The following is a 55,911-nucleotide window of genomic DNA, read 5'->3' on the forward strand; positions in this document are numbered from 1 at the left end:
CAGCGCTACCGCGAGGTGGACGCCTTCTACCATCAGCTCTGCCCGCCCTGCGCCGGGCCGCACGGCGCGGCCGCGACGGGCTGCCGGGCCCCGGGGCAGAGCGGGGATATGCTCGCGGGCGGCGCCGGCGGTGCGGCCCGCCGTCCCGGCCGCGACCGGCAGAACCGCGCCGGGTACGCCCGCGGTCCCGGCCCGTGGTCCGGGTGCCGGTAGGAGGTCAGGTGTCAGCACCCCGGCGGATCGACCCCGACGTCGACCTGCGCGTACCCGCCGACCGGAGCGAACTGGCCGCGCACCCGGCCGCCGTGCTCGGCGCCGTCGCCGCGGGCGGGGTGCTCGGCGCGCTGGCCCGGGCCGGCATCCAGGCGGCCCTGCCGCACCCGCCGACCGGCTTCCCGTGGGCGACCTTCGGCGTCAACGTGACCGGGTGCCTGCTGATCGGGGCGCTGATGGCGGTGCTCGGCCGGCGCGACGCCGCCCCGCTGGCCCGCCCGTTCCTCGGCGTCGGCGTGCTCGGCGGGTTCACCACCTTCTCCGCGTACGTGGTGGACGCCCAACGGGCGGTCGCCGCCGGGGCCGCGCCGACCGCGCTGGCGTACCTGGCGGCGACGCTGGTCGCCGGGCTGCTCGCGGTCTGGGCCGGGGACGCGCTGGCCGGCCGGCTGCTGGACCGGAGCGCCCGGTGACCGTCCTGCTCATCGCCGTCGGCGCGGCGCTCGGCGCGCCGCTGCGCTACCTGGCCGACCGGGTCGTGCAGGCGCGGCACGACTCGGTCTTCCCCTGGGGGACGCTCACCGTCAACGTGGCCGGTTCGCTGCTGCTCGGCGCGGTGCTCGCCGTCCCCGCCGGGCCGGCCGTCACCACCCTGGTCGGCACCGGCTTCTGCGGCGCGCTGACCACCTGGTCCACCTTCGGCTACGAGACGCTGCGGCTGGCCCGCTCCGGCGCCCGGCGCCACGCCCTGGCCAACGTGCTGGTCAGCGTGGCCGCCGGCCTGGCCGCCGCGTCCCTCGGGTACGCGGTGGCCCGGGCCCTGGCGGGCTGACCTGTGCTGCCGGGCCGGTGACCGGCCGTACCCGCGTTTCCGGACGAATCCGGGCGGGCACCACGACCAGCGACAGACTTGGCAGGCCGGATCGGCGGGCGGGAACGGGCCCGCGCTCGGAGAAAGCCGACACCGGCGGAACACGTCGGCGACGATCGGGCGGAACACCCCGGCGGCCACCGCCAGCCGTACCGGGGCAGACGTGTCGGCGAAGCCGGCCCGCAGCCGGTCGACGTGGAACGGGACGTGCCGTTCCACGTCGGCCAGGATGCGGCCAGTGACCTCGGTCAGCGCCGGATCCGCCGTGCCGTCCCGCAACGCCCGTAGTACCGCAGGGCGACCACCTCGGCGACCATGCCGGAACCTCCCCGTGGCCGCCGGCGCGGCCACCCGGAACGGTAGCGGACCGAATCAGCCCGCGGGGACGCCCGAGACCGGGGCGAGGGCCACCACCGGGCCCACCACGAAGACCGCCGGCGGCCGGACGCCCTCCCTCGCCGCCAGCTCGCCGACCTCGTCCAGCCGGCACGACAGCGACCGCTGTCCCGGCTGGCCGGCGTCCTGCACGACCAGGACCGGGGTGTCGGCCGCACGGCCGTGCTCGACCAGCACCGCCGCGATCTTCTGGACGGTGTCGACCGCCATCAGCAGCACCAGGGTGCCCCGGGCGCGGCCCAGCGCCGCCCAGTCCACCAGTGAGTCCGGGTGCCCGGGCGGCAGGTGGCCGGAGGCGACGGTGAACTCGTGGGCGACCCCCCGGTGGGTGACCGGCACGCCCGCCAGGGCCGGCGCGGCGACCGCGCTGCTCACCCCGGGCACCAGCACGGTCTCCACGCCGGCCGCCGCGCAGGCCTGGACCTCCTCGTGGCCCCGGCCGAAGACGTACGGGTCACCGCCCTTGAGCCGGACCACCCGCCGGCCGGCCCGGGCGTGCGTGATCAGGGTGTCGTGGATGGTGTCCTGCCCCATCGACGGCCCGCGCGGCACCTTCGCCGCGTCCACCACCAGCACCCCGGGACGCAGCCCGGCGAGCAGGCCACGCGGGGCCAGCCGATCGGCCACCACCACGTCCGCGGCGTCCAGCAGCGCCCTGCCCCGTACGGTGATCAGGTCGTCGGGGCCGGGCCCGCCGCCCACCACAGCGACCTGCCCCGGACGCAGGCCGGGGTCCTGACCGTGGTGACGGCCGTGGTGATGGTGGTGGTGGCCGTGGCCGCCCACCGGGTCGTCGGGGTGGTCGTGCGGGGTCTGCGGCCGGCCCACCTTGTCGGCGAAACCGGGCATCAGCACCCGGTACGCGCAGGTGTCGCAGTTCATCCGGATGTCCCCGCGCAGCGCCTCGGCGTGCCGCTCCAGGACCAGGTCGGCCAGCGCGTCGCAGTCGCCGATCAGGTCGGCCACCCGCACGTCCAGGTCGGGATGGGCGGCGGCGAACTCGGCCGACCGGGCGACGATCCGGTCCGGCAGCACCCCGGCGAAGAGGAAGTACGGCGCGACCACGATCCGCCGGGCGCCGAGCCGGCGCAGCCGCTCCAGCACCGCCGGCACGGACGGTTCCGCCAGGGAGACGAAGCCCGGTTCGACCCCGGCGTAGCCGCGTCCCTCCCACAGCAGCCGGGCGACCTTGGCCACCTCGGCGTTGGCGTCCGGGTCGGTGGAGCCCCGGCCGATCAACGCCACCCAGGTGCCGGCCCGGTCGTCCCCGGCGAGGGCGGCGTCGATCCGCTCCGCCAGGGCGGCGTGCAGCAGCGGGTGCGGCCCGAGCGGGCGGCCGTAGCGGTAGGTCAGGCCGGGGTGGCGGGCCTGCTCGCGGGCCATCGCGGCCGGGATGTCGCCCTTGCCGTGCCCGGCGGCGGTGAGCACCAGGGGCAGCGCCACCAGCGACCGGTGCCCCCGGTCGGCCAGCGCGGCGACCGCGTCGGTAAGCGGCGGGCGGGACAGCTCGATGAAGCCGCCCTCGACGTCGCCGACACCGCCGGTGGCCCGGCGGCGGACCCGGTCGACGAGCGCGGTGAACTGGTCGACCCCGGCCGCGCTGCGCGTGCCGTGTCCGACGATGACCAGCGCGGTCATGGCGCCTCCTCCTGGTACAGCAGGGCGTTGAGGGCGGCGGCGGCGACCGCCGAGCCGCCCTTCTCGCCGACGTTGGACACGGCGGGCAGGCCGCTGGCCCGCAGCGCCGCCTTGCTCTCGGCGGCGCCGACGAAGCCGACCGGCAACCCGACGACCAGGGCGGGCGCCGCGTCGAGGGTGATCAGTTCCGCCAGCGCGGTCGGCGCGCAGCCGACCACCCAGACCGCGCCCGGCCCGACCCGGTCCAGGGCGATCCGCACCGCCGCCGCCGAGCGGGTCAGGCCGGTGTCGCGGGCCAGGTCGGCGGCGGCCGGCTCGGCGACCGGGCAGACGATCTCCCGGCCGGCCCGGGTGATCCCGGCGGCGACCATCCAGACGTCGGTCACGATCGGCGCGCCGGCGCGCAGCGCGGCCAGCGCGGCGTCCAGCGCCGCCTCGTCGCAGACCAGGTCGGCGACGTAGGCCAGGTCGGCGCTGGCGTGCACCACCCGCTCGGTGACCGCCCGGGTCAGCGGGGGCAGGTGCCGCAGGTCGACCCGTTCCCGCAGGATCCGGTACGACTCCCGCTCGATGGGGTGCACGACCCGGGTCACGACCGGCCCTCGGACGCGCCGCCGTAGCGCCGGTCGTGGCCGCGCAGCTTCCACAGCGCCACCGCACCGCCCCAGGCCAGCACGAAGAGCACCACCACCGCGTAGCCGAGCTGTTCGAAGTGGTCGCCGAGCGCGGCGTACCCGGACAGGGCGCTCACGCCGAGGTGGTCGACGAGCAGGCTGGCCAGGTAGACGCTGGCGACCAGCCCGCCGACCAGCACGGTCATGCCGGTGGTGGCCAGGTTGTACCAGAGCCGCCGGGCCGGGTGCCGGTACGCCCACGAGTAGGCGCGGGCCATCAGCAGGCTGTCGGCGGTGTCCATGGCGGACATCCCGGCGGCGAAGAGCAGCGGCAGGGTGAGCAGGGCCAGCACCGGCAGGCCGCCGCCGGCGGCGGTGCTCGCCGACAGCGACAGCAGGGTCACCTCGCTGGCCGTCTCCAGGCCCAGGCCGAAGAGGAAGCCGACCGGGGCCATGTGCCAGGAGGAACGCACCAGCGACCGGGCCCGCGAGCCGAGGATCCGGTACACCAGCCCCCGGTTGAGCAGCAGCAGGTCCAGTTCGGACTCGTCCAGCGCACCGGCGCGCAGCCGGCGCCACAGCTTCGCCAACCCGGCCAGCACCGCCGCGTTGAGCACCGCCACCAGCAGCAGGAACGCGGTGGCGGTGGCCGCGGCGACCACCGCGCCGACCTCGCGGACCCCGGCGAGGCCCCGGTCGGTCATGGTGGCCGAGGCGAGCCCGATCACCAGGGCGAGCAGCAGCACCACCGCGCTGTGCCCGAGGGCGAAGAAGAAGCCGACGCCGACCGCCCGGCGGCCGCGCAGCAGCATCAGCCGGGTGGTGTCGTCGATGGCGGCGATGTGGTCGGCGTCGAAGGCGTGCCGCACGCCGAGCAGGTAGGCCAGGGCGCCCGCGCCAGCCAGTCCGCCGGCCGCCGCCGGCTGGTCGCTCCAGTACAGGTAGAGGCTCCACCCGGCGACGTGCAGGGCGGCGACGGCGGCCACCACGCCGCCGAGGCGTACCCGCTCGGCGCGGCTCCACCGGCCGATGGGCGGGGCGGCGGTCGGGGTCGAAGTCATCGCTCTCCTCCGGGTTCGGCGGTGGCGCGGATGGCGTCCACCGGGCAGATCTCCAGGCACTCCAGGCAGCCGGTGCAGCGGTCGTCGCGGACGGTGAGGCCGCCGGGCGTCGGCCGGATCGCGTGCGTCGGGCAGGTGAGCAGGCAGGCGCCGCAGCCCTGGCAGGCGCCGATGGTCACCGCCGCCACCGGTACCCCCGGGGCGTGACCATCCGGCCGGCGACCAGCCGGGTCTGCGTGCTGCCGACGACCACCACGCTGTACATGTCGACCGCCGCCGGGTCGAGGGTGGCCAGGGTGGCCAGGTGCACCCGCTCGCCGTCCCGGCTGGCGTTGCGCACCACGCCGACCGGGGTGTCCGGCGGGCGGTGGGCGGCGAGCAGCGCCAGCGCCGCGCCGAGCTGCCAGTCCCGGGCCCGGCTGCGCGGGTTGTACAGCAGCGTGACGAGGTCCCCCTCGGCGGCGGCGGTGATCCGCCCCGCGATGACCTCCCAGGGGGTGTGCAGGTCGGACAGGCTCAGGTAGACGTGGTCGTGCCCGAGCGGCGCGCCGAGCAGCGCCGAGGCGGCCAGCCCGGCGGTCACCCCGGGCACGCCCACCACGTCGATGCGCGCGTCGGCGTACTCCAGGGCGGGGCTGGCCATCGCGTACACCCCGGCGTCGCCGGAGCCGATGAGCGCGACCGCGTGGCCGGCGATGGCCTCGGCGACGGCGGCGCGGGCCCGTTCCTCCTCCGCGCCGAGCCCGCTGGCGAGCACCCGGGTGCCCGGCCGGAGCAGGTCGCGGACCTGCGCGACGTACTGGTCGAGGCCGACGACCACGGCGGCCCGGCGCAGCTCGGCCACCGCGCGCGGGGTGCGCAGGTCGGGCGCGCCGGGGCCGAGCCCGACGATCGCCAGCCGGCCGCGCGGGGCGTGCCGGGCGACGGCGACCGTCGCCATCGCCGAGGCGGTCTTCGGCACCAGCAGGGTGGCGTCGCCGCCGCGCAGCGCCGCGGCCTCCGCGACGCTGGGGGTGCCGACGGCGGCGCGGACCACCTCGCTGGGGTGCGGCACGTCGACGGCGGCCAGCTCCGCCGCCGGCCAGGTCTGCAGGGGTACGCCGAGGGCGCGGGCGGTGTCCACGATGCCCGCCTCGTCGGCCTTGAGGTCCACGCTGGCCAGGCAGCGCAGGCTGGCCGGGGCCAGCCCGGCGTCGGCGAGCGCCCGGTGCAGCAGCCCGGCCACCTCGGCGGCGGTCACGCCCCGGCTGGAGCCGATCCCGGCGACCAGGGACGGCGGCCGCAGCACGGCGGTCCGCCCGTCCAGCGGCACCACCCGGTCGGTGACCAGCAGCCGGTAGCCGGCGTCCGGCGCGTCGGTGCGCACGTTGTCGGGCAGCGCCGGCAGCGGCCAGGTGGCGTCGGCGTCGAGGCGGACCGGCTCGCCGTCGAGGACCGCCCGGGAGACCGCGGCCACCGCCCCCTCGACCGGCCAGCCGAGGGTGTCCAGGCCGGGCAGGCCGACCGCGTCGGTGGCGGTGGTGACCACCGGCCGCGCGTCGAGCAGCGCGGCCACCTCGGCGGCGAGCGCGTTGGCGCCCCCGGCGTGCCCGCCGAGCAGGGCGACCGCGTGCCGGGCCGCCTCGTCGACGACCACCACGGCCGGGTCGGTGCGCTTGTCGGCGAGCAGCGGCGCGAGGATCCGGACCACCGCCCCGGTGGCCAGGAACGCCACCACCGCGTCGCACTCCGCCCAGGCGGTCCGCAGCGCGTCGGCGACCGTCTCCCCCGGCACCTGCCGGGCACGCGGCCAGGCGTCGGCGAGGGTACGGGCGTGCCGCCGACCGGCGGCGGTGGCGGCGACGAGCCCGACGGTGGCGGGGCTGGTCCGGGCCGGCACGGTGGCGGCCGGGTCGGGCGCGGTGCCGCCCGAGCCGGGCCCGGTGGCGGCTCTGGTCGGTGCGGTGTCGGGTGCGGTCTGGTGCACGTGCGCTCCCCGTGAGGGTCCGGTGTGGTGGATGGGTGGTCTGGTCACCGGCGCTCCCCGGTGAGCACGACCACGGGGTTGGTGGCGGCCAGGCGCAGCGAACCGCCGGGCAGGTCGGCCAGCCGGGCGGCGGCGAGCTGGCTCCCCTCCACCGCGTAGCCGGCGTCGCGCAGCAGGTGCACGGCGGGGGCGACCCGGTCCAGCGCGGCGAGGGTGACCACCACCCGGTCCGGCCGGCGGGCGGCCACCGCGGCGAGCACGTCGGTCCCGCCGCCGCCGACGAAGACGGCGTCCGGGTCGGGCAACCCGCACAGCGCCTCGGGAGCACGGCCGGTCACCAGCCGGACGTCGACGCCGTGCCGGGCGGCGTTGGCCCGGACCGGTGCCTCCGGGTCGCGTTCCACCGCGATCACGGCCGCGCCGAGCAGCGCGCACTCGATGCCCACGGAGCCGCTGCCGGCGCCGACGTCCCAGACCAGCCGGCCGAGCCGAGGGCGCAGGCGGGCCACCACCAGGGCCCGTACCTCCGCCTTGGTGATCATTGAGTTCCGGTGGGCGTACGCGGACTCGGGCAGCGCCCAGCCGTCGGGCGGCGCGGCGGCCGGCTGGTTGTCCGCCCGCATCGGGCCCGTCCCGCCTCCGGCGGCCCGGTCCACCCCGGCCGCGGGCGGGGCGAGGCTGAGCAGGACGTGGGGGTCTTCCCAGGGGCGACCCGCCGCCTCCTCCGGGCTGGTCCAGGTGACCCGCTCGTCGGGCGTGCCCAGGTGCTCGGCCACCATGAGCCGGCGGGACCAGCCGACCAGGCCCGCCCCGAGCTCGGCCGCCCCGGCGCCGGGCGCGGTGAGCACCACGACGGCGGGCAGCGCGCGGCAGGCGTTGAGCGCCGGCCGCGGGTCGCGCCCGTGTGCGGTCACCACCGCCGCGCCGTCCCAGGGCAGTCCGGCGCGGGCGAACGCGGCAGCCACGCTGGAGACCGCGGGCAGCACCCACAGCGGCAGCCCGGCCGCCCGCAGCCGCCGGACGATGCCGAAGAAGCCGGGATCGCCACTGGCCAGCACGACGGCAGGCTCGCTGGCGGCGACGGCGGCGCGGAGCCGCTCCAGGGCGGGGGTGAGCGGCCCGAGGGTCACGGTCGGGCAGCCGGGCGGCACCGGCACGGCGGCGAGGTGTCGGGCCGCCCCGACCACCAGCCCGGCCACGGACAGCGCCTCGGCCAGCCTGGGGTGCGCCGGCCGACCGGCGGCGTCGATCCCCACCACGGTCACCGGCGCCACGGCGGACATGTCTTCGGTGCGCGACATGCCGCTGAGGCATGAACATGACTGGGAGTCATATCGGTCGCTGGTGGGCCGCCGCAGAACGCCATCACCGTGAGTGACCAGGTCACCGTCCCGCGAGCGTGGGGCGGTCACGCCGCCCACCGGCCCGAGGAGGCGACGACCCGGGAGCCGGCGAAGTCGACCATGGCCACGTCGACGCTCACCGCCCGCCCGGCGAAGCGGAGCAGCACCTGGCGGACCCGGTGGCAGAGCAGGTCCCCGGCGGGGCCGAGCAGGCCGGCGGCCTCCCACAACTCGTACGCGTGCCGCCCGGTGTTCGCCGCGGTGACCGCCGCGACCAGGTCGGCGTCGCCGCCGGCCTCGGCGGTGACCGCGCCGAGCAGCGACAGGTCCACCTTGGAGCGGGTGTAGTGGGTCATCAGGATGCCGGCGGCGAGCTTGGCCAGCTTGCCGGCCATTCCGACGAAGACCACCCCGGTCATCCCGTCGCCGACGGCGGCGGTGACCGCCGCGCCGGTGAAGTCGCCGACCTCGACGAAGCACACCTCGGGCAGCTCCGGCAGCAACTCCCGGGCGGCCCGCTCGGTGCGCCCCCCGGTGCAGAGCACCACGGTCGACTCGCCCTGGGCGGCCATCACGTGCACCGCCTGCACCACGCTGGCCCGCCAGGAGGCGGTGGAGAAGGGCCGGACGATCCCGGTGGTGCCGAGGATGGAGATGCCGCCGAGGATGCCGAGCCGCCGGTTGGTGGTCTTGCGGGCCATCACCTCGCCACCCGGCACGCTGATCACCACCCGGACGCCCACCTCGGTCAGGTCGACCACCTCGGCCACGGCCTGGCCGATCATCCGGCGGGGGGTCTCGTTGATCGCCGGGCCGCCGACGGCGAGGCCGAGCCCGGGCTTGGTGACGGTGCCGACGCCGGGGCCGCCGTCGAGGTCCAGGCCGGGCCGGGAGCGCCAGCCGACGGTGGCGGTGAGGTGCGCGCCGTGGGTGACGTCGGGGTCGTCGCCGGCGTCCTTGACCACCACCGCCTCGGCGCGCGCCTCGGGCGCCGGGGTGAGGTCGCACCGGGCGACCGGGAAGCGCACCCGCCGGCCGCCGGGCAGCCCGATCTCGACCTCCGGCTCGGGCACGCCGGTGACCAGCGCGGTCACCGCGGCCTTCGCCGCCGCCGTCGCGCAGGCGCCGGTGGTCCAGCCGGTGCGCAGCGCGGTGGGCCGGACCTTCGCGGTACGCGGCAGGTCCGGCTCGCGCAGCGGCGGCTCGGCGTACGTCATCCCCGGCGCCCGTCCCCCGACCCGGTCGCCTCACCAGCGGCGCGGGCGCGGCGCAGCTCGGCGCGGGCGGCCGGCTCGGCCCGGCGGAAGGTGTGGAAGTGCCCGGGGTGGTAGAGGTGCGAGCGGGTGCCGGTGGCGGCGAGCGCCGGGCCGACCAGGAAGAGGGTGTGCTTCCAGAGCCGGTGTTCCTTGACGGTGGCCTCCAGGTCGCCCAGCGCGCAGCGCACCACCAACTCGTCCGGCCAGGTCGCCTGGTACGCCACCACGACCGGGGTGTCCGGCGGGTAGCCGCCCGCGAGCAGCTCGGCCTGCGCCTGCCCGGAGCGGGCGGCGGAGAGGAACAGCGCCATCGTGGTGCCGTGGCGGGCGAAGTCGCGGACCCGCTCCCCCGGCGGCATCGGCGTCCTGCCGCCTTCGAGCCGGGTGAGGATCACCGACTGGGCCACCTCGGGGATGGTCAGCTCCCGGCCGACGATGGCCGCCACGGCGGTGAACGAGGACACCCCGGGCACGATCTCCACGGCCAGGTCGAGCGCCCGGCAGAGGTCGAGCTGTTCCTGCACCGCGCCCCAGAGCGCGGGGTCGCCGGAGTGGATCCGGGCCACGGTCAGCCCCTCGGCGGCGGCCCGCCGGTAGAGCGGCAGCACCCCCTCGATCGGCAGCTGCGACGAGTCGACGATCTCGGCGTCGGCGCGGGCGTGGGCGAGGACGTCGGCGTGCACCAGGCTGGCCGCCCAGATCACCACGTCGGCGGCGCCGATCACCCGGGCGGCGCGCAGGGTGAGCAGGTCGGCCGCGCCGGGTCCGGCCCCGACGAACCAGACCTTTCCGTTGGTCGTCACAGTTTCCCTCCCCGGCGGTCCCGACGGGCCGGGACCAGCAGTGTCGACAGGTACGGCAGGTCGTCGGCGGTGGCGTCGACCGGCCCGATCCGCTCCCCGGACAGGCCGAGGGAGCGGCCGAGCACGGCGTCCGGGAGCCGGTCGTGCCGGCGCAGTTCGTCGACCAGCTCGGGGTGCCGCCGCCAGCCCTTGTAGACGACGACGGTGCCCGGGCCGGCCAGCGCGTCGGCGACCGGCGCCAGCCCGGCGGTGGCCGGCAGCAGGGTCAGCGGTTCGCGGCCCTCGCAGAGCGGCACGCCGCTGCGCGCGGCCAGCTCCTGCATGGCGGTGACCCCGGGCACGGTGCGCACCTCGACGGCGGGGCGCAGCGCGCGGACGCTCTGCGCCAGGTAGCCGAAGGTGGAGTAGACGTTCGGGTCGCCGATGGTGGCGAAGGCGATCGACCGGGCGCCGCCGTCGAGGGCGGCCACCACGGCCCGGGCGGCGGCGTCCCAGGCCCGCTCCCGGCGGGCGGTGACCCCGCCCCGGTCGTCCAGGGCGAACGGCAGCCGCCGCAGCCGCCGCGGCGTGACGTGCGCGCGCACGGTGGTCTCCGCCCGACCCGGGGGCGCGGCGCCGTCGGCGGCCAGCCGGTCCAGCACCGGTACGACCACCAGGTCGGCCTCGCGCAGCACCCGCACCGCCTTGAGGGTGAGCAGTTCCGGGTCGCCCGGCCCGACGCCCACCCCGGTCACCGTCGGCGCGCTCACCGGCCGGCCGCCTCGACCAAACGGCGGGCGGCCGACGGGTGGGCGGCCCAGTGGGTGTGCAGGTAGGAGGCGTGCACCCGGCCGTCGACGAAGCCGTGCCGGCCGCCGTCCCAGCGCCACGCCGGCCGGTCCCCGTGGCCGGGGTCGGTGGTGGTGCGGTGGAACTCGTGGCCGCGTACCGGCTCGCCGGCCCGGTGCGGCGGGGAGTCGGCGGCGGCGACGGCCGCGCGGTAGCCGAGGGTGAGCCGGCCGCTCATCCGGGCGGTGTGGTCGAGCCGCCCGCACATCGGCACCCCGTCGAGGGAGCGCCCGAGGTAGAGCAGGCCGGCGCACTCGGCGACGACCGGTCCCTCGAAGTCGGCCAGTTCGGCGCGGAGCGACGAGTTGGCGGCGAGGGCCTCGACGTGCACCTCGGGGAAGCCGCCGCCGACGACGACGGCGCGGGCGCCGGCGGGCAGGGCGGGGTCGCGCAGCGGGTCGAAGCGGACCACGGCGGCGCCGGCCGCGGCAAGCAGTTCGGTGGTCTCGGCGTACGAGAAGGTGAAGGCCGGGCCGCCGGCGACCGCGACGACCGGGCGGTCCCCACCGGCGGGACCACCGACGGCGACGGCCGGGTCCCAGGCCGGGACGGTCAGCGGCGGGGCGGTACGGGCCAGGGCGAGCACCGCGTCGAGGTCCACGGTGGACCCGACCAGTTCCGCGAGGGCGTCGACGACCGCCAGGGACTCGGGGGCCCGTTCGGCGACCGGCACCAGCCCGAGGTGCCGCGACGGCGCGGTCACCTCGGCGGCCCGGGTGACCGCCCCCAGCACCGGCACGCCCACCTCGGCGAGGGCGTCGCGCAGCAGGGTCTCGTGCCGAGGCGAGCCGACCCGGTTGAGCACCACCCCGCCGATGCGCACGCCCGGGTCGAAGGCGCGCATGCCGAGCACCAGCGCGGCGGCCGAGCGGCCCTGCGCGGTGGTGTCGAGGACCAGCAGCACGGGCGCCGCGATCAGCCGGGCGACGTGCGCGGTGGAGGCGTACGACCGGTGGCCGACCGCGCCGTCGTGCAGCCCCATCACGCCCTCGACGACCGCCACGTCGGCGGGGGTGGGGACACTCGCCCCGTGCCGCAGCAGCGGCACGATCCGCTCCTCGCCGACCAGCCAGGGGTCGAGGTTGCGGCCGGGCCGGCCGGCGGCGAGGGCGTGGTAGCCGGGGTCGATGTAGTCGGGGCCGACCTTGTGCGGGCTGACGGCCAGGCCGCGTCGGCGCAGCGCGGCGAGCAGCCCGGTGGCCAGGGTGGTCTTGCCATGCCCGCTGGCCGGGGCGGCGACGACCAGCCGGGGCAGCGCCCACGGCGCGTCCGCGCTCACCATTCGATGCCCTGCTGGCCCTTCTGGCCCGCGTCCATCGGGTGCTTGACCTTGGTCAGCTCGGCGACCAGGTCGGCGGCGGCGACCAGGCGCGGGTCGGCGTCCCGGCCGGTGATCACCACGTGCTGGAAGCCGGGGCGCGCGGCGAGGGTGTCGACGATCTCGTCGACGTCGACCCAGCCCCATTTCATCGGGTAGGTGAACTCGTCGAGCACGTACAGCCCGTAGCGTTCGGCGGCCAGGTCGCGCTGGATCTGCCGCCAGCCCTCCAGGGCGTCGGCGGCGTGGTCGGCCTCGCCGCCGCGCTGGATCCAGGACCAGCCCTCGCCCATCTTGTGCCAGGCCACCGGGGCGCCCTGGCCGGTGCGTTCGTGCACCTCGCCGAGGGCGCGGAAGGCATTTTCCTCGCCGACCCGCCACTTGGCGCTCTTGACGAACTGGAACACCCCGATGGGCAGCCCGGCGGTCCAGGCCCGCAGCGCCAGCCCGAACGCGGCGGTCGACTTGCCCTTCATCTGTCCGGTGTGTACGACCAGCAGCGGCCGGCGGCGGCGCTGCCGGGTGGTCAGCCCGTCGGCGGGCACCATGGACGGCTTCCCCTGCGGCATCAGGCGCTCCTTCTGGTCGTGGTCGCGGGTCCGACCGCGGCCGGGTGGGTGGCGAGCTGGAGGAGGGGGTTGGTGGCGACCGCGTCGAGCCGGTGGTGCTCCGCGTCGAGCTGGGCGGCGAGACGGCGGGCCAGGCCGAGCCGGACCGGGCCGGACTCGCAGTCGACGACCACGCTGGGCGCGCCGGTGGCGGCGAGTACCGCCGCGGCGCGGGCCGCCCGGTCGAGCGGCCGGTCCCCGGCGGTGGCCCGGCCGTCGGTGACGACCAGCACCAGGGGGCGGCGCTTCGGGTCGCGCAGCCGCTCCACCCGCAGCAGCTCGGCGGCCGCGAGCAGCCCCTCCGCCAGCGGGGTGCGCCCGCCGGTGGGCAGCTCGGCCAGCCGGGTCGAGGCGGCCAGCACCGAGGAGGTGGCCGGCAGCAGGGTGCGCGTGCCGGCGCCCCGGAAGGCGATCACGGCGACCTTGTCCCGGCGCTGGTAGGCGTCGGTGAGCAGGGCGAGCACCGCGTCCTTGACGGCGGACATCCGCTGCCGGGCGCCCATCGACCCGCTGGCGTCGACCACGAACAGCACGAGGTTGCCCTCGCGTCCCTCGCGGACCGCCTCGCGCAGGTCGTCCGGGCGCAGCAGCAGCGGGCCGCCGCGCCAGCCCCGGCCCATCTGGTGCGGGGCGGCGGCCCGCAGCGTCGCCGGCAGGTGCAGCGCGCCGGGCCGGCCGGCCGGCACCCGGGCGCCGGTGGTCCGGCCCCGCCCCGTCCGGGCGCGGGAGCGCCGCCCCGGCACGCCGTCGCCGATCCCGGGCGCGGTGAGCAGCCGGGCCTTCAGCCCGCCGTGCGGCGCGGCCACCGACCCGGTCGACCCGTCACCGCCGGCGGGACGCCGGCCACCCGGCCGGCCGTCGGGCTCCCCGGTGGAGCCGCCACCCGGGTGGTCGGTCCGGCTGTCGTCGCCGGCGGGGTGGCTCCCGTCGGTGGGCCGGCCGTCGGCGGCGGCGCCGGGCTCGGGCGCGCCAGCGTCAGGATCGTGGTCACCGAGTCCGTGGGAGCGTCCCGTCGGATGCCCGGTCCCGCCGTCGTCCCCGGAGCCACCGGCCCGACCGTCACCGGGACCGTCCGGACCGGTCCCGGGGCCACGGGGACCGTCCGGACCGGTCCCGGGGCGACCGGGACCCGCGCCGGGGCCGCCCGGACCGCCGTCGGGGCCGCCGCCGTCGCCGGGGCCGTCGCTGCCGGGCGGGTCGTCGTCGGGGTGCTCGTCCTGGGCCCGCCGCAACGCCTCGTCCAGGCGCTTCTCGTCCAGGCCGGGGCTGTCGAACGGGTCGCGGCGGCGCCGGTGCGGCAGCGCCAGTCGGGCGGCGACCCGGACGTCCTCGGCGCCCACCCGGTCCCGGCCCTGCCAGGCGGCGTGCGCGATCGCGGTGCGGGCGGTGACGATGTCGGCGCGCATCCCGTCCACGTCGAACGCGGCGCACACCTCGGCGATCTGGCGCAGCGCGGCGTCGGGCAGCAGCACCCGGTCCAGCCACCGCCGGGCGGCGGCGACCCGCCGGGCGACCTCGGCGTCGGCGTCGGCCCACCGGGCGGCGAAAGCGACCGGGTCGGCGTCGGCGGCGAGCCGGCGGCGGACCACCTCGACGCGGACGGCCGGGTCGCGGCTGGCACCGACGGTGACGGTGAGCCCGAACCGGTCGAGCAGCTGCGGGCGCAGCTCCCCCTCCTCCGGGTTCATCGTGCCGACCAGCAGGAACCGGGCGGCGTGACTGACCGAGACGCCCTCCCGCTCGACGTGGCAGCGGCCCATCGCGGCGGCGTCGAGCAGCAGGTCGACCAGGTGGTCGTGGAGCAGGTTCACCTCGTCGACGTAGAGCACGCCCCGGTGGGCGGCGGCGAGCAGGCCCGGCTCGAAGGCGCGTACCCCCTCGCCGAGGGCCTTCTCCAGGTCGAGCGAGCCGACCACCCGGTCCTCGGCGGCGCCGACCGGCAGTTCGACCAGGCGGGCCGGGCGGCGCTCGGCCACCGGCTCGGCCGGGTGCGGCCCGTCCGGGCAGGCGGGGTCGGCCGCGACCGGGTCGCAGGCGAAGCGGCAGCCGGGGACCCGGTCGACCGGGGGCAGCAGCGCGGCGAGCGCCCGGACGGCGGTGGACTTGGCGGTGCCCTTCTCGCCGCGCACCAGCACCCCGCCGATGGCCGGGGAGACGGCGTTGAGCAGCAGGGCCAGGCGCATGTCGTCCATGCCGAGCACCGCGCTGAACGGGTACGCGCTCACTGCGCCTCCTGCGATCGCGACTGCGGGGCTCGCAAACCCGGCTCACTCCTCGCGCTCACTGCGCCTCCTGCGATCGCGACTGCGGGGCTCGCAAACCCGGCTCACTCCTCGCGCTCACTGCCGGTCCTCCAGGTCGCCCTCGCTGGCCAGGTACGTCTCGCGGAGCCGGTCGAGGGTGGCCGGCTCGGGCGCGGCCCACAGGCCCCGGTCGGCGGCTTCCAGCAGTCGCTCGGTGATGCCGCGCAGCGCCCACGGGTTGGACTCCTCCAGGAACTCCCGGGTGGTCTCCTCGAAGACGTACGCGGCGGCCAGGTGCTCGTACATCCAGTCGTCGACCACACCGGCGGTGGCGTCGTAGCCGAACAGGTAGTCCACGGTGGCGGCCAGCTCGAACGCGCCCTTGTAGCCGTGCCGGCGCATCGCGGCGATCCACTTCGGGTTGACCACCCGGGCGCGGAACACCCGCCGGGTCTCCTCGCCGAGGGTGCGGGTGCGCACGTCGTGCGGCATCGCCGAGTCGCCCACGTACGCGGCCGGCGCGGCGCCGCTGAGGTGGCGGACCATCGCCACCATCCCGCCGTGGTACTGGAAGTAGTCGTCGGAGTCGACGATGTCGTGCTCGCGGGTGTCCTGGTTCTTGACGGCGACGGCGATGCGGGCGAAGGAGCGTTCCATGTCGGCGCGCGCCTCCCGCCCGTCGAGGCCGCGGCCGTAGGCGTAGCCGCCCCAGACGGCGTACACCTCGGCGAGGTCGGCGTCGGTGCGCCAGTTCCGGGCGTCGATCAGCGGCAGCAGCCCCGCCCCGTACGCCCCCGGTTTGGAGCCGAAGATCCGGGCGGTGGCCCGCCGCTCGTCGCCGTGCTCGGCGAGGTCGGCGGCCACGTGGGCCCGGACGTAGTTGCTCTCGGCCGGCTCATCGAGGGCGGCGACCCGGCGCACCGCGTCGTCGAGGAGGGCGACGACGTGCGGGAAGGCATCCCGGAAGAAGCCGGAGATGCGGACGGTGACGTCCACCCGGGGGCGGCCCAGTTCCGCCGGCGGCACCACCTCGACGCCGGTGACCCGACGGGACCGGTCGTCCCAGGTGGGCCGGCAGCCGAGCAGCGCGAGGACCTCGGCGATGTCGTCGCCCTGGGTGCGCATGGCGCTGGTGCCCCAGACGGTGAGCCCCACCGAGCGGGGGTACGCGCCGGTGTCGGCGAGGTGCCGGGCGAGCAGCGAGTCCGCCAGGGCCACCCCGACGTCCCAGGCGTTGCGGGACGGGATGGCCTTGGGGTCGACGGAGTAGAAGTTGCGGCCGGTGGGCAGCACGTTGACCAGGCCGCGGGTGGGTGAGCCGGAGGGGCCGGGCGGCACGAACCGGCCGTCGAGCGCGCCGAGCACCCGGTCGATCTCGTCGGTGGTGCGCGACAGCCGGGGCACCACCTCGCGGGCGGCGAAGCGCAGCACGTCGGCGGCGTCGCCGATCGGCCGGCCGGTGACCTCCTCGACCACCGCGTCGACCTTGTCGGCGTCCCAGCCGAGGGTCTCCATGCCGATGACCAGCCGGCGGGCCAGGGCCTCGATCAGGTCGACGGCGTCGGCGGCGGTGGCGGCCGGCCCGTCGGCCGCCTCGGTCAGCGGCTCCGGCACGTCGATCCGCCGTCCCGGCGCGGCGAGCAGGTCCTGCTCGTCCAGCCCGTACGCTGCGGCGAGCGCCTGGCGCAGGCCGGGCAGGGCGCGGGTGCCGCCCCACACCTGGGGGGCGCGCAGCACGGCGAGGACGAGGTTGACCCGGGCCTCGCCGGTGGGCGCCTCGGCGAGGATGTGCAGCCCGTCGCGGATCTGCACGTCCTTGACCTCGCAGAGGTACCCGTCGAGGTGCAGCACGAAGTCGTCGAAGTCGTCGGCGGCCGGCATGTCCTCGGTGTGCAGGTCGTGGTGCAGTTCGGCGGCCCGGACGAGGTCCCAGATCTGCGCCCGCACGGTGGGCGCCTTGGCCGGGTCGAGCGCCTGGACGGTGGCGTACTCGTCGAGGAGTTGTTCCAGCCTGGCCAGGTCGCCGTACGTCTCGGCGCGGGCCATCGGCGGGACGAGGTGGTCGACGACGACGGCGTGTGCGCGCCGCTTGGCCTGGGTGCCCTCGCCGGGGTCGTTGACGATGAACGGGTAGACCAGCGGCAGGTCGCCGAGGACGGCGTCGGGGGCGCAGCCGGCGGCGAGGCCGAGGCCCTTGCCGGGCAGCCATTCCAGGGTGCCGTGCTTGCCGAGGTGCACCACCGCGTCCGCGCCGAGGCCGCCGTCGGCCGCCGGCGCGGCCAGCCAGCGGTACGCGGCCAGGTAGTGGTGGCTGGGCGGCAGGTCGGGGTCGTGGTAGATGGCGATCGGGTTCTCGCCGAAGCCGCGCGGCGGCTGGATCATCAGCACCACGTTGCCGAAGCGCAGCCCGGCCAGGACGAGGTCGCCGCCGTCGGTGTACAACTCGCCGGGCGGCTCGCCCCAGTGGGTGCGCATCCGGTTCCGCAGCTCGGCCGGCACCCGCGCGAACCAGCGCCGGTAGGTCTGCCCGGGTATCCGCGCCTCGGCGGCGGCGAGCTGGTCGGGGGTGAGCCACTCGACGTCGTGCCCGCCGGCGGCGATCAGCGCGTGGATCAGCGCGTCCCCGTCGGTGGGGACCGGCCCGTCGCCCAGGTCGTAGCCGGCGTCGGCGAGGGCGGCGAGCAGCCGGACCGCCGAGGCGGGGGTGTCCAGGCCGACCGCGTTGCCGACCCGGGAGTGCTTCGTCGGGTAGGAGCTGAGTACGACGGCGAGCCGCTTGTCGGCGTTGCGCACGTGCCGCAGCCGGGCCTGGCGTACGGCGATGCCGGCCACCCGGGCGGCCCGCTCCGGGTCGGCGGCGTAGACCGAGAGCCCGTCGGCGTCGACCCGCTTGAACGAGAACGGCACGGTGACGATCCGCCCGTCGAACTCGGGGATGGCCACCTGCATCGCGGCGTCCAACGGGGAGAGTCCGGCGTCGCTGCCGGCCCACTGCTCCCGGGTGCTGGTGAGGCAGAGCGCCTGGACGATCGGCACGTCGAGGGCGGCGAGCGCACCCACGTCCCAGGCGTCCTCGTCGCCCCCGCCGGAGGCGTCGGCGGCGACGGTGCCGCCGGCGGCGAGCACGGTGACGACCAGGGCGTCGCAGCGGGCGAAGAGGTCGAGCGGCCCGTCGCCGGGGGTGAGCCCGCGCAGCGAGCCGCAGAAGATCGGCAGCGGGTCGCCGCCGGCCGCCTCGACCGCGTCGGCGAGCACGTCGACGAAGTCGGTGTTCCCGGCGAGGGCGTGCGCCCGGTAGAAGACGATCCCGACGGTGGGGCGGCCCGCCGTGGCCGCTCCGGCCGTCGTCGACACCGCGGCGGCCCGGTCGCCGTGCACGCCGTACGCCAGGGTGGGGGCGGGCGGGTCGAAGCCCTCGCCGGTGAGCAGCACCGTGTCGGAGAGGAACCGGGCCAGCTCGGCCAGGTTCGCCGGGCCGCCTTCGACCAGGTAGGACAGCGCTTCGGTGGCCACCCCGGCGGCCACCGTGGAGGCGGCCGTCAGCTCCGCGTCGGGCACCGCCTCGCCGCCGAGCACCACGGTGGGCACGCCGGCGGCGAGCAGGGCGGCGAGCCCGTCCGGCCAGGCCTGCCGGCCGCCGAGCAGGCGTACGACGGCGAGGTCCACCCCGTCGAGCAACGCCGGCACGGCGTCGGCGGCGACCCGGGCGGGGTTGGCCAGCCGGTAGTCGGCGCCGCTGGCACGGGCGGCGAGCAGGTCGGTGTCGGCGGTGGAGAGCAGCAGGATGCGCACGGACGGCTCCGGAGAGTGACACCCGGACCGGCGCGGGGACGGTCGGGCGAGGCGAGGGGGCGGGCGCGGTTCAGCGGGTACGACGGGCCGCCGGGCGGATCACCGGCGCTCGACCGGCGGGCGGCGCGGCGCGGGGGTCAGCGGTGAACGGCGAAGCGGGCGGAACGCGAGCCGCGGGCGCGGGAGCCGGCCGGGCGGGCGGCCGGTGCGACGGCACGGCCGGGCAGGGGGGCGTCACCGCGCCCGGAGCGGGTACGACGGATCTCGTCGACGGTGGGGACGCTGCGCGTCATCGGGTCCTCCTCGGGTGTCCACGCCCTGGGGTCACTCCGACGGCCGAAGTATCCTGGCTTCCGGATCGACGCTCTCCCCCGGCCTTCCAACCGCAGGAACACGGCCGTGACTCGCGAGGGGGGATCGCTCCCCGGTGACAGTGGCGGGACCGCGCCGGAATCGCACCGGCTTCCTTCACTGCCGTCAGGCCGCGAATGCTGCCACACCCCGCGGCGCCGGGTCAACGCCACCCCGGGCCGCGCGGGGCGCGGCCATCCATCGAAGCCCGGCGATCAAGTTCGACTCTTCCCCCGGTTCGGACAATGTCCACCCTCGATGCCGCACCCCCTTCGCCCTGCTGCCGCCGAGGCAACACTGGGAGCGCTTCGCTGTTGCGTGGGCGGCAGCAGAGCAAGGGGACGGCGCGGGGAGGTATGCCCGGTCAGCGGCGCCGGCGGGGCGGCCGGCCGAGGGCCGGGCGCCTACGATCGACCCCGACGGGGCAAAGTCGACGGTCGATCGGGAAAGGACCCGGCCATCGCGGAACTGGCGTTCCACCGGTTCGCCGGACGGGTCTGGCGGTGCCCGGGCGATCCCGACCGGGACAATGTCCGGCCCGGCGTGGCGCTGATCACCGACGAGCGCGGCGCCGTGCTGGTCGACGCCGGGCACAGCCCGGGCCACGCCCGGGAGATCCGGGCCGGCCACGCCGACCCGGTGACCCTCGACGAGGCCCGCGCCGCCGTCGAGGGGTGCGGCGGTCAGCGCATCCGGCGTTCCGGGTGGGCCCGGTTCCAGGCGCGCATCCGCTCCGGGTAGCCGGTCTTCGCCGCCTCGTAGAGCGGCACGGCGTGCCGGTCGGCCAGCTTCGCCGCGGCCCGCGGCGAGCCGGTCCGGCGGCGGATCCACTCCCCGTCGTGGGCGATCGCCACCACGGTGGTGTCGGTGGCGGTGGTCTCCGGCTCCAGGTAGAACTCCACGCCGTGCCGGCTCGTCACGAACTGCGCCAACGCGGCCAGGTCCTCGGGGGTGGCCTCCCGGTCGAGCTTCGTCGGGGTGTGGGTGGCGGTCCGGGACCGCCGGCTGAACCAGCCCATCTGCCCGCTCCTCTCCTCGGCGTTCCTCCAGTGGAGCACCCGCGCCTGGCAGTCGGCTGCGAGGACGGTGACAGAAAGCTGACGGTACGTGCTCAGCCGAGCGCGGTCAGCTCCTCGGCGGAGAGCCGCAGCGCGCCGGCTGCGACGTTCTGCACCAGATGCGCCACATCGCCGGTGCCGGGGATGGCCAGCACGTGCGGCCCCTGGTGCAGGGTCCAGGCGAGGCGCACCTGGTGCGGGGTGACGCCGTGGGCCAGCGCGACCGCCTGGACGGCGGCGTCGTGGTCGGCCGCCGCGCCGGCCTCCCGCCGGGCGCCGGCGAGGGCGAAGAACGGCACGTACGCCACCCCACGCGCGCCGCACTCGCGCAGCAGGGCGTCCTGGTCGCCCCGGTTGTCGATCGCGTAGTTGTTCTGCACGCAGACCACCGGGGCGATGGCCTGCGCCTCGTCGAGGTGGTCGAGGCGGACGTTGGACAGGCCGAGGTGCCGGATCAGCCCGGCGTCGCGCAGCTCGGCCAGCGCGCCGAAGGACTCCGTGACCGAGTCCCGCCCGGGCCGCTTCACGATCCGCAGGTTCACCACGTCGAGGTGGTCGCGGCCGAGCCGGCGCAGGTTCTGCTCCACCTGGGCGCGCAGCTGGGCCGGCGTGGCCTCCTCGCGCAGGCCGGTCGCCGGGTCGTACCCGAAGCCGACCTTGGTGGCGATCACCAGGTCGTCCGGGTACGGGGCGAGCGCGGCGCGGATCAGCTCGGTGGCGTACCGGGCGGGGCCGGTGCCGACGTTCAGGGTGCCGCCGGGCGAGACGTAGAAGGCGGCGGTGTCGATGTGGTCGACGCCCAGCTCGACGGCGCGGCGCAGCACCCGGACCGCCCGGTCGGGGTCCGGGTCGGGGGTGATCCGCATCGAGCCGAATCCCATCCGGCGGACGGTGCGGTCGCCCAGGGTCCAGCTGCCCGCGGCGGCCGCGGTGATCTCTTCGATAGGCATCCGGCGACCCTAGCCAGCGCCGGTGAGCGGCGCAGTCGGCCGCGCACCCGATACCGGTGCCGACCGGTCGCTGCTAACTTGGTTGCACTGGAGTGATCCGCCCGCCGGCACCGGCCGGGGGCCGGGTCACCGGCACCAACGCCAGCGTGGGCAGCAGCAGCACCGGCACCACCAGCAGCGCGTGCAGGGTGCCGACCCGGTCGCCGAGCAGGCCGAGCAGCGGCGGCCCGGCCAGGAACGCCGTGTAGCCGAGCACCGCGACCACGCTGACCCGCGCCGGCGCCCGGTTCTCCTCGTCGGCGGCGGCGCTCATCCCCACCGGGAAGCCCAGCGAGGCGCCGAGCCCCCAGAGCGCCACCCCGGCGACGGCGACCGGCCCGGAGCCGGCCAGCACCGCCACCGCCGCGCCGAAGGCGGCGAGCAGGATGGTGGCGAACAGGACGGGCACCCGCCCCCAGCGGTCGAGGGCGACGGTGCCGACGGTGCGCCCGATCGTCATGCCGGTGACGAAGACACCGAAGACGGCGGCGCCGACGGCCTCGCTCGTCCCGTACCCGTCGACGAAGGCGACCGCGAGCCAGTCGTTGGCGCTGCCCTCGGCGAACGCCATGATCAGCACCAGCAGGCCGATGAGCAGGGTGCGCGGCTCCCGCCAGGCGGCGAGGAGGCCACCGCGCCGGGTGGCGGAGGTGTCCGTGCTCGGCTGGGCGGGCAGGAATGCGCGGGCGGCGAGCAGCGTGCCGCCGAGCACGACCGCCGCCAGCACCGCCAGGTGCGCGCCGATCGGCACCCCGGCACGGGCGGCCCCGGCGCCGATCCCCGCGCCGGCCACCGAGCCGAGGCTCCAGGCGGCGTGGAACCGCGGCATGACGGTGCGCCCCAGCCGCTTCTCGACGGCGGCGCCCTCGACGTTCATCGCCACGTCGCAGGTGCCGGAGCCGTAGCCGAGGGCGAACAGGCCCACCGCCACGCCGGGCAGCGAACCGGCGACCCCCGCGGCCACCCCCACCCCGGTCAGCCCGACCGCCAGCAGCACGGTGGACAGCACCACCGTGCGGGCCGCGCCGAGGCGCTGGGTCACCAGCCCGGCGGTGGTCAGGGCCAGCACCGCGCCAGCAGACATGGCCAGCAGCAGCAGGCCGAGCCGGCCGGCGCTGAGCCCGAGCGCCTCGCGGACCGCGGGGACCCGCGAGAACCAGGTCGCCACGGCGAGGCCGTTGAGGGCGAAGACCACCGCGACGCCGGTGCGGGCGGCCAGCACCCGCTGGGGCACGGCGGGGCGCTGCGCGGTGACGAGTGGGCTCACGCGGTGCGGTCCTTCCGCGGGTACGACGTTCCGCAGTCGATCACACACCGGATTCGGCACGACTACAAGCCGGATGCGCTCCTTACCACATGCTGGTCAGAGCGCGGGCAGGCCGAGCGCCTCGTCGACCCGGGCCAGCACGGCGGCGTCGTCGTCGGCCCGTACGCCCCGCAGCAGGTCGATGGCGGTGGCCCGGACCTGACCGACGATCATGGCCAGCGGGAGGGTCTGGCCGGGGGTGAAGAGCCGCCCGGCGACGCGTACCGCCTCCAGGGCGGCGGCGTCGGCGCGCGCGGCGTGCCGGTCGCCGGCCTCCTCCGCGCCGTCGAGGTCGGCGGCGAGCGCCTCGCCGGCCGCCCGGACCGCCTCGGCCAGGCCGCGCAGGGCCGCGCCCAGCTCGGGCGGCACCGGGGTGGGCAACCGGTTGAACGTCACGCCGGCCCGGGCGAGGACCCGCACGTTGCGCACCGCGTAGTCGAGCTGGCCCACCGTGGCGTCGACCGTGCGCAGCCGGCCGATGTGCCGGCGTCGCCGGACGTTGAGGCGGACCGCCTCGTCGGCGGCGAGCGCGGCGGTACGCAGCCGCTCCACCCCGGCGTCGAGCTGACGGGCCCGGTCCAGGGCGGCCAGCGCGCCCGCCTCGTCCCGGTCGTCGAGAGCGGCGCCGACCTCCTCCAGCACCTCGGCCATCCCGTCGAAGGTGCGCCGGAACTCGGCGACCAGCGGGGCGAGCGGCCGCCGGGCGTCGATCAGCTGACTGGCCACGACCGCCACCGCGCCGCCGATCAGCGCGTCGACGAACCGGAACGGCACCAGCGACTCGGTCGGTGGCGAGACCACCACCAGATAGAGGGCGGAGACCGCGGCCTGCACCACGGAGACCGTGCTCGCCCCGATCGCCACCGCCAGGGCGATGGTGAGCAGGATGACCGTGAACACCGTCCAGGTGGTGCGCGGCCCGAGCGCCTGCACCACCAGGTCGGCGACGAGCACGCCGGCGGCGACCCCGAGCACCACCTCGACCGCCCGGCGGACCCGCTGGCCCCGGGCCTGGCCGAGCACGATCAGCGCGGCGGCGGGGGCGAAGAACGGCTGCGGGTGCCCGACCAGCCGGGCGGCCAGGATCCACGCCACGGTGGCGGCCAGGGTCGTCTCGACCACCGGTAGCCAGCCCTGCCGCAGCCGCCCGGCGGCTTCCCGGAACCAGCCCCACCGGACCATCGCCGCCTCCTCCGCCCGACCGGGCCCCACCGTAGCCCGGTGGGCGGCTCAGTGCCGCCAGGCCCCCGCCGCCTCCGTCGCGTACCCCCGGAAGTCGCGCGGCGGACGGCCGAGGACCCGCTGGACGCCGTCGGCCAGCCGGGCGTTGCGGCCGTCGAGGACCTCGGTGAACAGGTACGTCAGCAGCGCCACCTCCTCCGTCGAGACGCCCGCGGCGGTCAGCTCGGTCGCGTACGCGGAGCTGCTGACCGGGACGAAGCGCACGGGCCGGCCGGCGGCGGTGGCGATCTCGGCGACCGCCTCGGCGAAGGTCAGCAGCCGGGGGCCGGTCAGCTCGTAGGTCGCGCCGGCGTGCCCCGGCTCGGTGAGGGCGGCGACGGCGACCTCGGCGATGTCGTCGGCGTCGACGAAGGGCTCCGGCACGTCACCCACGGGCAGCGCGACGAACCCGGCCCGCACCGGCTCCGCCAGGTAACCCTCGCTGAAGTTCTGGGCGAACCAGCTGGCCCGCAGCACGGTGCAGTCAACGCCGCTCGCCGCGACGGCCCGCTCGGCCTCGGCCGCCTCCGGCTCGCCGCGCCCGGAGAGCAGCACCAGCCGCCGGACGCCGTGGTCGGCGGCGAGGCGGGCGAGGTCCCCGACCGTCCCGACCGCCCCCGGCGCGGCCAGGTCCGGCTGGTACGCGAGGTAGACCGCGTCGATGCCGTCGAGCGCCGGCTTCCAGGTGTCCCGGTCGGTCCAGTCGAAGGGCGGCGTGCCGGCGCGGGAGCCGATCCGGGTCGGTATGCCGCGCTCGGTGAGCCGCCGCGCGACCCGCCGTCCGGTCTTGCCGGTGCCGCCGAGGACGAGTGTGGTGACGTGTTCGGTCATGGGTCCAGTCAACCGATCGGACGTGAGACGCTGAATGGTCGTCGCTCGCTCGGACATACGCGCGCGTCTACGATCGCCACTGTGGATCTTCTGACCGGTCTGCTCGACGGCCCCCGCGCCCGGGGCGCGTTTCTGCTCCGCTCGCTGCTGGACCCGCCGTTCGCGCTGCGGATCTCCGACCGCGCGCCGTTGACCGTGGTGGCCGTGGTGCGCGGCACCGCGTGGGTGGTGCCCGACGCCAGCACGGCCGAGTTGCTGCGTCCCGGGGACGTGGCGGTGCTGCGCGGCCCGGACGCGTACACCGTCGCCGACGACCCGGCCACCGCGCCGCAGGTGGTCATCCACCCCGGCCAGCGGTGCACCACGCTGCGCGGCGAGCCGCTGACCACCACCCCGGCGGCCGGGGTGCGCACCTGGGGCACCGGGACGCCGGGTGAGACCGCGCTGCTGACCGGGACGTACCAGTTGCCGGGCGAGGTGAACCAGCGGCTGCTCGCCGCCCTGCCCCCGCTGCTGGTGGTCCGCGCGGACGAGTGGCACAGCCCGCTGGTCGGGCTGCTCGCCGAGGAGGTGGTGCGGGACTCCCCCGGCCAGGAGGCCGTCCTCGACCGGCTGCTCGACCTGCTGCTGATCGCCGTCCTGCGCACCTGGTTCGACCGGCCCGGCGCGACCCCCTCCTGGTACGCGGCGGCGGCCGACCCGGTGGTCGGACCGGCCCTGCGCCTGCTCCGCGACGACCCGGCGCGCCCCTGGACGGTGGCGTCGCTGGCCGCCGAGGTCGGGGTGTCCCGGGCCGCGCTGGCCCGCCGCTTCACCGAGCTGGTCGGCGAGCCGCCGATGGCGTACCTGACCAGCTGGCGGCTGAGCCTCGCGGCGGACCTGCTGCGCGAGCCGGACGCCACGCTCGGCGCGGTCGCCCGCCAAGTCGGTTACGGCAGCCCGTTCGCGCTGAGCACCGCCTTCCGCCGGGTACGCGGCATCAGCCCCCGCGACCACCGCAGCCGCGCCCCGGTCACCTGACCCCGCTCCCGCTCGGCGCTGCTCTCGATCCACTGAGGATCTCCGACGCGACACGCCGGCAACCCCGCCGGAAATCGTCAGACGATCACCGCTCGCCGGCGTCGCACGGGCGAGCCTGGGCCGCGCCCCGACCGGCCCGCACGCGTCGCGGGCGCGTCGCACGACGGGCGCGGGACGGTAGGGAGGCGTCGGACGAGGGCGTCACGCGCCGGTGAAGGCGCGGAGCAGGGCGCGGACGGCCGCGCGCAGGTCCTCGCGGCTCTCCGCGGTGCCGGGCGGAGGTGCACTGAGCGCGCCGGCGCCGACGAGGCGGTCGAAGAGCAGCCCGTCGACGAAGGCGACGAACTGGTCGCCCTGCCGCCGCGGGTCCGGCGCGCCGGCGTCCGCCAGCAACGCGCGGGCCTGCTCCCGCAGCACGGTGCCGTGCGCCAGGATCCGCCGCAGCTCGGGGCGGTGGACGGCCTCCAGCAGGCAGGCGTAGCGGGCGAGGGTGCGGTCGCGGCCGGTGGTGAGCCACCGGTCCAGCACCTCCGCCGTCGCCACCGCGAGCTGGTCGAGGTCGGCCGGGGTGAGCCTCGGTGTCCGCCCGGCGGACGGCGCCTCGGTGGGCAGCTCCCGGTCCGCCAGGTCGGCCCGCTCCAGGTCGACCAGGCGCCGCACCACCGCCTCGATCAGTGCCTGCCGGGTCCGCAGGTACGCCGACGTGGTGCCGAGCGGCACCCCGGCCCGGGCGTCGACGGCCCGGTGGGTCAGCACCCGCATCCCGCCCTCGGCGAGCAGCGCGATCGCCGCGTCGGCCAGCGCCGCCACCCGTGCGGGCCGCCCGCTCATCCGTGCCCCCTCGTCGTCCTTCTACGGCTGTAGTATGAACTTCTACAGCTGTAGAAGGGTGGTCGGGATGGACGGACACGCGATCGTGGTCGGCGGCGGGATCGGTGGCCTGGCCGCCGCGCTCGCCCTGCACCTGGCGGGCTGGCAGGTCACCGTGCTCGAACGCGCGCCCGAGCTGGGTGAGGTGGGCGCCGGGCTGACTCTGATGTCCAACGCGCTGCGCGGGCTGGACGCGCTCGGCGTCGGGGAGGCCGTCCGCGCGCACGGCCGGGCCGAGACACCCGGCGGGCTGCAGACCCGGGACGGACGCTGGCTGTCCAGGATCGACGCCGCCGAGCTGACCCGGCAGCTGGGCACCACCGCGCTCGGGGTCCACCGGGCGACCCTGCACGGCGTCCTGCGCGACGCCCTGCCGGCGACCGCGCTGCGCACCGACGCCGAGGTGCTCGACGTGACGACCGGCCCGGACGGCGCCCGGGTGCACCTCCGCTGGCGCGGCGAGCCCGCCGAGCTCGCCGCCGACCTGGTGGTCGGCGCCGACGGCCTACGCTCGGTCGTCCGCTCCCGACTCTGGCCGGAGCACCCGGTGCCGGCGTACGCCGGGGCGACGGCCTGGCGGGCCGCGATCCGGTGGGACGACCCGCTGCCGACCGCGGTGAGCTGGGGCCCAGGCGCCGAGTTCGGCATGGTCCCGCTCGGCGCGGACGGGGTCTACTGGTACGCCGCGGTCAACGCCCGGCCCGGCGAGCGGGCCCCCGACGAGCTGGCCGCCGTGCGGGAGCGCTTCGGTGACTGGCACGACCCGATCCCGGCGCTGCTGGCCGCCACCCGGCCGGAGCAGGTGCTGCGCCACGACCTGCACCACCTCGGCACGCCGCTGCCGTCCTACGTGTGGGGTCGGGTGGCGCTGCTGGGCGACGCGGCGCACGCGATGACCCCGTACCTCGGTCAGGGCGCCTGCCAGGCGATCGAGGACGCGGTGACGCTCGGCGTGGCCTGCGCCGACGGGCCAGCACACCTCGACGCCGCGCTCGCCCGTTACGACCGGGAGCGCCGCCCCCGCAGCCAGGCGGTGGCCCGGGCCTCGGCCCGCGCCGGCCGGTACGGCCAGCAGCTACGCCACCCGGTCGGGGTCGCGCTCCGCGACGCCCTGATCCGGCTCACCCCGGCCCGCGTCGCGCTGCGCCAGGCGGCCCGGTACGCCGACTGGTGCCCGCCGCGCCGCTGAGCCCGACCCCGCTCAGACGCGCCGGCGGGTCAGCGACCGGCGGTGGCCAGGCCGGCGTACTCGGGCGAGGCCGGGAAGCGGGTCAGCACCGCCACGGTGCCCGGGGTGTACGGGCGGCCGTCGAGCACCTCGCCGGCCGGGACGAAGAGCATCGCCGCGCCCTCGCCGAGCACCACGTCCTCCTGCCGGGCCCGGGTCGCGCCGCAGGAGTAGTGCTTCACCCAGCCCAGCTCCGGCAGCTCCTGGCGGGCGAAGAGCCGCAGCTCCCCGTCGGGGCTCAGCCCGGTCTCCTCGTACAGCTCCCACACCGCGGCCTCCGCGACGGTCTCCCCCGGCTCCCACTGCCCGCCCGGCAACCCCCACACGTTCGGGTGGTACGCGGCGTGCCCGTCGCGCAGCTGGAGCAGCAGTCGGCCGGCCGGGTCGACCAGCAGGACGCCGGCGGCGACGAAACGCAGGCGGTCAGCCCAGGTGCCGGGGCGGGCCACGGTGGTCCGCCCCGGCGACGACCGGCGCACGGCCAGGGCGGTCGGGTCAGAGCGGACTGTCGACGTGGTGGTTGTCGTACCGCCGGACCGGTTCCGGCACGCACCTGCCGTACGCCCCGACGCCGATGTCGGTCAGCCACCGCCGGGTCGGCGCGTCGCAGAGCGCCCCGGCCAGCCCCGCCGCGTACGCCTCGGCCGGTCCGACCCCGAGCCGGGCGGCCACGGCGTACTCCCCGGCGAGGGTGATGCCGAAGATGGCGGGGTCGTCGGTGGAGACCGAGCAGCGCACCCCGGCCGCGGTGAGCACGGTCAACGGGTGCGGCCGGTCCGGCGCGGCGACACCCAGCCGCAGGTTGGACGTGGGGGTCACGTCCAGCACGGTGCCCCGCCCGGCCAGCTCGGCTACGAGATCAGGGTCGTCGACCGCGCGCACCCCGTGGCGGACCCGGGCCGCGCCCATGGCGAGGACCTCGCGGACGGCCTGCGGGCCGGCGGCCTCCCCGGCGTGCGGGACGAAGGGCAGCCCGCCGTCGGCGGCGATCCGCACCGCGCGGGCGTGCGGGGCGGTGGGGTACCGGCCCTCGGCGCCGGAGAGGCCGAAGCCGACCACGCCCCGGCCGGCGAAGCGGGTCGCGATCCGGGCCGCCTCCTCGGCGAAGGCGACGTCCTGGCCCCGGAAGACCTGCGGGGTCAGTCCGATCGCGACCCCGTGCCGCTCCCGGGCCTCGGCGGCGGCGTCGCAGCAGGCGGCCAGCACGTCCGCCCAGCCCGACGGGCCGCCGAGCCGCTCCTCGGCGTCCACGATCGGCTCCAGGTACACCGCGCCCTGCCCGGCCGCCTCGGCGGCGTACGCCAGCAGGATTCGCCGGTAGTCCTCCGGCGTGCGCAGGCAGGCGGTCAGCGCGTTCCAGGTGGCAATGAAGTCGTAGAGGTCGGTGAAGGCGTACGGCGGCTCGGGCGGCACGGGCGCGGCCATGCCGTGGACGCGGGCGATCGCGGCGAGCAGCGCCGGACGGACGGTCCCCTCCAGGTGCACGTGCAGTTCGATCTTCGGCGGGTGGGCGAGGGCCATCGCACTGCTTCCTACTCGTTGCTCATAGCTGAGCGGTTCGGATGGTTCGCTCTCCGCCCAGCGGTGGCTGGGCTGGAGTCCTGGACCGGCAGTCTGGTCCGGTGGCGATCGGTCCGGTCCTGCAGGATCTGCTTCACCCTGTGGTGTGGGGTGTGCAGGGCGATGTCGGGGTCGCCGGCTCGGTGCAGGATGTTGATCGCGGCGTTCACGTCGGCCTGCCACACCACCCCGCACCGGGTGCAGTGAAACCGGTCCCCGCTGCGTCGGCCGAACCGGCCGCAGCGGTGACAGGCTTGTGAGGTGTAGGCGGCGTTGACGGGAACGAGCGCAGAACCTCTACGCTCCGACACGCTTTTCAGGGCCTCGGCGGTGATTCCTTTGGTCCACGCGGCGAGACGCCGGTTGATGTTCTTGCCGAGCTTCTTGCGGCCGGCGAAGCGTTTGGTCAGGTCTTCGGCGACCACGGTGACGGCCTTGTCCACGACCCGGTGCACGGCGCGGAAGATCTCCGTACGCACCCGCGCCCGGTGCCGGGCCGCCTGCCGATCCCGCTTCACCGTGCCGAGGTTGTTGACCTTGATCCGGTGCGCTTTCGCGTGGTCACCACGCAGGGCGGCGGTGTTCGCGATCGAGCGCAGCTTCGCCCGACGCCGGTTACGTTCCTTCAACCGATCCGACTCCGCGGTCAGCAGCACGCCGAGCCCTGCACCGTGGGGCTGGCCGTCGGAGTCGGTCAGGGCTTCGGTGTAGCCCTTGTCCACACCGACCGTCCGGTCGCCGCACGGCCGCTGTGACGACCGCATCTGCGCCGCGTCGATCTGGTAGTGCACCTCGACCCGGCCGCCGCGCAGGATCAGCCGTAGCGTGCCCGTCGGGGCTACGGTCGTGGACAGCGGGATCTTGACCATCTGCCGACGTTGCAGGCCCGGGACTGACAGCCACAACCGACCACACCCGTCGACGACGGTGTTGTAGTTGTCGGCGCGCACCACGATCTGATCGCGGGTGTGGTTGCGGCCCCGCTTCCAATGCTTGCGCATCTGCCGAGCCAGGAACGGATCCTGGGCCCACCGCTCGGCCTGCAATGCCGCGAACATCCGCTTGCGCTGCACCGGATCATCGGTGCGTCGGCTTATCGCCCGCCGGACCTCGGCCTTGGCCGCCTCCATGTTCGCTCCGATGTCGGCCATGGCGTCGCGGACGGTTTCCTTCCACGCGTTCGCCAGCACACCAAACGAGAGGTGCGTGCCGTCAGCCAGCCAGCGGTCACGCACCTGCCGATCCCGCAGCCCGGACCCGACTCCGAGGATCGAGCCGTAACGCTGCCACACCTCGCTACGCACCCGACCCAACCGACGGGCCTGCTCCACCAGGGCGGCGTACTTGCCCGGATTCAGACGGGCCGAGTAAGCGATCCGGGTGACCTTCACCGGCCGCCCGCCACGGTCAAGTCCGCCCCTTCGAGTTCCTTCTCGTAGCGGCGCAGACCGTACAGCCGGCACGAGAAGGCGTGCACGACGGCCAGGAGGTCCTCGACCAGTTCCTGCCGTGGGGACAGGGACTCCTGGTTGGCGACGATGATCTCGCAGCCGTTGCGGGCCGCCACGTGCTCCAGGAAGTCGAAGCCGAACCGGGCCAACCGGTCCTTGTGCGCCACCACCAACGTGGCGACCTCACCCCGGTCGACAGCGTCCATCAACGCCAGGAACTTCTCCCGCCGCAGGTCCATCCCGCCGCCGACCTCGCTGACCCACTCATCCACGGCCAGACCACGAGCCAGGCAGAACTGCTGCATCGCCGCCACCTGCGAGGCCAAATCCGACCTCTGACCCGACGACGAGACCCGGCAATACACCACAACCTTCCGCCGCCCGGCGTCGAAACCCGGCCGCAGCACCCTACGCACATCCGAATCGTCGAAATACCGCTGCCCCGACGGCAGACGACGGGCCACGATCCGACCCTCCGCCTCCCACCGACGCACCGTACTCACCGAACGGCCCACCCGCTTGGCAAACTCGCCGATCCGATACACACTACCCACAACAGTCAATTATGGACAGCTCTAGAAAGGAAAGCAACCACGAGTAGCTGCTCCTCGGGCGCGAGCGTCGCGGGCACCGTCCATCCTGCCCGGAACCGGTCGGGCCGAACTCCCCCGGGTGGGGGAAATGAAATCGCTCGGGCCAACCCTCCAGAATATCGATTGCGCACTTTTCCGGCGTCAGCCGAATGGGAGAACGGGCCGGTAAGATCGGTGACAGCGTTGTGACTGATCGCTGACTGCGGATAGTGAGGGCGATCACACACACTGCTCCCATGGATATGGGACTCCACCGCGGCAGGGCATTCCGCCTCGCGGTGTGTCTCGCCCTGGTGGCGGCGCTCACCGGGTGCATGCAGCTCAACATCGGACTGACCGTCAACGCCGACGACACGATCGACGGGCAACTGCTGCTGACCGCCGAGAAGCGGGTGTTGACCAGCAACAACAGAACGGTCCAGGTCGGCTTCGCCGAGCTGCGGCAGAACATCCCCACCTTGCCGACGGGCGAGGAACGCGTCTACGAGAACGACAACTTCTACGGTTCCCTGATCACCTACCACCACATCCCGCTGAAGGATTTCACCAGCGAGAGCGTGAAACTGGTCCGGGACGGCGATCTCTACCGGTTCAGCCTCCCGCTCGATCCGAAGAAGTACGGCGGGAAAGTGGCCGAACAGGATCCACGGAACCAGGCCGCGTTCATGCAGTTGATGTCGTTCGAGATTTCCGTGACCTTCCCCGCTCGCGTAATCGACACCAATGGCACGGTCACCGGCCGCTCGGTCACCTGGAAGGTCGGGTCCAACCGCGACAAGCCGACCGAGCTGCGGGCGGTGGCCGAGGCGCCGGCGAAGCCCTCGCCGTCCGCCACCGGAGCCGCCGGCTCGGGCGGGGACACCGACGGCTCGTTCCCCTGGCTCCTGGTCGTCGGGACGGTGGTCGTCCTGCTCGTGGTCGGCGCGGTCGTCGCCGTCCTGCTGCTGCGCCGACGGGGCCGGTCCGCCGCCGTCCCCGCCACGACGCCGACGGGCGCGGCCGGCGCCCCGGCCGCCACGTCACCGGCCGAGCATCCGGGGCCGGTCTGACCCGACGGGTCGGAGCGCGCCCCACCCGGGCGGTCGGGCGGGGCAAGCCCACCCGGCCGCCGCACCTCACCACCACCACACCCCCTCCCGGCACCACCCGAAGGGAGATCGCCGTGAACGATCTCTTCACCTGGGCCGCCCTCGGCAGCCTCACCGGCGCGAGCGCCGCCACCCTGCTGACCGCCAACGTCGTCGGCGGCCTGCTCGGACCCACGGGCGACAAGGCCCGCAAATGGATCGCGCTGGGCGTCGCCCTCGCGCTGTCCTACCTGACCGCGGCGTTCGCCGCGGACGCCGGCGCCGAGAAGTGGGTCATCGCCTTCTTCAACGGGCTGATCATCTTCTCCGCCGCCCTCGGCATCAACCAGCTCCCGCCCGGCAACCGGCAGGCGACGCAGGCGTCGCCGAGCCGGCTCGCGCAGGGCGGCGCCGAGCCCCGCTACCTCCGTTCCTGGGTCTGAGAGAGGTGACCGGAATGGTATTCGGAATCATCAGCGCGGCGGTCCACATCCTGCTCGGCGCCGCGCTGGGCGGGTGGGCCGGCGGCACCCTCGGTCTGCTGATCGGCGCGGTCGCCGGTCTGCTCGTCGGCGCCCCGTTCGGCTGGGCGGTCGCCTCGGCCCAGGTGTACGGCCCGGACGCCCGCGGCGTCTGGCTCTTCGTCGTGGACCACACCTGGAGCCTGCTGAACACCGTCGTCGGTGCGGTCTACCTCGTCGTACACCTGGTCTTCGGCCACCAGCTCGACCGGACCACCTCGCAGCACAGCTGCCGGGTCAACGTCGTGGAGGGCGTCTCCCCGCGGTACGCCACCACGATCGGCACGGTCTGCGCCGGTTCCAGCACCGGCATCCAGCGGCACGAGGACGTGCACATCCTCCAGGGCCGGCTGCTCGGCCCGCTCTACATCCCGCTGGTGCTGCTGAACTACGTGCTCTTCACCATCGCCCCGGTCTGGTGGCTCTGGCACGACCACACCAACGCGCCGATCAACCGCTTCACCCGGTACTTCGAGATCGGCGTCTACCCGCACGTGTGGAACGAGGCCATCGCGTACCGGATCCAGGGGACCCCGCCGCGATGACCGACGACGGGCGTGGACCGGTCGAGGCGGCCACCGCCGACCTGGCGGCGTGGCTGGCCACGGCGGCGGGCGAGGTCGTCCCGGTCGGCCCGCCCGCCGCCGGCGGACCCGCCGACGGGCTGACGGTCTGGCCGCTGGAGCTGCGGCCCGGCCGGCAGACCCGCGGCACGGGCGGCCGGGAGCCGTACCGCCTCACGGTCCGCTACCTGCTCAGCGCGGCCGGCCCGGCGGCGCTGCCCCGGCTGGACCGGGTGCTCGCCGCCGCCGTCGTCGACGGCCAGCCGGAGGTGCTGCTGGAGGCCGGCGACCCCGGCCTGTGGCGGGCGTTCGGCGTGCCGCCCCGGCCGGCGCTGCTGATCGACGTGCCGGCGCAGGTGGCCCGGCCGCTGGCGGTGGCGCCGCCGGTGCTGCGCCCGCTGCGGCTGCGGCAGCTGCCGATGCGCACCCTGGACGGCCGGGTGGTCGGCCCGCAGCAGCAGCCCCTCGCCGCGATGCGGGTCGAACTGGTCGGCAGCCCGCACGCCACGCACACCGACTCGGCCGGCCGGTTCCGGCTCCCCGGCGTGCCGCACGACCCGGAACAGCCCGGCCCGGTCCGGCTGCGCCTGGTCGGCCGCGGCCACACCCTGACCGCCGAGGTCGACCCCGCCGAACCCGACCTCGTCATCGTCTGCGAACCCCCGCCCCGCTGACCCGGACCGCCCCGCGCACCAGGAGGACCGATGCCCAACTACTTCTCCCCCGGCATCTACGTCGAGGAGGTGCCGAGCGGGGCCCACCCGATCGGGCCGGTCGGCATGAGCACCGCCGCGTTCGTCGGGGTCGCCCCGGACCGGGACGCCCACGTGGACCGGGCGATGCCGGTGAACAGCTGGTCGGAGTTCCTGCGGCTCTACGCCGCCGGCGAGCGCCCGGAGAGCACCCCGCTGGCCCGCGCGGTCTTCGGCTTCCTCGACAACGGCGGCACCCGGTGCTGGGTGGTCAACGTCGGCGAGGGCGGCCAGCTCACCGGCGGCGGCCAGCGCCGCGCCGGCCTGCAACTGCTGGAGGCCGTGGACGAGGTCTCCATCCTCGCCGCGCCCGGCTTCCACGACCCGGTCTCGCACGAGGCGCTGCTGAGCATGGCCGAGCGGCTGCGCACGATGGTGGCGATCTGCGACCCGCCCCCGGGGATCGACGACATCTCGGGGCTGACCCGGGTCGCCACCCCGAGCTCCGCCCGCGCCCCCCGCGCCGCCGACGCCAAACCCGCCGAGGGTACGGCCAAGCCGGCCGACGACGACGGCGCCACCGCGTACCGGCCCCGGCAGTCGGACTTCGGCACCTGCTACTTCCCCTGGCTGCGGGTGCGCGACCCGCTCAGCGGCGAACTGGTGCTCACCCCGCCGAGCGGGCACGTGGCCGGCATCTGGGCCCGCACCGACGGGCTGCGCGGGGTGCACAAGGCCCCCGCCAACGAGCCGGTACGCGGCGCCGTCGACCTGGAATACCTGGTCACCCGCCCGGAGCACGACGTGCTCAACCCCAAGGGCGTCAACGTGATCCGCTACTTCGCCGGCGAGGGCATCCGGGTGTGGGGCGCCCGTACGCTCGCCGCCGAGGCCAGCGAATGGCGCTACCTCAACGTCCGGCGGCTGTCCATCTCCATCGAGCAGGCGATCGCCAACGGCACCCGCTGGATGGTCTTCGAGCCGAACGACTTCTCGCTCTGGCGCTCCATCCGGCGCGACATCGGCGCGTTCCTCACCCGGGTGTGGCGCGACGGCGCCCTGCTGGGGCGTACGCCGGAGGAGGCGTTCTTCGTCAAGTGCGACGAGGAGACCAACCCGGCCGACGTCCGCGACGCCGGCATGGTGGTCGCCCACATCGGCATCGCGGTGGTCAAGCCCGCGGAGTTCGTGGTGTTCAAGCTGAGCCAGTGGGCCGGTGGCACCGAGACCGAGACGATCGGAGGCTGACATGACCACCCCCGCCACGCCACAGCCGGGCGCGCCGGTCGACCCGTACCGGGCCTACAACTTCAAGCTGCTCATCAACGGCATCACCAACGGGCACTTCACCGAGGTCAGCGGCCTGGAGGTGACGATCGCCCGGCGGGCGTACCGGGAGGCCGGCAACGACCGGATCCGGGCGGTGCCCGGCCAGGTCGACTACGCCCCAGTGACCCTGCACTTCGGGCTCACCTCCTCCCGCGAGCTGTGGGACTGGGTGCAGGCCGCGGCCCGGGGAACGGTGAACCGGCGCAACGTCTCGGTGGTGCTGCTCGACGCCGCCGGCACCAGCGAGGCACTGCGCTGGAACATGATCAACGCGTGGCCGATGCGGTGGCGGGGCGCGCACCTGCACACCCTCTCGCAGGAGATCGCCATCGAGGCGCTGACCCTGGCGTACGAGGGTCTGGAGCTGGAGTCGGGCAGTGCCGCCGCCGCGCCCAGGACCGCGTAGCTGGCTGGCCCGGCGGCTCCGGGTCGCCGCCGACGCGGTGCAGCGGTGGGCGGACGACGCCGGGCCGGTCCCGCCGGCCGAGGTGACGCCGGACCTGCCGCGCCGGCCGGGCCAGCCGCCGGAGCACTGGCTGCGCCTGGTCGCCGCGCACGCCCCCGGCCTGCTGCACGGCCTGGACCTCGACCCGGACGCCCCACCCGACCACGCCGGGCCGTCGACGGCCGCCGGCCGGCTCCAGGGCGACGGGGTACGCGGGAACGCGCCACCCCGCGCCGGCGGGCCGGCCCGGGCCGACGCACCGGGAACGCCGCCGGCCGCCCGGAGCGGGATGTCGGGTGCCGCCTGGGCCGGCGGTCCCGGCGACACGGAGTCCCCGACGGCGGGCGGATGGCCCGCCGGGAGCGCCCCCGGGACGACCGGCGGATGGCCCGACGGGGGTGCCCCCGGGACGGCGGGCAGGTGGCCCGACGGGGGTGCCCCCGGGACGGCGAGCAGGTGGCTCGACGGATCGCCCGGGGACTTCCGGGCGGGTTCCGCCGGCTCATGGGCCGGCGAGCCCGACGGGGAGGCCCGCCCGGGGTCCGCGCCGGCCGGCTCCGGGCCGGGGCGTCCGGCGGGTTCGTGGCCCGGGGCGCGGACCCCGTCCGGGCATCCGGCCGGCGGTCCTGGCGACGCCGGGCTCCCGCCCGCCGCGTCAGGACGAGGCCCCCGACGGATCCGTCCGGCGGTGCCCGGCTCCGGACCGGACGGCCCGCTCGACCCGGCACACCGACGCGGCCACGGCGGCTCCCGCCCGGCCACCGCAGGCCCCGGTGATCCGGCGGACCCGTGCACCGATCACCGGCCGGTCGATCCGGCGGTGCACGACCGACGCACGTGGGCCATTGGCCACGGCTCGGCGGCCACGACGCCGGCTGCGGAGGGGCCGCCGGGCGACGGCACGGGCACCGCCGCCGCCCCGGGGGCGCACCGGTCGGGCGTACCCGGCGGGCCAGGTGGAGACGGCATCGGGCGCCTCCGGTTCCCCGCCCCCTCGGCCGTCGGGTCCAGGGGTGCGGAGCCGACCCACCCCCACCGCGGGCTGGTGGCGGGACCCGGGCCCCAGTCCGATCCGACCGACCTCGCCCGGACGGCCGGGCGCTCCGGCGGCCACCCGGCTGGCGCCGGCGCGAACCTCGGACCCCGGTCCGACGGTGGATGGCCCGGCACGGAGCCCGGGGTCCCGTCGACCGACGGGTGGACCGGAGCGGGCCCTGCCGTTCGCCCCGCCATCGGGTCCGAAGCCGGCCCGGGACTCCGCCCCGCCGACGGGGATACCGCCTTCGGCCCCGCCGACGAACGGGCCGGCGCGGGCACGGCCTTCCGCACCACCGAGGGGCGGCCCGGCGCGGGCACCGCCGACCGGTGGGCCGGCGCGGACCGCGGCACCGGCCCGACCGACGGGTGGCCCGGCCCGCCGTCGTGGGCCACGGACCCCTGGCCGGTCCTGCCCGGCGAGCCGGCGGGGCACGGCGCGGTGGGCGTACCCGCGGTGGGAGCGACCACGGCGGGCCTGGCCGGACGGTGGGCCGGGGATCCGTGGCCGGCACTGCCCGACGACCCGGCGTGGCTACCCGCCACCGTCGCCGGCGACGGTGAGCGCCTGCGCCGCCTCGACCACGAGCAGCGGGGGGCCTGATGGAACGGGTGGCCTTCCTGGTGGACTCCTCCGGGGTCCGGGTGGACTGCCTGCTCAACCCGGAGACCGTGCAGGTGACCCGGCTGGCCGGGGTACGCCCGCGCGGCGCCGGCGACGGGCAGCTCACCGGCGCCGGCCTGGCCGACGACCCGCTGGTCTTCACCGGCGGTGGCCGCACCGAGCTGGTGCTCGACCTGCTCTTCGACACCGACCTGGTGGACGCGCCGACCCGCCCGGAGGACGTGCGCGCCCTCACCCGTCCGCTGTGGATGCTGGCGGAGAACTCCGCCACCGCGCACGGCTGGCTGCGTCCGCCGCTGGTCCGGCTGGTCTGGGGCAAGACCTGGAACGTGCCCGGCGTCATCGTCGCGATCGCCGAACGGTTCGACGCGTTCACCCTCACCGGGTCTCCCCGGCGGTCCTGGCTGCGGCTGAAGCTGGTCCGGGTGGCGGAGTCCGCCGACCAGGCGCAGGAGGGCTTCGACGAGGAGCTGGCCGCCGCCACCACCCCCACGGCCACGCCCGGCTCGGCGGTGGTGGCCGCCGGGGACGGCTCCGCGGTGCCCGGGTACTCCGGGGTCCGCTTCGACCTGCTCGCCCACGACGCGCTCGGCTCGCCGCTGCGCTGGCGGCTGCTCGCCGAGCACAACCGGATCACCGACCCGCTGACCGTGCCGGCCGGCACCGCCCTCGCGGTGCCCCCGCTGACCGCCGCCACCACACCGACCCCGCCGGGAGGTACCCCGTGACCGCCTGGCCGACCGTGCTGCTCGACGGCGTACCGCTGGACGGGGCGGCCGCGCGCCGGCTCCGGTCGGTGCGGATCGCCGCCCGGCTGGACCAGCCCACCCAGTGCGAGGTCGGCTGGGCCGCCGGCCCCGGTCCGGCCGCGCTGGACCTCGGCCCCGGCCCGGCGGTGCCGACCGGCGCGACGCTCGACGTCCGGCTGGACGACCGCTGCCTGTTCAGCGGGGAGGTGACCTGCGTCGAGGTGGAGTACGCCGCCGACGGCGCCGCCCTGGTCCGGTTGCGCGGCTACCACCCGCTGCACCGGCTGCGCAAGCGGCAACAGCTGCGGGTCTTCGAGTCGGTCACCGCCGCCGACCTGGCCCGGGACCTCTGCGCCGAGGTCGGCCTCGACGTCGACGTCGAGGCCGACGGCCCGCGCCTGGAGCGGGTGCTCCAGCACCGGCACAGCGACCTCGACCTGCTGCTGGAGGTGGCCGGCCGGGCCGGGCTGCACCTCGCCGCCGACGACGACCGGCTGCGGCTGGTCACCCTGGACGGTCACGGCGAACCGGTCACGCTGACCCTCGGGCACACCCTGCACTCGCTGCGGATCGCGGCCAACCTGGACCGGGCCGCCGGGCAGAGCGCGGCGCTGGGCTGGCATCCGCAGCGCGCCGAGCCGATCAGCCAGCGGGCGGACGCGGCGCGCACCGGCCGGCGCATCCCCCTCGACCCGGACCCGGCCGCCGTCGGCGCGGACGGGGTGCGCACGGCGGTGGACCAGCCCGGCCGCAGCGACGACGAGCTGGCGGCGCTGGCCCAGGCCGGCCTGGACGCCCGGGTGGCCGCGCTGGTCACCGCCGAGGGGGTCGCCGAGGGCGACCCGGCGCTGCGCCCCGGCCGCCGCGTCGAGCTGGCCGGCGTCGCCGAGCCGGTCGCCGGGGTGTACGTGCTGACCGAGGTGGTGCACACCATCGACGCCAACGGCCACCTGACCCGGTTCGCCACGGCCCCGCCGCCGGCCCCGGCGCCCGCGCCGGTCGCCGGCGCGGTGGTCACCCTCGGCACGGTCACCGACGTCGACGACCCGGACCGGCTCGGCCGGGTCCGGCTCACCCTCCCCGCCTACGGCGACCTGGACGCGGGCTGGCTGGCCGTGCTCTGCCCCGGCGCCGGGGCCGGCAAGGGGATCGTGGCGCTGCCCGACCCGGACGACACCGTGCTGGTGGCGCTGCCCGGGGGCGAGCCGGCCTCCGGGATCGTCCTCGGCTCGCTCTTCGGGGCCGTCGAGCCGTACGACGCGGGCATCACCGACGGGCGGTCGGGCCGGTGGTCGGTGCGTACCGGCAGCGGCCAGACGATCGTGGTGGACGACGCCGGGCGCAGCGTGAAGCTGTCCACCGACGCCGGCAGCTTCCTAGAGCTGACCCCGGAGCTGACCACCCTGCACGCGGCCACCGACCTGGTGCTCTCCGCGCCGGGAAAGGCGATGGTCGTACGGGCCCGCAGCGTCGACTTCCTGCACGCCGACACGACCGAGGACGCGGCGACCGCGCGGGAGCGGGCCGCCGCGCTCGCCCGGCAGAGCTCTGGAGGCGGCTGATGCGCTGGATCCACCTGGAATCCGTGATCACCTGCGACCACGACGGGCGGGTGACCAACCGGGCGTCGCAGCGCTGGGTGACCGTCACCGGCGTACCGGTGCTGGTCGACGACGACCCGCAGGGGCGGGACATCGTGGCCTGCCCGAACTACGGGCCGACGATCAAGCCGTGCGCGAAGACGCTGCCGGTCAGCGTCGGCTACAGCGACTGGCTGCGGGTCGACGGGCACCGGATCGTCCTGTCGAACCTGGACGGGCTGACCGACGGCACCCCGCCGGGGCTGGTCCACCACACCGTCCGCGACCCGCGGCAGACCCTGGTGGAGGCGGACCGATGAGAGCATTCCGCTTCGTGGGCGCCGGCTTCGACGCCGGCCGCACCGGTGGTCCGGCATTGACCGCGGCCGGCGGGTTGGCGATGACCGAGGGCGACGAGACGGTACGCCAGGCGCTGTACCTGCTGCTCTCCACCACCCCGGGGGAACGGCTGATGCGCCCCGGGTACGGCTCCCGGCTGCACCGGCTGGTCTTCGCGCCCAACGACGACACCACCGCCGGACTGGCCATCCACTACGTACGCCAGGCGATCCGGCGCTGGGAGCCGCGGGTCGAGGTGATCGACGTCGACGCCGGGCCGGACCCGGAGGAGCCGTGGCGGCTGGTGATCCGGCTCGACTACCGGGTCCGGGCCAGCCTCTCCCCCGGCCAGCTGGTCTTCTCCGTCGACCTGCTCCCGGACGACGAGGAGCCCGCCGGGCCGCGCCGTGACCACGCCGAGGGGGACCCGTCATGACGCTGCCCGTGCCACACCTCGACGACCGCGCCTTCCTCGACCTCGTCGCCGAGGCCCGGGAGCGGATCCGGCAGTCCTGCCCGGCCTGGACGGACCTGTCCGCGCACGACCCGGGGATCGCCCTGGTGGAGGCGTTCGCGCACCTCACCGAGGTGATGATCTACCGGCTCAACCAGCTGCCGGAGAAGGCGTACGTGCAGTTCCTCAACCTGCTCGGGGTGGCCCGGCACGCCCCGTCGGCGGCCTGGGCGGACGTGCGGTTCACCCGTACCGGCGGCGACCACGGCACGGTGCGTATCCCCGCCGGCACCCGGGTCGCCGCCGCCCGGGGCGCCGACCCCAGACCGGTCGTCTTCGTCACCACCGAACCGGCGTCGCTGGCCGCGGGGCAGGCCGAGGTGACCGTGCGGATGCACCACTGCGAGCCGGTCGAGGCCGAACTGCTCGGCACCGGCACCGGCCAGCCGGGGCAGGTGCTGCGGGCCGAACGGACGCCGCTGGCCCGGACGGCGGAGCCGCTGGACCTGCTGCTCGGGGTGGAGGTGCCGCCGGGCTCGGTGGAGCTGGGCGCGGCCGCCCGGGAGCACGAGGGGCGGACGTACGAGATCTGGCGGCCGGTGGACAGCTTCGCCGGCGTCGGCCCGCAGGCCAAGGTGTACCTGGTGGACCGCTGCTCCGGGGTGGTCACCTTCGCCCCCGCCCTGGACCTGCGCCCGGCCGGCGACGGGCCGACCGGGGAGGCGGCGACCGGCGCGGTCGGCTCCGGGTTGGTGACGGTGGCGGCGGTGCCGCCGGCCGGTGCGGGCATCCGGCTCTGGTACCGGGCGGGCGGCGGCCGCACCGGCAACGTCGCCGCCGGCACGCTGACCAGCCTGCGCGACCCGCTGCCCGGGGTGCGGGCGGACAACCCGGAGCCGGCCAGCGGCGGGCGGGACCTGGAGACGCTGGACTCGGCGCTGGTCCGCGGGCCGTACGAGTTCTTCGCCCAGCAGCGGGCGGTGACCGCCCGGGACTTCGAGATCCTCGCCGCCGGCTCCGGCGCGGTGGCCCGGGCGCGGGCGTTCACCCGGGCGGCGGTGTACAGCTTCGCCCGCCCCGGCGAGGTCGAGGTGGTGCTCGTGCCGTACGTGCCGGACGAGGCCCGGCCCGGCGGCCGGCTGCCGGTGTCGGTGCTGCGCGAGCACGAGGTGGAGGAGGCGCGCCGCCGGGTCGAGGCGGACCTGGACCGCCGTCGCGCCCTCGGCACGAGCTGCCGGGCCGGCTGGGCCCGCTACAAGGCGGTCTCCATCCGGGCCCGGGTGGTGGTGCGCCGGGAGGAGGACGCCGAGGCGGTGCGGCGGCGCATCCACGACCGGCTGCACCAGACGCTGAGCCCGCTGCCCACCACGCTGAACCCGGCCGGCTGGGCGTTCGGCGAGCCGCTGCGGGCCTCCAACGTGTACCGGATGCTGGAGCACGCCGAGCCGGGTGTCCGCTACGTGGAGTCGGTCCGCTTCGTGGTGGACGAGGCCCCCGACGCCGAGGTGCGCACCCTCGCCGTCGACCAGTACCAGGCCCGCACCTGGTACGCGGGCCGTGGCGAGGTGCTGTTCCGCTCCACCAACGCCGGCGCGGGCTGGGAGCCGGCCGGCCGGTTCGAGGGCGAGTCGGTGGTGCGGGTGTCCCCCGCCCCCGCCCCGGTACGCCCCGGCGTGACGGCCCGCCCCGGCTCGGTGGCGGCGGTGACGGTGCGGGCCACCGGTGGCTCCCGGGTGCACCTGAGCACCGACCTCGGCGAGAACTGGTCGCTCCTGACCGACCTGGACTCCCGAATCTCGGACGTGGCCTGGATCGACCGGGACGGCGCCGGGGCGCTGCTGCTGGCCACCGACACCGGCCTGTACGAGGTTTCTCTGCTGCCCGGCTCGGTGCCGTTGCAGATCCTGGTCGACCCGGCCGACGCCGACCGCGGCTTCTACGCCGTCCGCGCCTTCGTCTCCGAGCGGGGCGCGCCGGGCGTGGCGGTCGCCGCGCAGGCCGGGTTCGGGGTCTACCTGTCCACCGCCGCCGGCCGGCCGGGCAGCTTCGCCCACGTGGGCCTGGCGAACGTGGACAACCGGGTCCTCGCCGTGCAGTACGACGGCCCGGCCACCCTGCTCTGGGCGGGCGCCGGCGAGCCGGACCCGAAGAAGCCCGGGCAGGGCTGCCACCGCACCCGGCTGTTCGAGTCGGACGTGAAGTGGCAGGCGGTGCAGGCCGGCTGGGTCGGCGGCACCTGCCGGGACCTGGCCTTCGCCGGCACCCTGGCGGTGGCGGCCACGCAGAGCGGCGGAGTGGTCCGGCTGGACACCCTCGCCGCGCAGCCGCAGTGGCAGCCGGTGATGGTCAACTGCGGGCTGCCGCTGCGGGACCGGTCCCGGTTCGTGCCGGTCGACGCGATCGCCGCCACCGGCGGGACCGACCGGCTGATCCTGGCCGGCGGCGAGCGCGGGGTGTACCGCAGCGGCGACACCGTCGACTGGACGGCCAGCGCCAACCAGGCCACCGCCGACGTGGTGACCGTCCCCGACACCTGGCTGCTCTGCTCCGGCGAGCACGACATCGAGGTGGTGCGGCAGGATGCGCCGAGCGGCGATTGAGCGGCTGCTGCCCGCCGCGTACCAGCGGGCCGGCGTCCCCGGCAGCGTGCTGTTCGCGCTGCTCGAGGTGATGGAGGCGCTGCACGCCCCGGACGAGGCGGTGCTCGCCGACGTCGACGCGCTGTTCGCCCCGTACCGGGCGCCGGACGGGTTCGTGGCGTACCTGACCCGGTGGGTGGCGATGGACCACGTGCTCGCCTCGCCCCGTCCGGACGCGCCGCCGGCGCTGCCGGTGGGGCGGCTGCGGGACCTGGTGGCGCACGGCGCGCACCTGGCCCGGTGGCGGGGCACCCCGGACGGGATGCGGACCGCCCTGGAGTTGGCCACCGGGGTCACCGGGTTCGTCCTGGACGAGCCGGTCGACCGGCCGTTCCACCTGGTGGTCCGGGTGCCGCCGGCGGCCGTCGGGCTGCTCGCCGTGATTGCCCGGATCGTGGCGGCGGAGAAGCCGGCCGCGGTGACCGCCGAGGTCGTCGAGCTCGGCGACCCTTCGGCCGGCCCGGAGCCCGGGTACGCGGCCGACCCCGATCCACCCGCCGACCCGCCGCCGCTGCCCACCGGGCCGGCGGTCGGCCGGGCCGCCGTCCCGCCCCGACGCACCCTTCCACCTCCGGGACCATACGCAGAGGAGCCGTCATGACCACCGAATGGGCCGTCGTCGCCGCCGCCGAGCAGTTCACCCTCGACCCCGGCAACCACGGCGAACTCACCTTCACCGTCTCGAACCCCGGCGCGGCCCCGGACACCGTGGTCTTCGACGTCGCGCCCGGGGAGGGCAGCCAGCGGTCCTGGTTCACCGTCGCCGAACCGCAGCGGGTGGTGCCCGGCCAGGGCTCGGTCTCCTTCCTGGTCCGCCTCGCCGTGCCGCCCGGCACCGCGCCCCGCCGGTACGACATGACCGGGTTCGCGTACTCGGCGAACACCGCGCCCGAGGAGAGCTCCCGCTCCAGCGGCCGGGTGACGTACGAGGTCCGCGCCGTCGCCCCGCCGCGCCGCGCCCCCTGGCCGTGGATCGCCGCGGCCGTGGCGCTGGTGGTGCTGGTCGGGGCGGTGGTGGGCTGGCTGGTGACCCGCCCGGAGGACGTGCCGGCCCCGGCCGAGCCGCCGCAGGTGGTGACCCTGGAGGCGGAGAGCCTGGTGCCGCAGGCGAAGGTGGAGTCGCCGACCGGCGCCGCGGCGAAGGTGGTGGTCCAGCCGAACTGCTGCGGGGTCACCTGGTCGCAGGACAAGCAGCTGTTCTTCCAGGGCCTGGCGGTCGGCGACCAGGTGACCGTGACCGTCGACCTGCCGAAGGACGCGACCTGGCGGTTCTCCGCCGCCCGCACCACCTCGTTCGACTACGCCAACACCATCTTCCAGATCGACGGCGTCCAGGTCGGCGGGACCTTCCTCGGCTTCACCCCCAAGGTGGTCCGCACCGACTTCGAGGACGTCGGCACCCTCCGGCTGGGCAAGGGGACGCACCGGGTGACCCTGGTCGCGGTGAGCAAGACCCAGGCCTTCGACCGGTACTTCGCCGGCATCGACCAGATCCGGTTCACCGAGGTCGGCGAGGCGGCGGCCCGGCGATGAGCGGCCGGCGCACGCTGCTGCTGGTGGGGCTGGGGGTCCTGCTGGTGGTGCTCTTCGTGGTGGCCGTCGGCACGGGCCGCGGCGGCCGGGGCGACCCGGACGACGCCGGCGCCGTCCGCTGGCTGGGCCGGCTGGTCGGCGGCAGCGCCACGGTCGACCCGGCGACGGTGCGGGCCGGCTGCGACCGGACCGAAAACACGCTCACGGTGGTCGGCGACTGCGTGCTGCGGGTCGCCGACCCGGGCGGGTTGCGCACCCTGGTGCTGCGCAGCCCGGGCCGGTTCCGGGTCGCCGCGCCAGCGCCGCGGGACGCCGGCTTCACGGTGGACGACGAGGTGGAGCCCGCCGAGGACGGCACGGCCGTGGCGAAGGTCGCCGTCGACCGTGCCACCGAGATCACCGTCGGCTGTGCGGGAGGTGCCGCGTGCGCGGTCACGATCGGGTCCTGACCCGCCGGGCGGCCGGCCACCGTCGCCCCGCGCCGCCGCCCGGGGTACGCCGCACCGGCCCGGCCTGCGAGGAGGCCCGCCATGGGTGAGCTGCGTAAACCGTTCCTGCTGCTGGCGCTGCTGGCGGTGGCGCTGGTGGTCGGGGTGGAGCTGGGCTCGGCGCTGCTCACCGGCGGCGGGGACGCGGGCGGGTCACTGCGGGCCAGCGCCCAGGACCTCGGCGTGGACGTCGGCGCGGTGGGCCGGGTCAGCGAGCCTTCCGGGCGGGGCACCGGCTACCTGGGGCTGGTCGACGTGGTGGCGCTCTGGACGACGGGGCTGTTCTGCCTGAGCCTGGTGGTGCCGGACCGGATCCAGGGGCGGGTGCAGGGCGTGGCGACCCTGATCTTCTCGATCGTGCTGATCCTGGTGTCGCTGCTGATGCTGGTGCTCGCCTTCGCGGAGCTGTCCATCATGGTGTCGCTGTTCCTGGCCGCGCCCTTCGGCACGCTGGCGTACCTGGCGCTGTGGGGGTTCTTCCCGGTGGGCGAGGCGAGCCTGCTGCTCGGCCTGGTGCTGCTGCTCAAGCTGGTCTGGGTGGCGCTGCTGCTGCTCGCCCAGCCCCGCTTCCTGCAGAACATGGGCCTGGTGCTGCTGGCGCTCACCACGCTGCTCTGCACGGTGCTGCTGGCGTTCCTGCACGGCCTGGTGCCGGTCGTCGTGGTCAGCATCCTCGACGACGTCGGCGCGCTGGTCTTCGCGGTGGTCGCGATCGTCTGGGGCCTGGTCCTGCTGATCGGCTCCATCCCCGCCATCGTCAAGGCCGTGCGCACCACCGCCGCCCTCCCCACCCGCTGACCCCACCCCCCCACTCCGTCGGCCGCACTTTCCGAGAAAGAGTGGCTGTTCGGCGTGGAATAGCCACTCTTTCTCGGAAAGTGTCCGGGCGGGGGCGTGTCGTAGCGGGGGCGTGTCGTAGACGGTGTCGTCCCATCGGACGTGGTACGCGTCGACGACCACGGCGGGGTCGAACCGCTCGGCGATGTGGAGGGCCTGCCCGCGCCTCGCCTCCCCCCTCAGGCCGCCTCCCCGTGCCGGGTGGCGGCCTCCCGGCGCGCCACCACCCGGCTGCGCCAGACGCGCGCCAGCAGCACCAGGACCAGCACCGCGAGCAGCGCCTCCCCGCCGAGCCCGAGCCGCCGCTCCACCACCCGGTACGACGCTCCGGCCAGGTAGCCGAGCACGGCGACCGCCAGCGCCCAGAGCGCGCCCCCGGTGATGTTCGCCAGGGTGAAGGTGCGCCACGGGATGCCGCTCAGCCCGGCCAGGCCCGGCACCAGCGCTCGCAGCGCCGCCGCCCAGCGGCCGACGACCACCGCCGCCGCGCCGCGCCGGCGGACCAGGTCGAGGGCCCGGCGCAGCTCCCCTGAGCGAGCCAGCCGGCGCGGAGTGCGGGCCAGCAGCCGATCGCCGTACCGGCGGCCGACCAGATAGCCCACCTGGTCGCCGAGGGCCGCGCCGGCCAGCGCCGCGACCACCACCGCCCAGAGCGGAAGCCGCCCCTCGTGGGCCAGCACGCCACCGACCAGCACGGCGATCTCCCCGGGCACGAACAGCCCGAGGAAGGTCGACGCCTCCAGCGCGGGCAGCAGGAAGACCAGCGCCAGGACCAGGGCGGGCGGCAGCGCCACCAGCACCCCCAGCACCCGGTCCACCCGCCGATTGTCCCCCCGGCCACCGGCGGAACGGCGCCCCTCACCGAAGGTGGCCCACGCGAGATTGCCGACACCGGCGGATCGCGGGAGGCCGGCGCGGACGGCGGGGAGCGGGGCCGGCGGCGGCTGATCATGGCGCGGTTGATGGACGAGGCCACCATCGACGGCACCCCGGAGGGAACCACGGTCCGGCTGGTCGAGCGGCTCTCCGGCACCGCCTGATCCGTCGCGTACGCGACGGCCCGATCCGGCCGGTAGTGAAGATCGGCTATAAGTGTTCCATGGAGTTCCCGTCGTACCTCGCCACCATGCCGATGCACGCGATCACCGAGATCCACGGCGAACCCGGCCTGCTGGAACGGTTCCGGCTGGAGATCCGGGCGTTCGACCCGGCCGCGCGGGACCGCCTCACCGCCGCCCTCGACCTCGCCGCCGAGCTGCACCGCGACGACCGGCGGGTACGCGAGCCGTACCTCAACCACCTGTTGCGGGTGGCGATCCGGATGATGCACCACTACCAGGTGCGCGACGTGGACGTCATCGTCGCCGGCCTGCTGCACGACGCGGTGGAGGACCACCCGGACGAGCTGGCCGGCGTCGGCGTCGCCGACCCGACGGCGGCGGCACTGGTCACACTGACCGCGCGCTTCGGCCCGCGGGTCGCCCGGCTGGTCGCCGCGGTCACCAACCCGGCGTACGACCCCGACCGCGACCGCAACGCCCAGTACCGGGAGCACGTGGCGGCCAGCCTGGACCGGGAGCCGTGGGCCCGGGTGATCAAGGTGTCCGACTTCACCGACAACGGGGTGGGCGTGGTCTACACCATCGGGCCGAAGGTGGCCCGCTCGGCGGCGAAGTACCGGCCGCTGGTGCCGGTCTTCCGCGACCTGATCAGCCGGCCCGACACGCCCCTGTCGGCGCCGGTGAAGCGGCACATCTTCGCCCAGCTGGACCTGGCCGAGGAGCGGTTCAGCGCGATCCTCGACCAGCCGAACTGAGCCCGGCCGGCGCCGGGTCAGTTCCTCGCGGCGGGTCAGGCCGTCGCGCCGGTCAGATGCTCGCGGTGGCGACGCGGCGGCGCAGTCCGGGCAGCCGGTCCGGGGCGGCTCGCAGGACGACCCGGACCGGGTGCCGGCCGTGCGACCAGACGTCGTCGAACACGTGCAGCAGGGTGGCCAACTGCGCGGGCGGCTCGTCGGCGAGGAGCTGGTCGGCGTCGTCGACGCGCAGGGCGAGCGGCCCGGCGTCGTCCCGGTCGAGCAGGCAGTCGGCCAGCGCGTCCCAGTTGCGCCCGAACCACCCGGGCAGGTCGAGGGCCTGCGCGAGCAGCCCGAACAGGTCGCCGCTGTTCCGCGCGGCGGCACCCGCCACGACGACCGTGCCGTCGGCCGGCTCGGTGGTGAGCTCCAGCCACGGTGGCAGGTCGGTCGCGTCCATCCGGTCATCCTCCCCCGATCCGGTCGGGCCGGGTGGTCCCGCGGCCCGACCGGTGCCAGCTCAGAGCTGGTAGAAGTTGGCGTAGTGGTCGGGCGAGAACCAGGTGACCCCGGTGCTCTTGTTGACCACGATCCGGTACGCGTCCCGGGAGGCCCCGTACGCCCGGGGGTAGACGTCGTACTCGTAGTAGGTGGCGTTGGTGGGAAGCTGGCCCTCGTAGTTGTAGAACCGGCCGCCGGCGAAGTTGTAGAGCCCGCCGCTCCAGGTGTACCAGCCCCGGCTGGTCGGGAATCCCTTGGCCGACCAGCCGGAGCGGGCGGTGCGGGCGTCCGCGCAGCGGGTCATCGTGCAGGAGCTGTAGACGGCGGCGGACGCGGAGTCGGTGAGCGACGGGGCCACCACGGACGGGCCGACGAGCGCGGCGGCGACCATCGCCGTCAGCAGGGCGAAGGTGCCGGCCAGGCGGCGTAGGCGGGTGAGCGGGGCGGGCGGGGTCACGAGAGTGGTCAACGGGCCCTCCGGATCACGAGGCATCGATCAGGGTCGACCAACAGTCTGCTGCCGACCGGGCCGGGAGGTGAAGCCCCTGGAACCCGAATTCGTCCACAACCGTCGATGACATTCTCGTGCCGAGACTCGCCGGTGGCGGGCCGCCCGCGCCGACCTCACTGCGCGGGCGGCCCCGGCGTGTGGTGAAGCGACGGCGTCCTCCGCTGCGCCCGCTCCACCCGGCCTCAGCCGAGCACGCTGATCGACGAGTGGGTGCCAGCCGTGCCGAAGACCGTGCCCTGGAACGGTACCGACCGGTTCGGGTCGCTCACCAGGCGCACCGACAGGTAGTCGGGGCTGTTGTAGAGGTAGAGCGCCCAGCGCATGCCGTCCGCACCGAGCCAGGACGCGCCGCCGCCGGCCCGCTGGTACGAGCACCCCTCGATGTTGACGACCGAGGTGTCGACATAGAACCCGGCCGAGTAGCGGTCCTTGCCCACGGCGCCGACGCCGGTCGAGTCGGCGGTGCAACCGGAGAGCGTGCTGCCCCGACCGGAGACCTCGAACCCGCACCCGTAGGTGTCCTGCGCCTCGCAACCGACGATGGTCGCCCGCGACGAGGCGACCTTGAAGGCCGGACCGGGCTCCGCCCCGGAACCGGTCCCGTACGCCTTGCAGCCCCACATCTTGATGTTGCCGCCACCGACCAGGTAGCCACCCGACGCGCCGCCCTGGGCGGAGCAGCCGCTGACAAAGCCGTCCGAGGACTGGAGGTTGTACGCCCAGCCGCCCGCCTTCTCCACCCGGCAGTCGGTCAGCTTGAACTCGCGCTGCCCGCCGGAATACGTGCCGCCGAGGTAGATGCCGTCCGAGGTGGTGTTGGCCACGAACACCCGGCACAGCCAGGGCGCCGGGTCCGGGGCGTACGGAGCGGGCTTGCTGGCGATCTGGAGGTTCACCCCGTTGGCCGCCAGGCCCGCCCCGTCCAGCCCGATGTCCCGCACGCACATCCGGGCGTTGTTGCTGGCGGCGTCGGTGGTGACCATGGCACCGCCGGTGAAGCCGCTACCGGCCTTCAGCAGCGTCGACAGCGGACCGGCGCCGACCAGGGTCTGCTTGTCCAGCAACACGATCGGCGCCTTCACGGTGTAGGTGCCGGCCGCCACGAACACCGCGCCCTGCGGGCCGACCGCGTTCAAGGCGGTGTTGATCGCCTCCTGCGCGCCGGCGGTGGCGTTCACCTCCCAGGTGGCGCCGGACCCGGCCGGGCCGACCCACGGCAGGCCACTGGTGGTGGCCGCCTCGGCGGGGGACGCCCCACCGACGAACGGCGCGGCCACCACCGCGCCTGCGGCCACGGCCGTGCCGCGCAGCAGCGCCCGACGGCCTGAGTTCTTCTCCTGCACATGTCCTCCTCGACAGATCGCGGCACCTGGCGCGTCGACCCGGTCCGCCGTACGGGCGGTCGGGCGCGGAGGACGGACACCGCCAGGGTCGCGTGCGGCGATCCCCGGCCGGCGGACGGCGCCCCCGGACGGGTCACCCCGTCACGCACGTCGATGCCTAGCGCAGTACAGCATGGACGGCCCGGCCGGCGGTGTCCACTGCCGAAATCCGATCGTCGTGACGCGCCGAGGCCGGCCGTTCCGGGGCAGCGCGGCAGCGCGGTCGCCAACACCATGCGCCGCCCGGCCCGATCTTGGCCCCTTCCCGTGGATGACACCATGTCCACCATGGACTGGATGCCGTTGTTGAGCACGGGAGCCGGTGCCCTCATCGCGCTCTCCGGCAGCCTCCTGGTCGACCTGCGGCGGGAGCGGGACACCCGCTCCCGGGACCGGGACCTCGACCGGTGGCGCAACTGCGTGGATTTCGCGCTCGCTCTGGCCTCCGCGCACGGCCTGTTGAGGGCGTCCCCCGCCGAGGATCGGCGGGCCGCCGCCCGGGCCATGACGGAGTCCGGCGCCTACCAGGCCCGCGAGCGGCTGCTGATGTCCGGTACGCCGGAGTTAGTGGCCGCGGGCGAGGAGGCCTTCCACCGTCTCGTCCGGATGCGGAGGCTCGTCCTCTCTGGCGAGGACCTGCGTTCCGCCGACGGGCACGAGGCGTACCACGAGTTCGCCGAGGCGCTGTGGCGGTTCCGGGTGGCGGTGCGGAGGCAGTTCGGCCACCGGGCGATCAGCCCCGAGGCGCTGGACCGGGTGGACTGGTCGGAGCGGAACGAGTGCGCGTACTGCGCCGCCGCCTCCTAGCGGGTGGCTTCCACCGTGTAGTGGATGGTCTGGGCGACGATCCAGCCGTCCTCGATCACGTAGGAGTCCGCGCCGTCACGCACCCGGGCGCCGTCGGCCTCGGCGGTCCACTCCAGGAACACGACCCGGCCCTCAACCAGCCGGTTCGTGTAGGTGAAGCGGGCGTTCGGCAGTTCCTCGCCCAGCCAGCGCGCCAACAGCTTCACGCCGTCGTGGCCATGGAAGACGCCACGGCGGTCCAGGACGACGCAGGATGGGGAGACGTTGCGGTCGATGTCCTCGGCGAACCGGAGCTCGGTGGAGAGGCGCAGGTGCTCGTCGAAGACGTCGGCGGCGGCGCGCGCCCGCAGGTCATCGGTCATGTCCATCCCCCCACATTAAACCTCAAAGATAGGCGAATCGGACGGGTTCCCGTAGCACCGCAGCCGCCCCCTCGACGTCGGCGAGCCTGGTGGCGAGTGTGGCGGCCGCCAGGCGGGGCGGGAGGGCGGCACTGAACTTGAGCCCGGCGAGCGCCTTTTCGGTCACGTCCGGCAGGCAGATCCGCTGATCAGCGTCCGCCGTCGCCACCCGCCACATCTCCCGATCCAGATCGGAGCGCAGTCGGATGCTGGCGTCGTCGTACCGCTGCGTAGGGTCGGCCAGGTCGCTCAGCGTGGCGATCAGGGTCGCGTTGGCCCGGAAACCGGCCCAGGTCCACCAGCGCACCTCGCCTTCTCGGTCCCGGACGACGACAGAACCTCCGGGATACGCCGTAGCGGTCGCTTCATCGCGGAGGGCGGCCAACCGCTTCGTGGCGCGGTCGGTGAGAGCGACCTTCGGGTCACTGCCGACCAGCACGTCCCGCATCGCCCGAACCATCGGATACGAAAGACCCTGCGGCGAAGCGCCGGTCATCCACAACGCCTTGCCGCCCCCGTCCGCCGGCTCCACGAAGCAACGGCGCCGTGTCCAGTCGATGTGGGTGACCCGCCAGCTGCGCCCGCCGAGCAGCAGCAGGCGAGGGCCTTGCACCTTCGCGGTCAACAGAGCGGGGTCGGTCCGGCCGATCTCGCTACGCCCCGACAGCACGGTGAACTGCGGCGGTGCGGTGAACACCGCGAGCATGTCCATGAAGTGACGCCGCCCGAATCGCACTTCGGCTTCCGGACCGATGAACAGCATGCCGGAGTCCGAGTCCAGATACCCGTGCTCGACCAGATGCCGCACGATGACCTGGGCGCTCCCGTCGAACGGTGACAGCCCGTTCCATTCCTCCCGCCACAACTGGTCACCCACCCGGTGCTGCTGCAGTGACAGGGCGAGGACCTGCTGGGCCACGATGTGCCGGGGTTCCGGTGGGGGCACGACAGCCTCGACCCAACCCTCCTGCCAGAGGTTGAGCAGTGCAGCCGCCTGCAGCAGCCCCTCACCGTCGAGGGCGAGGAACAGACAGTTGCGGCTGCTTCCTGGCCGCCGACCGGTCCGGCCAATGCGCTGGAGGAAAGCAGCGACGCTACGCGGGGCGTTGATCTGGATCACCCGGTCCAGGTCGCCGACGTCGATGCCCAGTTCCAACGTGCTCGTCGCCACGATCACGCAGTCCCGTTCCTGCGCGAACGCCTCCTCGGCGCGGCGCCTCTCATCGACCGACAGAGAGGCGTGGGAAAGGAACGTGGTGACGTCCAGCGCCCGCAACCGCTGCCCCAGTTCCTCGACCAGCGCCCGCGACTCGCAGAAAACCAACCGTTTCTGACCCCGGTGCAGGGCCGCGATCACAGTGGCGGCGTTGTGCACCGATCCGACATAGTCCAGCTCGACCTGCCCTGGAGGCACGGCAACAGTCGGGGACGCCGTGCTCACCACATCGGGTGCCAGGACCCGCGCCGGTCGCTGCCCTCGGCTCGAGCCCTGCAACCAGCTGAGCAGGACGTCAGGATTGCCGACGGTGGCGGAGAGACCGACCCGCTGCACCGGCCGGCCGGTCACCCGACTGAGCCGCTCCAGGACTGCGAGCAGGTGCCATCCACGGTCATCACCGGCAAACGCGTGCACCTCGTCGACCACGACGGTGCGGAGGCCGCGGAAGAACTCGTCGTGGTCGACGGATGCGCTGACCAGCATCGATTCCAGCGACTCCGGCGTGGTCAGCAGGACGTCCGGACGGTCCCGGAGGATCTTTCGACGCTGTCCCATCGTCACGTCACCGTGCCAGAGCGCAGCCCTGCGTCCCAACCACCCGGTGTACGTCTTCAGCCGCGGCAGGAGGTTGTTGAGCAGGGCCTTGAGCGGGCAGACGTAGAGCACCGAGGTACCCGACCAGTTCTCCTCGGCCATTCGCGACAACAGCGGGAACATCGCGGCCTCGGTCTTGCCGCCTGCGGTGGGCGCAAGGAGCAGGGCGTCCTCGCCCTCGAGCAGCGGCCCTATGGCGGCCTCCTGCAGCGGGCGCAGGGCCGGCCACTGCAGCGAGTTCACCACGTGGTGCAGCACCACCGGATGCAGCAGGTCGGCTCCGGTCATCAGTCGCCGGCGCGGAGGTCAGCAAGCCGCTTCAGCAGCTCCTGGCTCAACGATCGGAAGTCCTGGTAGCACCGCTGCACGAGCGTCTGCGAGCTGCCCAGCGCGCCATCCGCCGACCTCAGGTCGAACATCGGCTTCCGAGCGTCGTGCGCCAAGGGCATGAGGCTCTGGTAGTTGCGAAGCGTCGCGATCTCATACGAATTTCCGATGTCCTCGTTGGGAGGATCGAGCACTGAGCTGCCAAAAACGATCGGTACCCGATCGAGCCAGCGCTGGTACGCCTTGACCGGACGGTCCAGCCTCATTTTTGGCTGCATGACGACATAGCCGAGGGGCGTCATGGTTCCCTGCGGCGCCGCAATGTCCGATGGCACGTGCGGCAGCACGTTGGTCTTCCAGATTCGCCGCCAGTCTCTGAGCGCGGGTCCAAGGTTACGCAGGCCCCGCAGGGAAAACAGGTCGGCCGCCAAGGGCATGAGCACCGTGTCAGCGGCTAGCAACGCCGCGCGGTTGATCGCCCCAAGGTTGGGGCCAACATCCACCAACACGACATCGGCACGCACCCGCTCGCTCGCGTCAAGTATGAGCCGGTGAAACGCGGTTGTGGTCCGAAGTGCCGCGTGATCGCCGATGAGGCTGTTCGGCCAGGCAGCAGAAAGCTTGTCCTCGAACGCAGACAGGTTGAGGTCGCCGGGCACAAGCCAGAGTCCCTCGGTGATCGTGATGGGGTTGGCGAACCGAACATCTCCCAGCCCTCGCATGATGGGCTCGACGGCCGACGCCACTGTTCCGGAGTCACGGTCGGCCCGCAGGAGCAGCTTTTGCTGTCCGTCAATCAGCGGCCAGCTCGCCTGCAGTCCCTCTTGCCAGATCTCAGCTAGTTCATCCTCATCGAGAAAGGCCGCCGTCAGGTTCGACTGTGGGTCGAGGTCGATCGCGAGGACACGGTGCCCGAGACGCTGCAGCATGTGCGCGAGATGATAGGTGAGGGTGGTCTTGCCGACACCACCCTTGTTGTTGAACAACGCCACGGAAATCACGACGCACTCCTGACCGTGACGGTCCAAGACGCGTCATCGACCACGAAGTCGGGCGGTGGGTTCCCGTTCCGGGCCAGAGAGGCCCTGATCCTGCCGATGCCCCGGCCAAACTGGTTGACATACCCGAGCGACTTCATCGCCGCAGCAAGCGAAGGATTGCGGTAATCGTTGACTCGGTCAAAATTGTCGGCCCGGACCTGCCCGAACGGCCCGCCCGGATTGGTGATCTCGATCCGATCGTCGAACCAGGCCACGCGGACCGGGGCGTTCGACGACTCATAGTTACGGTGCATGATCGCGTTCATGCACACCTCACGCAGAGCCTCGAAGGGGTAGTTCGGCCGGGACTCTTCCCGGAACCCGCTCACCTCGACAAGTCGCGTCCGCAAATGGCCCTTGAGCAGCGTTTCGAGCCGCTCGGCCGCGTCGATGACGTTCAGCCGGAGTTCCTGCTCGTCCAGTACCGATCCTCCGACGTCCGTCCCCTCGTAGCGGACGAACTGCACGTACGCCCCGGGGATGCGGTTGGTCGGAGCCAGGCCGACGAGCAGGAGACCGAGCACGGTCGGCGTGCCGTCCACGTCGGCGAGCCGGAGTGAGGCCAGCTGCTGCTCGATCGACCGGTGGTTCTCCTCGATCACCGAGGGGTCGACGGCCTGCCGGAGATACTCCGCCCGGAACAGGTTGAGATCGAGGTCGTCCAGGGTGCTTCCGGGCACCGGACGAACGTCGAAGTGCGCGTCGAAGGACCGCCGTCGCTCGGAGAGCACCCGCTCGTCGTCCCGGGTAGCGGGCCGAGTGGAGGGTCCCGGCCGGACGTAGACGACGTTGTCGAACCGCACCGGTGGCGTGTGGGAGGCGTTCACTCGGACTCGGATGACAGGCTCCCCCTCGTACACCTCCGCGCTGACCACCATCGACGGCCGGTCGAGGATCAGCCCCTCGTTCCGGATGCTGGTGAACGTCAGAAGTGCGTCGTCCGAGGTGTTCACGTTGCCGGCGGGTCGGCCGTACTTGTCGACGCCGATGATCAGGTCACCGCCACCGAG

The 55,911-nt window shown here is 75.2% G+C and carries 54 protein-coding genes, 2 pseudogenes and 1 riboswitch (1 of these 57 only partly in view); of the genes and pseudogenes, 24 read left to right on the forward strand and 32 right to left on the reverse strand.

The window, feature by feature from the left end; genetic code table 11:
• The 3 genes from AB0I41_RS22820 to crcB all read left to right on the forward strand — a co-directional run.
• On the forward strand, positions 1-213 hold a 213-nt coding region (locus AB0I41_RS22820), incomplete at its 5' end, for a hypothetical protein (protein WP_357110924.1).
• Positions 214-221: 8 nt separating this feature from the next.
• Positions 222-686 (forward strand): CrcB family protein, encoded by a 465-nt coding sequence (locus tag AB0I41_RS22825; protein ID WP_357110927.1) that lies wholly within the window; start codon positions 222-224, stop codon positions 684-686.
• Positions 683-1,045 (forward strand): fluoride efflux transporter CrcB, encoded by a 363-nt coding sequence (crcB, locus tag AB0I41_RS22830; RefSeq protein ID WP_357110929.1) that lies wholly within the window; start codon positions 683-685, stop codon positions 1,043-1,045. Before AB0I41_RS22825 ends, crcB begins: the two co-directional genes overlap by 4 nt.
• Positions 1,046-1,456: 411 nt before the next feature.
• On the opposite strand, the gene cobA is transcribed toward crcB, so the two are convergent.
• The 14 genes and pseudogenes from cobA to AB0I41_RS22900 all read right to left on the reverse strand — a co-directional run bounded on the left by cobA (position 1,457) and on the right by AB0I41_RS22900 (position 19,243).
• Positions 1,457-3,118 (reverse strand): uroporphyrinogen-III C-methyltransferase, encoded by a 1,662-nt coding sequence (gene cobA / locus AB0I41_RS22835; RefSeq protein WP_357110931.1) that lies wholly within the window; start codon positions 3,116-3,118, stop codon positions 1,457-1,459.
• Positions 3,115-3,711 (reverse strand): precorrin-8X methylmutase, encoded by a 597-nt coding sequence (locus tag AB0I41_RS22840; protein ID WP_357110934.1) that lies wholly within the window; start codon positions 3,709-3,711, stop codon positions 3,115-3,117. Before AB0I41_RS22840 ends, cobA begins: the two co-directional genes overlap by 4 nt.
• Positions 3,708-4,793: a HoxN/HupN/NixA family nickel/cobalt transporter gene (locus tag AB0I41_RS22845; RefSeq protein WP_357110937.1), complete on the reverse strand. Its 1,086-nt coding sequence runs from the start codon at positions 4,791-4,793 to the stop codon at positions 3,708-3,710. The genes AB0I41_RS22840 and AB0I41_RS22845 overlap by 4 nt, the downstream gene beginning before the upstream one ends.
• A gap of 23 nt (positions 4,794-4,816) precedes the next feature.
• Positions 4,817-4,981: pseudogene (locus AB0I41_RS22850) on the reverse strand (4Fe-4S binding protein); the annotation flags it as partial.
• On the reverse strand, positions 4,969-6,672 hold the full coding sequence (cobJ, locus tag AB0I41_RS22855) for a precorrin-3B C(17)-methyltransferase (RefSeq protein WP_357111089.1): 1,704 nt from the start codon (positions 6,670-6,672) through the stop codon (positions 4,969-4,971). The gene cobJ and the pseudogene AB0I41_RS22850, both read right to left, overlap by 13 nt.
• A 131-nt stretch (positions 6,673-6,803) precedes the next feature.
• Positions 6,804-8,060, reverse strand: a complete 1,257-nt coding sequence (gene cbiE / locus AB0I41_RS22860; protein WP_357110939.1) for a precorrin-6y C5,15-methyltransferase (decarboxylating) subunit CbiE — start codon at positions 8,058-8,060, stop codon at positions 6,804-6,806.
• Positions 8,061-8,167: 107 nt separating this feature from the next.
• Positions 8,168-9,319, reverse strand: a complete 1,152-nt coding sequence (locus AB0I41_RS22865) for a cobalt-precorrin-5B (C(1))-methyltransferase (protein ID WP_357110942.1) — start codon at positions 9,317-9,319, stop codon at positions 8,168-8,170.
• On the reverse strand, positions 9,316-10,161 hold the full coding sequence (cobM, locus tag AB0I41_RS22870; RefSeq protein WP_357110944.1) for a precorrin-4 C(11)-methyltransferase: 846 nt from the start codon (positions 10,159-10,161) through the stop codon (positions 9,316-9,318). Before cobM ends, AB0I41_RS22865 begins: the two co-directional genes overlap by 4 nt.
• Entirely contained in the window at positions 10,158-10,910 is a 753-nt protein-coding gene (gene cobI, locus AB0I41_RS22875) for a precorrin-2 C(20)-methyltransferase (RefSeq protein WP_357110947.1), read from the reverse strand. Before cobI ends, cobM begins: the two co-directional genes overlap by 4 nt.
• Positions 10,907-12,271 (reverse strand): cobyrinate a,c-diamide synthase, encoded by a 1,365-nt coding sequence (locus tag AB0I41_RS22880; protein ID WP_357110950.1) that lies wholly within the window; start codon positions 12,269-12,271, stop codon positions 10,907-10,909. The genes cobI and AB0I41_RS22880 overlap by 4 nt, the downstream gene beginning before the upstream one ends.
• Positions 12,265-12,876, reverse strand: coding sequence for a cob(I)yrinic acid a,c-diamide adenosyltransferase (gene cobO / locus AB0I41_RS22885; RefSeq protein WP_357110953.1), 612 nt, complete (start codon positions 12,874-12,876; stop codon positions 12,265-12,267). Before cobO ends, AB0I41_RS22880 begins: the two co-directional genes overlap by 7 nt.
• A pseudogene (locus AB0I41_RS22890) lies at positions 12,876-15,199 on the reverse strand (VWA domain-containing protein). The gene cobO and the pseudogene AB0I41_RS22890 overlap by 1 nt, the downstream one beginning before the upstream one ends.
• Positions 15,200-15,254: 55 nt before the next feature.
• Positions 15,255-18,950 carry a cobaltochelatase subunit CobN gene (cobN, locus tag AB0I41_RS22895; RefSeq protein ID WP_357110956.1) on the reverse strand — a complete coding sequence of 1,232 codons (3,696 nt, stop codon included), beginning with the start codon at positions 18,948-18,950 and terminating at the stop codon, positions 15,255-15,257.
• A gap of 137 nt (positions 18,951-19,087) precedes the next feature.
• Entirely contained in the window at positions 19,088-19,243 is a 156-nt protein-coding gene (locus AB0I41_RS22900) for a hypothetical protein (RefSeq protein ID WP_357110958.1), read from the reverse strand.
• Between the two features lie 46 nt (positions 19,244-19,289).
• A riboswitch (cobalamin riboswitch) is annotated at positions 19,290-19,419 on the reverse strand.
• Positions 19,420-19,844: 425 nt separating this feature from the next.
• On the opposite strand from AB0I41_RS22900, the gene AB0I41_RS22905 reads away from it, so the two are divergent.
• Entirely contained in the window at positions 19,845-20,042 is a 198-nt protein-coding gene (locus AB0I41_RS22905) for a hypothetical protein (protein ID WP_357110961.1), read from the forward strand.
• On the opposite strand, the gene AB0I41_RS22910 is transcribed toward AB0I41_RS22905, so the two are convergent.
• From AB0I41_RS22910 to AB0I41_RS22930, 5 genes are all read right to left on the reverse strand, one after another.
• Entirely contained in the window at positions 19,985-20,320 is a 336-nt protein-coding gene (locus AB0I41_RS22910) for a hypothetical protein (RefSeq protein ID WP_357110964.1), read from the reverse strand. The genes AB0I41_RS22905 and AB0I41_RS22910 overlap by 58 nt on opposite strands.
• A gap of 92 nt (positions 20,321-20,412) precedes the next feature.
• Positions 20,413-21,309 (reverse strand): aldo/keto reductase, encoded by an 897-nt coding sequence (locus tag AB0I41_RS22915; RefSeq protein ID WP_357110967.1) that lies wholly within the window; start codon positions 21,307-21,309, stop codon positions 20,413-20,415.
• Between the two features lie 73 nt (positions 21,310-21,382).
• Positions 21,383-22,615, reverse strand: a complete 1,233-nt coding sequence (locus AB0I41_RS22920; protein ID WP_357110971.1) for an MFS transporter — start codon at positions 22,613-22,615, stop codon at positions 21,383-21,385.
• A 96-nt stretch (positions 22,616-22,711) separates the two neighbouring features.
• The gene (locus tag AB0I41_RS22925; protein WP_357110974.1) at positions 22,712-23,836 is read right to left on the reverse strand and encodes an FUSC family protein; all 1,125 of its coding nucleotides are present in this window, start codon (positions 23,834-23,836) and stop codon (positions 22,712-22,714) included.
• Positions 23,837-23,884: 48 nt separating this feature from the next.
• Complete coding sequence (locus AB0I41_RS22930) at positions 23,885-24,706, reverse strand: NAD(P)H-binding protein (RefSeq protein ID WP_357110977.1); 822 nt, start codon at positions 24,704-24,706, stop codon at positions 23,885-23,887.
• 81 nt (positions 24,707-24,787) lie between these two features.
• Here AB0I41_RS22930 and AB0I41_RS22935 point away from each other — a divergent pair, with 81 nt between their 5' ends.
• Positions 24,788-25,726, forward strand: coding sequence for an AraC family transcriptional regulator (locus AB0I41_RS22935; RefSeq protein WP_357110980.1), 939 nt, complete (start codon positions 24,788-24,790; stop codon positions 25,724-25,726).
• 201 nt (positions 25,727-25,927) lie between these two features.
• Here AB0I41_RS22935 and AB0I41_RS22940 read toward each other — a convergent pair whose 3' ends face one another.
• The gene (locus AB0I41_RS22940; protein ID WP_357110983.1) at positions 25,928-26,557 is read right to left on the reverse strand and encodes a TetR/AcrR family transcriptional regulator; all 630 of its coding nucleotides are present in this window, start codon (positions 26,555-26,557) and stop codon (positions 25,928-25,930) included.
• Between the two features lie 67 nt (positions 26,558-26,624).
• On the opposite strand from AB0I41_RS22940, the gene AB0I41_RS22945 reads away from it, so the two are divergent.
• Positions 26,625-27,785: an FAD-dependent monooxygenase gene (locus AB0I41_RS22945; RefSeq protein WP_357110985.1), complete on the forward strand. Its 1,161-nt coding sequence runs from the start codon at positions 26,625-26,627 to the stop codon at positions 27,783-27,785.
• Between the two features lie 29 nt (positions 27,786-27,814).
• Here AB0I41_RS22945 and AB0I41_RS22950 read toward each other — a convergent pair whose 3' ends face one another.
• Genes AB0I41_RS22950 through AB0I41_RS22965 form a run of 4 tightly spaced genes read right to left on the reverse strand, consistent with a single transcriptional unit; the run spans position 27,815 to position 31,389 of the window.
• On the reverse strand, positions 27,815-28,303 hold the full coding sequence (locus AB0I41_RS22950) for an NUDIX domain-containing protein (RefSeq protein ID WP_357110988.1): 489 nt from the start codon (positions 28,301-28,303) through the stop codon (positions 27,815-27,817).
• A 16-nt stretch (positions 28,304-28,319) separates the two neighbouring features.
• The gene (locus AB0I41_RS22955; protein ID WP_357110991.1) at positions 28,320-29,345 is read right to left on the reverse strand and encodes an adenosine deaminase family protein; all 1,026 of its coding nucleotides are present in this window, start codon (positions 29,343-29,345) and stop codon (positions 28,320-28,322) included.
• Positions 29,346-29,356: 11 nt separating this feature from the next.
• Entirely contained in the window at positions 29,357-30,775 is a 1,419-nt protein-coding gene (locus AB0I41_RS22960) for a transposase (RefSeq protein ID WP_357110994.1), read from the reverse strand.
• On the reverse strand, positions 30,772-31,389 hold the full coding sequence (locus tag AB0I41_RS22965) for an IS607 family transposase (RefSeq protein WP_357110997.1): 618 nt from the start codon (positions 31,387-31,389) through the stop codon (positions 30,772-30,774). The genes AB0I41_RS22960 and AB0I41_RS22965 overlap by 4 nt, the downstream gene beginning before the upstream one ends.
• Before the next feature lie 275 nt (positions 31,390-31,664).
• Here AB0I41_RS22965 and AB0I41_RS22970 point away from each other — a divergent pair, with 275 nt between their 5' ends.
• The 16 genes from AB0I41_RS22970 (at position 31,665) to AB0I41_RS23045 (ending at position 46,285) form a co-directional block, all read left to right on the forward strand.
• Positions 31,665-32,477, forward strand: a complete 813-nt coding sequence (locus tag AB0I41_RS22970) for a DUF3153 domain-containing protein (protein WP_357111000.1) — start codon at positions 31,665-31,667, stop codon at positions 32,475-32,477.
• Positions 32,478-32,590: 113 nt separating this feature from the next.
• On the forward strand, positions 32,591-32,938 hold the full coding sequence (locus AB0I41_RS22975) for a hypothetical protein (protein WP_357111003.1): 348 nt from the start codon (positions 32,591-32,593) through the stop codon (positions 32,936-32,938).
• A gap of 14 nt (positions 32,939-32,952) precedes the next feature.
• Positions 32,953-33,561 carry a glycine zipper family protein gene (locus AB0I41_RS22980; protein ID WP_357111006.1) on the forward strand — a complete coding sequence of 203 codons (609 nt, stop codon included), beginning with the start codon at positions 32,953-32,955 and terminating at the stop codon, positions 33,559-33,561.
• The gene (locus AB0I41_RS22985; protein ID WP_357111009.1) at positions 33,558-34,253 is read left to right on the forward strand and encodes a carboxypeptidase-like regulatory domain-containing protein; all 696 of its coding nucleotides are present in this window, start codon (positions 33,558-33,560) and stop codon (positions 34,251-34,253) included. Before AB0I41_RS22980 ends, AB0I41_RS22985 begins: the two co-directional genes overlap by 4 nt.
• A gap of 30 nt (positions 34,254-34,283) precedes the next feature.
• Entirely contained in the window at positions 34,284-35,519 is a 1,236-nt protein-coding gene (locus AB0I41_RS22990) for a phage tail sheath subtilisin-like domain-containing protein (protein WP_357111013.1), read from the forward strand.
• Between the two features lies 1 nt (position 35,520).
• Positions 35,521-36,006 carry a phage tail protein gene (locus AB0I41_RS22995; RefSeq protein ID WP_088961616.1) on the forward strand — a complete coding sequence of 162 codons (486 nt, stop codon included), beginning with the start codon at positions 35,521-35,523 and terminating at the stop codon, positions 36,004-36,006.
• Positions 35,978-37,684 carry a hypothetical protein gene (locus AB0I41_RS23000; RefSeq protein WP_357111016.1) on the forward strand — a complete coding sequence of 569 codons (1,707 nt, stop codon included), beginning with the start codon at positions 35,978-35,980 and terminating at the stop codon, positions 37,682-37,684. The genes AB0I41_RS22995 and AB0I41_RS23000 overlap by 29 nt, the downstream gene beginning before the upstream one ends.
• A complete protein-coding gene (locus AB0I41_RS23005) occupies positions 37,684-38,433 on the forward strand; it encodes a hypothetical protein (RefSeq protein ID WP_357111019.1) in 750 nt (249 codons plus the stop codon). Before AB0I41_RS23000 ends, AB0I41_RS23005 begins: the two co-directional genes overlap by 1 nt.
• Positions 38,430-40,016 carry a phage baseplate assembly protein V gene (locus AB0I41_RS23010; protein WP_357111021.1) on the forward strand — a complete coding sequence of 529 codons (1,587 nt, stop codon included), beginning with the start codon at positions 38,430-38,432 and terminating at the stop codon, positions 40,014-40,016. Before AB0I41_RS23005 ends, AB0I41_RS23010 begins: the two co-directional genes overlap by 4 nt.
• Positions 40,016-40,354 (forward strand): hypothetical protein, encoded by a 339-nt coding sequence (locus AB0I41_RS23015; RefSeq protein WP_357111024.1) that lies wholly within the window; start codon positions 40,016-40,018, stop codon positions 40,352-40,354. The genes AB0I41_RS23010 and AB0I41_RS23015 overlap by 1 nt, the downstream gene beginning before the upstream one ends.
• Positions 40,351-40,809 (forward strand): GPW/gp25 family protein, encoded by a 459-nt coding sequence (locus AB0I41_RS23020; RefSeq protein WP_357111026.1) that lies wholly within the window; start codon positions 40,351-40,353, stop codon positions 40,807-40,809. Before AB0I41_RS23015 ends, AB0I41_RS23020 begins: the two co-directional genes overlap by 4 nt.
• Complete coding sequence (locus AB0I41_RS23025; RefSeq protein ID WP_357111029.1) at positions 40,806-43,427, forward strand: putative baseplate assembly protein; 2,622 nt, start codon at positions 40,806-40,808, stop codon at positions 43,425-43,427. Before AB0I41_RS23020 ends, AB0I41_RS23025 begins: the two co-directional genes overlap by 4 nt.
• A complete protein-coding gene (locus tag AB0I41_RS23030) occupies positions 43,408-44,067 on the forward strand; it encodes a phage tail protein (protein WP_357111032.1) in 660 nt (219 codons plus the stop codon). The genes AB0I41_RS23025 and AB0I41_RS23030 overlap by 20 nt, the downstream gene beginning before the upstream one ends.
• Positions 44,064-44,999 carry a hypothetical protein gene (locus AB0I41_RS23035; protein ID WP_357111035.1) on the forward strand — a complete coding sequence of 312 codons (936 nt, stop codon included), beginning with the start codon at positions 44,064-44,066 and terminating at the stop codon, positions 44,997-44,999. Before AB0I41_RS23030 ends, AB0I41_RS23035 begins: the two co-directional genes overlap by 4 nt.
• On the forward strand, positions 44,996-45,448 hold the full coding sequence (locus AB0I41_RS23040) for a hypothetical protein (RefSeq protein ID WP_357111038.1): 453 nt from the start codon (positions 44,996-44,998) through the stop codon (positions 45,446-45,448). Before AB0I41_RS23035 ends, AB0I41_RS23040 begins: the two co-directional genes overlap by 4 nt.
• An 81-nt stretch (positions 45,449-45,529) precedes the next feature.
• Positions 45,530-46,285, forward strand: a complete 756-nt coding sequence (locus tag AB0I41_RS23045) for a hypothetical protein (RefSeq protein WP_357111041.1) — start codon at positions 45,530-45,532, stop codon at positions 46,283-46,285.
• Positions 46,286-46,503: 218 nt separating this feature from the next.
• Here AB0I41_RS23045 and AB0I41_RS23050 read toward each other — a convergent pair whose 3' ends face one another.
• On the reverse strand, positions 46,504-47,142 hold the full coding sequence (locus AB0I41_RS23050) for a DedA family protein (RefSeq protein ID WP_357111044.1): 639 nt from the start codon (positions 47,140-47,142) through the stop codon (positions 46,504-46,506).
• A 281-nt stretch (positions 47,143-47,423) separates the two neighbouring features.
• Between AB0I41_RS23050 and AB0I41_RS23055 the strand changes: the two genes are divergently transcribed.
• Positions 47,424-48,140: an HD domain-containing protein gene (locus AB0I41_RS23055; RefSeq protein WP_357111046.1), complete on the forward strand. Its 717-nt coding sequence runs from the start codon at positions 47,424-47,426 to the stop codon at positions 48,138-48,140.
• A 52-nt stretch (positions 48,141-48,192) separates the two neighbouring features.
• Here the strand turns inward: AB0I41_RS23055 and AB0I41_RS23060 are convergent, their stop codons facing one another.
• The 3 genes from AB0I41_RS23060 to AB0I41_RS23070 form a co-directional block, all read right to left on the reverse strand.
• Entirely contained in the window at positions 48,193-48,579 is a 387-nt protein-coding gene (locus AB0I41_RS23060; protein WP_357111049.1) for a barstar family protein, read from the reverse strand.
• Positions 48,580-48,639: 60 nt separating this feature from the next.
• Positions 48,640-49,077 carry a ribonuclease domain-containing protein gene (locus AB0I41_RS23065; RefSeq protein WP_357111092.1) on the reverse strand — a complete coding sequence of 146 codons (438 nt, stop codon included), beginning with the start codon at positions 49,075-49,077 and terminating at the stop codon, positions 48,640-48,642.
• A 236-nt stretch (positions 49,078-49,313) separates the two neighbouring features.
• Complete coding sequence (locus AB0I41_RS23070) at positions 49,314-50,474, reverse strand: right-handed parallel beta-helix repeat-containing protein (RefSeq protein ID WP_357111052.1); 1,161 nt, start codon at positions 50,472-50,474, stop codon at positions 49,314-49,316.
• Positions 50,475-50,792: 318 nt separating this feature from the next.
• Here AB0I41_RS23070 and AB0I41_RS23075 point away from each other — a divergent pair, with 318 nt between their 5' ends.
• Positions 50,793-51,320, forward strand: a complete 528-nt coding sequence (locus tag AB0I41_RS23075; protein WP_357111055.1) for a hypothetical protein — start codon at positions 50,793-50,795, stop codon at positions 51,318-51,320.
• On the opposite strand, the gene AB0I41_RS23080 is transcribed toward AB0I41_RS23075, so the two are convergent.
• The 4 genes in view from AB0I41_RS23080 to AB0I41_RS23095 are tightly spaced (at most 16 nt apart) and all read right to left on the reverse strand, a layout consistent with a single transcriptional unit that may run on beyond the window.
• Positions 51,317-51,688 carry a nuclear transport factor 2 family protein gene (locus tag AB0I41_RS23080; protein WP_357111057.1) on the reverse strand — a complete coding sequence of 124 codons (372 nt, stop codon included), beginning with the start codon at positions 51,686-51,688 and terminating at the stop codon, positions 51,317-51,319. The genes AB0I41_RS23075 and AB0I41_RS23080 overlap by 4 nt on opposite strands.
• Positions 51,689-51,704: 16 nt before the next feature.
• Positions 51,705-53,822, reverse strand: coding sequence for a DEAD/DEAH box helicase (locus tag AB0I41_RS23085; protein ID WP_357111060.1), 2,118 nt, complete (start codon positions 53,820-53,822; stop codon positions 51,705-51,707).
• The gene (locus AB0I41_RS23090; RefSeq protein ID WP_357111062.1) at positions 53,822-54,862 is read right to left on the reverse strand and encodes a ParA family protein; all 1,041 of its coding nucleotides are present in this window, start codon (positions 54,860-54,862) and stop codon (positions 53,822-53,824) included. The genes AB0I41_RS23085 and AB0I41_RS23090 overlap by 1 nt, the downstream gene beginning before the upstream one ends.
• A protein-coding gene (locus tag AB0I41_RS23095) for an ATP-binding protein (protein WP_357111065.1) crosses the window boundary here: on the reverse strand, positions 54,859-55,911 show its 3' portion. Its footprint extends 126 nt past the window's final position; 1,053 of the gene's 1,179 nt are visible here — the last part of the coding sequence; its start codon lies beyond the right edge, outside the window — the gene reads right to left on this strand; its stop codon occupies positions 54,859-54,861. Before AB0I41_RS23095 ends, AB0I41_RS23090 begins: the two co-directional genes overlap by 4 nt.

The sequence above is a fragment of the Micromonospora sp. NPDC050200 genome (assembly GCF_040656135.1).
Classification (GTDB): Bacteria; Actinomycetota; Actinomycetes; order Mycobacteriales; family Micromonosporaceae; genus Micromonospora.

Bases quoted from the DNA above. Each gene is read 5' to 3' on its own strand.
- cobA (WP_357110931.1), bottom strand. From the start codon at position 3,118: ATGACCGCGCTGGTCATCGTCGGACACGGCACGCGCAGCGCGGCCGGG.
- AB0I41_RS22845 (WP_357110937.1), bottom strand. From the start codon at position 4,793: ATGACTTCGACCCCGACCGCCGCCCCGCCCATCGGCCGGTGGAGCCGC.
- cbiE (WP_357110939.1), bottom strand. From the start codon at position 8,060: ATGTCGCGCACCGAAGACATGTCCGCCGTGGCGCCGGTGACCGTGGTG.
- AB0I41_RS22865 (WP_357110942.1), bottom strand. From the start codon at position 9,319: ATGACGTACGCCGAGCCGCCGCTGCGCGAGCCGGACCTGCCGCGTACC.
- AB0I41_RS22880 (WP_357110950.1), bottom strand. From the start codon at position 12,271: ATGGTGAGCGCGGACGCGCCGTGGGCGCTGCCCCGGCTGGTCGTCGCC.
- cobO (WP_357110953.1), bottom strand. From the start codon at position 12,876: ATGCCGCAGGGGAAGCCGTCCATGGTGCCCGCCGACGGGCTGACCACC.
- AB0I41_RS22900 (WP_357110958.1), bottom strand. From the start codon at position 19,243: ATGACGCGCAGCGTCCCCACCGTCGACGAGATCCGTCGTACCCGCTCC.
- AB0I41_RS22910 (WP_357110964.1), bottom strand. From the start codon at position 20,320: ATGGGCTGGTTCAGCCGGCGGTCCCGGACCGCCACCCACACCCCGACG.
- AB0I41_RS22915 (WP_357110967.1), bottom strand. From the start codon at position 21,309: ATGCCTATCGAAGAGATCACCGCGGCCGCCGCGGGCAGCTGGACCCTG.
- AB0I41_RS22925 (WP_357110974.1), bottom strand. From the start codon at position 23,836: ATGGTCCGGTGGGGCTGGTTCCGGGAAGCCGCCGGGCGGCTGCGGCAG.
- AB0I41_RS22930 (WP_357110977.1), bottom strand. From the start codon at position 24,706: ATGACCGAACACGTCACCACACTCGTCCTCGGCGGCACCGGCAAGACC.
- AB0I41_RS22940 (WP_357110983.1), bottom strand. From the start codon at position 26,557: ATGAGCGGGCGGCCCGCACGGGTGGCGGCGCTGGCCGACGCGGCGATC.
- AB0I41_RS22945 (WP_357110985.1), top strand. From the start codon at position 26,625: ATGGACGGACACGCGATCGTGGTCGGCGGCGGGATCGGTGGCCTGGCC.
- AB0I41_RS22955 (WP_357110991.1), bottom strand. From the start codon at position 29,345: ATGGCCCTCGCCCACCCGCCGAAGATCGAACTGCACGTGCACCTGGAG.
- AB0I41_RS22970 (WP_357111000.1), top strand. From the start codon at position 31,665: ATGGATATGGGACTCCACCGCGGCAGGGCATTCCGCCTCGCGGTGTGT.
- AB0I41_RS22980 (WP_357111006.1), top strand. From the start codon at position 32,953: ATGGTATTCGGAATCATCAGCGCGGCGGTCCACATCCTGCTCGGCGCC.
- AB0I41_RS22985 (WP_357111009.1), top strand. From the start codon at position 33,558: ATGACCGACGACGGGCGTGGACCGGTCGAGGCGGCCACCGCCGACCTG.
- AB0I41_RS22990 (WP_357111013.1), top strand. From the start codon at position 34,284: ATGCCCAACTACTTCTCCCCCGGCATCTACGTCGAGGAGGTGCCGAGC.
- AB0I41_RS22995 (WP_088961616.1), top strand. From the start codon at position 35,521: ATGACCACCCCCGCCACGCCACAGCCGGGCGCGCCGGTCGACCCGTAC.
- AB0I41_RS23005 (WP_357111019.1), top strand. From the start codon at position 37,684: ATGGAACGGGTGGCCTTCCTGGTGGACTCCTCCGGGGTCCGGGTGGAC.
- AB0I41_RS23015 (WP_357111024.1), top strand. From the start codon at position 40,016: ATGCGCTGGATCCACCTGGAATCCGTGATCACCTGCGACCACGACGGG.
- AB0I41_RS23020 (WP_357111026.1), top strand. From the start codon at position 40,351: ATGAGAGCATTCCGCTTCGTGGGCGCCGGCTTCGACGCCGGCCGCACC.
- AB0I41_RS23025 (WP_357111029.1), top strand. From the start codon at position 40,806: ATGACGCTGCCCGTGCCACACCTCGACGACCGCGCCTTCCTCGACCTC.
- AB0I41_RS23030 (WP_357111032.1), top strand. From the start codon at position 43,408: ATGCGCCGAGCGGCGATTGAGCGGCTGCTGCCCGCCGCGTACCAGCGG.
- AB0I41_RS23035 (WP_357111035.1), top strand. From the start codon at position 44,064: ATGACCACCGAATGGGCCGTCGTCGCCGCCGCCGAGCAGTTCACCCTC.
- AB0I41_RS23040 (WP_357111038.1), top strand. From the start codon at position 44,996: ATGAGCGGCCGGCGCACGCTGCTGCTGGTGGGGCTGGGGGTCCTGCTG.
- AB0I41_RS23045 (WP_357111041.1), top strand. From the start codon at position 45,530: ATGGGTGAGCTGCGTAAACCGTTCCTGCTGCTGGCGCTGCTGGCGGTG.
- AB0I41_RS23055 (WP_357111046.1), top strand. From the start codon at position 47,424: ATGGAGTTCCCGTCGTACCTCGCCACCATGCCGATGCACGCGATCACC.
- AB0I41_RS23060 (WP_357111049.1), bottom strand. From the start codon at position 48,579: ATGGACGCGACCGACCTGCCACCGTGGCTGGAGCTCACCACCGAGCCG.
- AB0I41_RS23075 (WP_357111055.1), top strand. From the start codon at position 50,793: ATGTCCACCATGGACTGGATGCCGTTGTTGAGCACGGGAGCCGGTGCC.
- AB0I41_RS23080 (WP_357111057.1), bottom strand. From the start codon at position 51,688: ATGGACATGACCGATGACCTGCGGGCGCGCGCCGCCGCCGACGTCTTC.
- AB0I41_RS23085 (WP_357111060.1), bottom strand. From the start codon at position 53,822: ATGACCGGAGCCGACCTGCTGCATCCGGTGGTGCTGCACCACGTGGTG.